47 protein-coding genes and 4 pseudogenes (1 of these 51 running past the window's edge) are annotated in these 57473 nt (G+C 73.9%); 25 read left to right on the forward strand and 26 right to left on the reverse strand.

All coding sequences use genetic code 11. The annotated features are described in order from the left end of the window. Positions 1 to 433: DUF4394 domain-containing protein (locus ADL08_RS19585; RefSeq protein ID WP_159042986.1), on the forward strand; the 433-nt coding region annotated here is incomplete at its 5' end. A 58-nt stretch (positions 434 to 491) separates the two neighbouring features. On the opposite strand, the gene ADL08_RS19590 is transcribed toward ADL08_RS19585, so the two are convergent. From ADL08_RS19590 to ADL08_RS19605, 4 genes are all read right to left on the reverse strand, one after another. Then, positions 492 to 1238 carry an anti-sigma factor gene (locus ADL08_RS19590; protein ID WP_053644710.1) on the reverse strand — a complete coding sequence of 249 codons (747 nt, stop codon included), beginning with the start codon at positions 1236 to 1238 and terminating at the stop codon, positions 492 to 494. Further along, positions 1235 to 1834, reverse strand: coding sequence for an ECF RNA polymerase sigma factor SigK (gene sigK / locus ADL08_RS19595; RefSeq protein WP_199837042.1), 600 nt, complete (start codon positions 1832 to 1834; stop codon positions 1235 to 1237). The genes ADL08_RS19590 and sigK overlap by 4 nt, the downstream gene beginning before the upstream one ends. A 116-nt stretch (positions 1835 to 1950) precedes the next feature. Further along, complete coding sequence (locus tag ADL08_RS19600; protein ID WP_053644714.1) at positions 1951 to 2385, reverse strand: ATP-binding protein; 435 nt, start codon at positions 2383 to 2385, stop codon at positions 1951 to 1953. Between the two features lie 198 nt (positions 2386 to 2583). Next, complete coding sequence (locus ADL08_RS19605) at positions 2584 to 4092, reverse strand: glutamate synthase subunit beta (RefSeq protein ID WP_053644716.1); 1509 nt, start codon at positions 4090 to 4092, stop codon at positions 2584 to 2586. A gap of 342 nt (positions 4093 to 4434) precedes the next feature. Between ADL08_RS19605 and ADL08_RS19610 the strand changes: the two genes are divergently transcribed. The 5 genes from ADL08_RS19610 to sbnA are packed head-to-tail and all read left to right on the forward strand — an operon-like array spanning position 4435 to position 12587. Next, positions 4435 to 6966 (forward strand): Pls/PosA family non-ribosomal peptide synthetase, encoded by a 2532-nt coding sequence (locus tag ADL08_RS19610; RefSeq protein WP_053644718.1) that lies wholly within the window; start codon positions 4435 to 4437, stop codon positions 6964 to 6966. Next, a complete protein-coding gene (locus tag ADL08_RS19615) occupies positions 6966 to 9458 on the forward strand; it encodes a non-ribosomal peptide synthetase (RefSeq protein WP_053644720.1) in 2493 nt (830 codons plus the stop codon). Before ADL08_RS19610 ends, ADL08_RS19615 begins: the two co-directional genes overlap by 1 nt. Positions 9459 to 9483: 25 nt before the next feature. Then, positions 9484 to 10485, forward strand: coding sequence for a TauD/TfdA family dioxygenase (locus ADL08_RS19620; protein ID WP_053644722.1), 1002 nt, complete (start codon positions 9484 to 9486; stop codon positions 10483 to 10485). Further along, positions 10482 to 11528, forward strand: a complete 1047-nt coding sequence (sbnB, locus tag ADL08_RS19625; RefSeq protein WP_053644724.1) for a 2,3-diaminopropionate biosynthesis protein SbnB — start codon at positions 10482 to 10484, stop codon at positions 11526 to 11528. Before ADL08_RS19620 ends, sbnB begins: the two co-directional genes overlap by 4 nt. 60 nt (positions 11529 to 11588) lie before the next feature. After that, positions 11589 to 12587 carry a 2,3-diaminopropionate biosynthesis protein SbnA gene (gene sbnA, locus ADL08_RS19630; protein WP_053644726.1) on the forward strand — a complete coding sequence of 333 codons (999 nt, stop codon included), beginning with the start codon at positions 11589 to 11591 and terminating at the stop codon, positions 12585 to 12587. Between the two features lie 3 nt (positions 12588 to 12590). Here sbnA and ADL08_RS19635 read toward each other — a convergent pair whose 3' ends face one another. The 5 genes from ADL08_RS19635 to ADL08_RS19655 are packed head-to-tail and all read right to left on the reverse strand — an operon-like array spanning position 12591 to position 18115. After that, positions 12591 to 13412, reverse strand: coding sequence for a DUF1295 domain-containing protein (locus tag ADL08_RS19635; RefSeq protein WP_053644728.1), 822 nt, complete (start codon positions 13410 to 13412; stop codon positions 12591 to 12593). Then, a complete protein-coding gene (locus ADL08_RS19640; RefSeq protein WP_053644730.1) occupies positions 13409 to 14695 on the reverse strand; it encodes an SAM-dependent methyltransferase in 1287 nt (428 codons plus the stop codon). Before ADL08_RS19640 ends, ADL08_RS19635 begins: the two co-directional genes overlap by 4 nt. Further along, positions 14692 to 16056, reverse strand: coding sequence for an SAM-dependent methyltransferase (locus tag ADL08_RS19645; protein ID WP_078967983.1), 1365 nt, complete (start codon positions 16054 to 16056; stop codon positions 14692 to 14694). Before ADL08_RS19645 ends, ADL08_RS19640 begins: the two co-directional genes overlap by 4 nt. After that, the gene (locus ADL08_RS19650; protein ID WP_234352193.1) at positions 16053 to 16859 is read right to left on the reverse strand and encodes a DUF1365 domain-containing protein; all 807 of its coding nucleotides are present in this window, start codon (positions 16857 to 16859) and stop codon (positions 16053 to 16055) included. The genes ADL08_RS19645 and ADL08_RS19650 overlap by 4 nt, the downstream gene beginning before the upstream one ends. Continuing rightward, positions 16856 to 18115, reverse strand: coding sequence for an NAD(P)/FAD-dependent oxidoreductase (locus ADL08_RS19655; RefSeq protein WP_234352194.1), 1260 nt, complete (start codon positions 18113 to 18115; stop codon positions 16856 to 16858). Before ADL08_RS19655 ends, ADL08_RS19650 begins: the two co-directional genes overlap by 4 nt. Positions 18116 to 18495: 380 nt before the next feature. Between ADL08_RS19655 and ADL08_RS37240 the strand changes: the two are divergent. Together ADL08_RS37240 and ADL08_RS19665 are read left to right on the forward strand one after the other, a co-directional pair. After that, positions 18496 to 18621, forward strand: a pseudogene (locus ADL08_RS37240) (PucR family transcriptional regulator); the annotation flags it as partial. A 266-nt stretch (positions 18622 to 18887) separates the two neighbouring features. Further along, on the forward strand, positions 18888 to 19661 hold the full coding sequence (locus ADL08_RS19665) for a dienelactone hydrolase family protein (protein WP_053644734.1): 774 nt from the start codon (positions 18888 to 18890) through the stop codon (positions 19659 to 19661). A 33-nt stretch (positions 19662 to 19694) separates the two neighbouring features. On the opposite strand, the gene ADL08_RS19670 is transcribed toward ADL08_RS19665, so the two are convergent. From ADL08_RS19670 to ADL08_RS19685, 4 genes are all read right to left on the reverse strand, one after another. Then, entirely contained in the window at positions 19695 to 20309 is a 615-nt protein-coding gene (locus tag ADL08_RS19670) for a TetR/AcrR family transcriptional regulator (RefSeq protein WP_053644736.1), read from the reverse strand. Positions 20310 to 20648: 339 nt separating this feature from the next. Further along, complete coding sequence (locus tag ADL08_RS19675; RefSeq protein WP_053644739.1) at positions 20649 to 22244, reverse strand: succinic semialdehyde dehydrogenase; 1596 nt, start codon at positions 22242 to 22244, stop codon at positions 20649 to 20651. Between the two features lie 15 nt (positions 22245 to 22259). Beyond that, positions 22260 to 23180, reverse strand: a complete 921-nt coding sequence (locus ADL08_RS19680; protein WP_053644741.1) for an acetoacetate decarboxylase family protein — start codon at positions 23178 to 23180, stop codon at positions 22260 to 22262. Positions 23181 to 23344: 164 nt separating this feature from the next. Further along, on the reverse strand, positions 23345 to 24589 hold the full coding sequence (locus ADL08_RS19685; RefSeq protein ID WP_053644743.1) for an NADH:flavin oxidoreductase/NADH oxidase family protein: 1245 nt from the start codon (positions 24587 to 24589) through the stop codon (positions 23345 to 23347). 257 nt (positions 24590 to 24846) lie between these two features. Here ADL08_RS19685 and ADL08_RS19690 point away from each other — a divergent pair, with 257 nt between their 5' ends. From ADL08_RS19690 to ADL08_RS19715, 6 genes and pseudogenes are all read left to right on the forward strand, one after another. Next, on the forward strand, positions 24847 to 25905 hold the full coding sequence (locus ADL08_RS19690) for a hypothetical protein (RefSeq protein ID WP_053644745.1): 1059 nt from the start codon (positions 24847 to 24849) through the stop codon (positions 25903 to 25905). A 168-nt stretch (positions 25906 to 26073) separates the two neighbouring features. After that, positions 26074 to 26787, forward strand: coding sequence for a type 1 glutamine amidotransferase domain-containing protein (locus tag ADL08_RS19695; protein ID WP_053644747.1), 714 nt, complete (start codon positions 26074 to 26076; stop codon positions 26785 to 26787). A gap of 50 nt (positions 26788 to 26837) precedes the next feature. Continuing rightward, the gene (locus tag ADL08_RS19700) at positions 26838 to 28274 is read left to right on the forward strand and encodes an aldehyde dehydrogenase family protein (protein WP_053644749.1); all 1437 of its coding nucleotides are present in this window, start codon (positions 26838 to 26840) and stop codon (positions 28272 to 28274) included. Then, positions 28271 to 28594, forward strand: coding sequence for a hypothetical protein (locus tag ADL08_RS19705; RefSeq protein WP_053644751.1), 324 nt, complete (start codon positions 28271 to 28273; stop codon positions 28592 to 28594). Before ADL08_RS19700 ends, ADL08_RS19705 begins: the two co-directional genes overlap by 4 nt. Before the next feature lie 4 nt (positions 28595 to 28598). Then, positions 28599 to 29142 (forward strand): annotated as a pseudogene (locus ADL08_RS35730) (molybdopterin-dependent oxidoreductase). Further along, positions 29076 to 29813, forward strand: a pseudogene (locus ADL08_RS19715) (FAD-binding oxidoreductase). The pseudogenes ADL08_RS35730 and ADL08_RS19715 overlap by 67 nt, the downstream one beginning before the upstream one ends. 82 nt (positions 29814 to 29895) lie before the next feature. Here the strand turns inward: ADL08_RS19715 and ADL08_RS19720 are convergent. After that, positions 29896 to 31089 (reverse strand): PucR family transcriptional regulator, encoded by a 1194-nt coding sequence (locus ADL08_RS19720; protein WP_234352195.1) that lies wholly within the window; start codon positions 31087 to 31089, stop codon positions 29896 to 29898. A 145-nt stretch (positions 31090 to 31234) separates the two neighbouring features. On the opposite strand from ADL08_RS19720, the gene ADL08_RS19725 reads away from it, so the two are divergent. The 4 genes and pseudogenes from ADL08_RS19725 to ADL08_RS19740 form a co-directional block, all read left to right on the forward strand. Continuing rightward, entirely contained in the window at positions 31235 to 32722 is a 1488-nt protein-coding gene (locus ADL08_RS19725) for a long-chain-fatty-acid--CoA ligase (RefSeq protein ID WP_053644755.1), read from the forward strand. A 708-nt stretch (positions 32723 to 33430) separates the two neighbouring features. Then, complete coding sequence (locus ADL08_RS19730) at positions 33431 to 34405, forward strand: alpha/beta hydrolase (protein ID WP_053644756.1); 975 nt, start codon at positions 33431 to 33433, stop codon at positions 34403 to 34405. 205 nt (positions 34406 to 34610) lie between these two features. Continuing rightward, positions 34611 to 35585, forward strand: coding sequence for an NAD(P)H-quinone oxidoreductase (locus tag ADL08_RS19735; protein WP_053644758.1), 975 nt, complete (start codon positions 34611 to 34613; stop codon positions 35583 to 35585). Between the two features lie 267 nt (positions 35586 to 35852). Next, positions 35853 to 36059, forward strand: a pseudogene (locus tag ADL08_RS19740) (hypothetical protein); the annotation flags it as partial. A 574-nt stretch (positions 36060 to 36633) separates the two neighbouring features. On the opposite strand, the gene ADL08_RS38780 reads toward ADL08_RS19740, so the two are convergent. Beyond that, positions 36634 to 39936, reverse strand: coding sequence for a LuxR C-terminal-related transcriptional regulator (locus tag ADL08_RS38780; RefSeq protein ID WP_053644762.1), 3303 nt, complete (start codon positions 39934 to 39936; stop codon positions 36634 to 36636). Positions 39937 to 40549: 613 nt separating this feature from the next. On the opposite strand from ADL08_RS38780, the gene ADL08_RS19750 reads away from it, so the two are divergent. Together ADL08_RS19750 and ADL08_RS19755 are read left to right on the forward strand one after the other, a co-directional pair. Continuing rightward, complete coding sequence (locus tag ADL08_RS19750) at positions 40550 to 42157, forward strand: S8 family peptidase (RefSeq protein WP_053644764.1); 1608 nt, start codon at positions 40550 to 40552, stop codon at positions 42155 to 42157. A 143-nt stretch (positions 42158 to 42300) separates the two neighbouring features. Beyond that, positions 42301 to 42648 (forward strand): STAS domain-containing protein, encoded by a 348-nt coding sequence (locus ADL08_RS19755; protein ID WP_234352196.1) that lies wholly within the window; start codon positions 42301 to 42303, stop codon positions 42646 to 42648. On the opposite strand, the gene ADL08_RS19760 is transcribed toward ADL08_RS19755, so the two are convergent. The 9 genes from ADL08_RS19760 to ADL08_RS19800 all read right to left on the reverse strand — a co-directional run bounded on the left by ADL08_RS19760 (position 42620) and on the right by ADL08_RS19800 (position 52032). After that, positions 42620 to 43015 carry an STAS domain-containing protein gene (locus ADL08_RS19760; protein WP_078968231.1) on the reverse strand — a complete coding sequence of 132 codons (396 nt, stop codon included), beginning with the start codon at positions 43013 to 43015 and terminating at the stop codon, positions 42620 to 42622. The two genes, ADL08_RS19755 and ADL08_RS19760, sit on opposite strands and share 29 nt — an antisense overlap. Continuing rightward, entirely contained in the window at positions 43012 to 44091 is a 1080-nt protein-coding gene (locus tag ADL08_RS19765) for a cobalamin B12-binding domain-containing protein (protein ID WP_053644768.1), read from the reverse strand. Before ADL08_RS19765 ends, ADL08_RS19760 begins: the two co-directional genes overlap by 4 nt. Further along, positions 44088 to 45665 (reverse strand): PP2C family protein-serine/threonine phosphatase, encoded by a 1578-nt coding sequence (locus tag ADL08_RS19770; protein ID WP_078968232.1) that lies wholly within the window; start codon positions 45663 to 45665, stop codon positions 44088 to 44090. Before ADL08_RS19770 ends, ADL08_RS19765 begins: the two co-directional genes overlap by 4 nt. A 225-nt stretch (positions 45666 to 45890) precedes the next feature. Continuing rightward, positions 45891 to 47516 carry a SpoIIE family protein phosphatase gene (locus ADL08_RS19775; RefSeq protein WP_420710541.1) on the reverse strand — a complete coding sequence of 542 codons (1626 nt, stop codon included), beginning with the start codon at positions 47514 to 47516 and terminating at the stop codon, positions 45891 to 45893. After that, positions 47513 to 49345: an ATP-binding protein gene (locus ADL08_RS19780; protein ID WP_053644772.1), complete on the reverse strand. Its 1833-nt coding sequence runs from the start codon at positions 49343 to 49345 to the stop codon at positions 47513 to 47515. The genes ADL08_RS19775 and ADL08_RS19780 overlap by 4 nt, the downstream gene beginning before the upstream one ends. Continuing rightward, positions 49342 to 50397 (reverse strand): ATP-binding SpoIIE family protein phosphatase, encoded by a 1056-nt coding sequence (locus tag ADL08_RS19785; protein ID WP_107092040.1) that lies wholly within the window; start codon positions 50395 to 50397, stop codon positions 49342 to 49344. The genes ADL08_RS19780 and ADL08_RS19785 overlap by 4 nt, the downstream gene beginning before the upstream one ends. Beyond that, positions 50394 to 50816: an anti-sigma regulatory factor gene (locus tag ADL08_RS19790; RefSeq protein ID WP_053644774.1), complete on the reverse strand. Its 423-nt coding sequence runs from the start codon at positions 50814 to 50816 to the stop codon at positions 50394 to 50396. Before ADL08_RS19790 ends, ADL08_RS19785 begins: the two co-directional genes overlap by 4 nt. Next, the gene (locus ADL08_RS19795) at positions 50813 to 51190 is read right to left on the reverse strand and encodes an STAS domain-containing protein (protein WP_053644776.1); all 378 of its coding nucleotides are present in this window, start codon (positions 51188 to 51190) and stop codon (positions 50813 to 50815) included. Before ADL08_RS19795 ends, ADL08_RS19790 begins: the two co-directional genes overlap by 4 nt. Beyond that, positions 51187 to 52032 (reverse strand): STAS domain-containing protein, encoded by an 846-nt coding sequence (locus ADL08_RS19800; protein ID WP_053644778.1) that lies wholly within the window; start codon positions 52030 to 52032, stop codon positions 51187 to 51189. Before ADL08_RS19800 ends, ADL08_RS19795 begins: the two co-directional genes overlap by 4 nt. Before the next feature lie 327 nt (positions 52033 to 52359). Between ADL08_RS19800 and ADL08_RS19805 the strand changes: the two genes are divergently transcribed. The 5 genes from ADL08_RS19805 (at position 52360) to ADL08_RS19825 (ending at position 55930) form a co-directional block, all read left to right on the forward strand. Further along, the gene (locus tag ADL08_RS19805; RefSeq protein ID WP_053644780.1) at positions 52360 to 53247 is read left to right on the forward strand and encodes an SDR family oxidoreductase; all 888 of its coding nucleotides are present in this window, start codon (positions 52360 to 52362) and stop codon (positions 53245 to 53247) included. Between the two features lie 93 nt (positions 53248 to 53340). Further along, positions 53341 to 53790: a hypothetical protein gene (locus ADL08_RS19810; protein ID WP_053644782.1), complete on the forward strand. Its 450-nt coding sequence runs from the start codon at positions 53341 to 53343 to the stop codon at positions 53788 to 53790. A gap of 75 nt (positions 53791 to 53865) precedes the next feature. Beyond that, complete coding sequence (locus ADL08_RS19815) at positions 53866 to 54354, forward strand: MSMEG_6728 family protein (RefSeq protein ID WP_053644784.1); 489 nt, start codon at positions 53866 to 53868, stop codon at positions 54352 to 54354. Positions 54355 to 54408: 54 nt separating this feature from the next. Next, positions 54409 to 55584: a spore photoproduct lyase family protein gene (locus ADL08_RS19820; RefSeq protein ID WP_053644809.1), complete on the forward strand. Its 1176-nt coding sequence runs from the start codon at positions 54409 to 54411 to the stop codon at positions 55582 to 55584. Positions 55585 to 55720: 136 nt separating this feature from the next. After that, positions 55721 to 55930, forward strand: a complete 210-nt coding sequence (locus tag ADL08_RS19825) for a hypothetical protein (protein ID WP_053644786.1) — start codon at positions 55721 to 55723, stop codon at positions 55928 to 55930. A 95-nt stretch (positions 55931 to 56025) separates the two neighbouring features. Here the strand turns inward: ADL08_RS19825 and ADL08_RS19830 are convergent, their stop codons facing one another. After that, positions 56026 to 56466 carry an ATP-binding protein gene (locus ADL08_RS19830; RefSeq protein WP_053644788.1) on the reverse strand — a complete coding sequence of 147 codons (441 nt, stop codon included), beginning with the start codon at positions 56464 to 56466 and terminating at the stop codon, positions 56026 to 56028. Positions 56467 to 56671: 205 nt separating this feature from the next. Next, a protein-coding gene (gene katG / locus ADL08_RS19835) for a catalase/peroxidase HPI (protein ID WP_053644790.1) crosses the window boundary here: on the reverse strand, positions 56672 to 57473 show its 3' end. It continues 1388 nt past the right edge of the window; 802 of the gene's 2190 nt are visible here — the last part of the coding sequence; its start codon lies beyond the right edge, outside the window; the stop codon is at positions 56672 to 56674.

Raw genomic sequence — 57473 nt, forward strand, 5'->3', positions numbered from 1 at the left:
CCACAACATCGACGACCCGGCCGCCCCGAGGACCACCACGGTCGACGGCACCCTCACCAACCCCACCACGCCGCCGTCCACCGCCCTGGGCGTCACCGGTGCCGCGTACACCAACAACGACCTCGACACGGCCACCGCGACCACCCTGTTCGACGTCGACACCACCAACGACCGCGTCTCCCTGCAGTCCCCGGCCAACGCCGGAACCCTCGCCCCCACCGGCAACCTCGGTGTGAACGCCGGCCCCTCGGCCGGGTTCGACATCTACTACAAGCCCTCCGACGGGACGAACCACGGCTTCGCCGCCCTGAACACCGACGACAAGCAGCGCTTCTACGAGGTCGACCTCCTCACGGGGAAGGCCACCCTCGTCGGCGCCTTCCCCGCCGCCCGCCAGGTCGTCGACGTCGCCCTCCCGCTCGACCAGCGCTGACCCGCGCGGACGGGCCGGTGGCGGGCCGCTCCCGCCCGCCACCGGCCCGTCCACCGGCTCACGTCTCGATGGGGACGAGGCCCAGGGGCTCGGTGGTGGGCTGTTCGGAACCCCCGGCGGGTTCGACGGTGATGCCGACGGCGACGGCGTCGCCGAGGGAGCCTTCGAGCAGGCGGGTCGCCGCCTGGCCGGTGCCGGGGAGCAGGCCGGCGGGCCGCAGGTCGCCCGCCTCGGCGGCGTACCAGAGTTCGTAGACCTGGTCGTCGGTCAGGGCCGGCAGGCCACCGGCGGTGAACGCGGCCCGGTCCTGGCTGCGGGAGACGACGACGGCGACGGTCGCTCCGTCGCTCAGCTCCTCCGTGTGGAGGGCGGCGTCGGACGCGGTGAGGATGTCGGCGAAGGCCGAGCCGTAGCCGTGCGCCCGCTCTTCGGCCAGGGCGGCCTCGGCGCGGGCGTCCTCGGCCTGGGAGCGCTGCCACAGGGCGATGCCGCCGAGGGCGACGGCCGCGGCGAGGGACGCCGCAAGGGCCATGTCCAGTACCCGCCTGCGGGGCCGCGCCGGCCGGGGCGCGCGCTCCTGGCGGACGGTTCCGATGCGTTCGAGGGTCCGCTGCCGCAGTTCGGGGGGCGGGTCGACGCTTTCCACGGACGCGAGCAGGGTCGTCGCCCGCCGGAGCTCTTCGACCTCGCCGCGACAGGCGTCGCAGCCCGCGAGGTGGTTCTCGAAGGCGGCTTCCTCGGCGGGGGAGAGGGCGTGGAGGACGTACGCCCCGACGTCGTCGTGCGGACTCTCGGCAGGATTCATGATCCGCCCTCCAGACAGACGCGGAGCTTTCGCAGACCTGCGCGCATCCTCGACTTCACCGTTCCCGTCGGGGCCGACAGGGACCGGGCCACCTCGACGCAGGTGAGCCCCTCGTAGTAGGCGAGCACGAGCGGGACCCGGTGGACGGCGTCCAGCCGGCTGAGACAGCGGTACACGCGCCGGTACTCGTCCCTGCCCTCGACGGTCTCGGCGACCTCGTCGAAGGAGCGCGCGGGGGACAGCATCGCGGCGCGCCGCTCCCGGTCCGCGCTCGCCTGCGCGGCACGCACCCGGTCGACGGCCCGGCGGTGGGCGAGGGTGAGGACCCACGTCCTGGCCGTGCCGCGCTCGAACCGGTAGCGGTCGGCGGTGCGCCAGACCTCGACCATGACGTCCTGCGTCACCTCCTCCGCCTGCGCGGCGTCGCGCAGGATCCGGCGGGTCAGGCCCAGGACCTGACCGACGAGCGCGTCGTACACGCCGACGAACGCCTCCTGGTCCCCGTCGGCCGAACGGATCAGCAGCTCATCCAGCTTCGCCTGCGGCACGCGCTGCTCACCGTCCTCTGTGTCAGTCGGCCGCCGTACTCGCGACACGGCTTCGGTGCACGGGGATCGCCCTCGCCCGACTCTGCCCGCGATCTCGTGCGGGCGCCGTACGGCAGGAGCAATCGGGTGAGGACTCCGACAACTCCGGCGGCGGACGGAGGGGATCACGGCGGTCCTTCCGGCCCGTTCCCGCCGGTTTCCAGGTCGAGCGCGACGTGCAGGGACTTGCCTCCGAGGGCGGGGACCACCTTGATGCGGCCGCCGAGCCCGCAGATGACGGGGAAACCGAAACCGCCCCGCTCGTCACCGGGCCTCTCCCACGACGTCCGGGGGAGTTCCTCGCTCCGGTCGGCGACGGCGATGTCGAGCAGCGGTCCGCGGACCGTCAGCGTCAGGACGCAGGGGCCGCGCGCGTGACGAACGGCGTTCGTGACCAGTTCGGAGACGATCAGCACGGCTTCCGCCGTCCGGGCCGGCCGTGCCCGGGAGCCCGCCAGCCAGCGCCCGGCGACGCGGCGGGCGACCGCCGGGGTCTTCAGGTCGTAGGGCAGGGCGACGCTCTGACGTGTCGCGCCGGGCGACGGCATCGTGGCGATCATGACTGCCTCCTGGAGGGGATCGCATCGGTGGGCGTGGATCTGTACTGAGGATTCGAAGCCGCGCCGCCCACGGATGACGTACCAGGGTGACGGATCACCGCACGCACGTGCCGGGAACGACCGGGACCCGGATTTCGAACCCGCCCGGCCGACCGGGGCCCGCCTTCCGGGTTTCCGCCCTCCGGTACCCCCGCCCGGCTACACCAGCGGCCCGTCCGCGGCCGTGATCGGAGCGGGGAGGTCGCTGGAGCCCCTCAGATAACGGTCCGCCGCCGCCGCGGCCGACCGGCCCTCCGCGAGCGCCCAGACGACCAGGGACTGCCCGCGCCCGGCGTCGCCCGCCACGAAGACCCCCTCCGGGACCGGCCCGCCCGCCGGGGGGCCCGGGTCCGCCGCCCGCGCCGCGAAGTCGGCGGCGCGGGCGAAGTTGCCCCGGCGGTCGGGGACGAGCCCGAGCGCCGCCGTGAGGGGCGTGCCGTGCCGGGGGCCGCGGAACCCCAGGGCGAGCAGCACCAGTTGCGCGGGCAGCGTCCGCTCGGTCCCCGGGCGCGGAGCCCTGTCCGACGGGTCCACCTCCGCGAGGCACACCGCCTCCACACGGCCGGCGGCGTCGTGCTCGAACCACAGGGCGGCCGCGCCGAAGACCCTCGGGTCGTCGCCGTCCCGGTCGCGGGCCTCCTCGTGGGCGTGCGAGACGCGGTGGATCCTCGGGTGGACCAGCGGCCACGGCTCGCTCTCCCGCCGGGACGGGCCCGCCATCGGGTTGATGTCCACGTGCACGACGGACGCGGCGCCCTGGCGCAGGGCGGTGCCGAGGCAGTCCGTCCCGGTGTCACCGCCTCCGATGATCACCACGTCCCTGCCCTCGGCCGTCACGAACGGCCGGGAGCGGTCGCCCTCGGCCGCCCGGTTCGCCGCCGTCAGGTACTCCATGGCCTGGTGGACGCCCTCCGACTCCCTTCCGCGCACCGGGAGTTCACGCGGTTCCGTCGCTCCGACGGCCACGATCACCGCGTCGTGCGCGTCCCTCATCGCGGTCGCGTCCAGGTCGGTGCCGACGTCGACGCCGGTGCGGAACAGCGTGCCCTCCTCCCGCATCTGCGCGATGCGCCGGTCCAACTGCCGCTTCTCCAGCTTGAAGGCGGGGATGCCGTAGCGCAGCAGCCCGCCGACGCGGTCGGACCGTTCGAAGACCGTGACGCCGTGGCCGGCCCGGGTGAGCTGCTGCGCCGCCGCGAGCCCCGCCGGGCCCGAGCCCACCACCGCGACCGACCGGCCCGTCAGCCGCTCCGGCGGGTGGGCGCGGACGTGGCCCCGCGCCCACGCCTCGTCGGCGATGGCCTGCTCGACGTTCTTGATGGTCACCGGTTCCGCGCGGAGCGCCAGGACGCAGGCGTCCTCGCAGGGCGCCGGACAGACGCGCCCGGTGAACTCGGGGAAGTTGTTGGTCGCGTGCAGCCGGTCCGATGCGGTGCGCCAGTCGTCGTGGGCCGCGTACGCGTTCCACTCGGGTATGAGGTTGCCGAGCGGGCAGCCCCCGTGACAGAAGGGGACGCCGCAGTCCATGCAGCGGCGGGCCTGGAGGGAGACGAGCGGCAGCAGGGCCTGGCCCGCGTACACCTCGTCCCAGTCGCCGCGGCGCTCCGGGGAGGGCCGTGCGGGGACGGGCCGACGGGGTGTGGTGAGGAAGCCGAAGGGGTCGGTCATGCCGCCCTCCGCAACGCTGCTCGGGGGTTCGACGGAAGTCCTCCCAGCGTACGTCCGCGACGCGACGGTGCGCCGGGCCGATGGCACGGCACCGCCCGTAGGACGAGAAGGACGAGAAGGGCGGGAAGGGCGAGGGGGACGAGAAGTTCGAAAGGATCTTCATCGATCCAGGGGGCGGCAACGAATCACCTGTACGACATCCGTCGCGGACCGCCCCACCACAAGGGCCGGTCGATCCGAGACTCCAGTACGCGGCAGCCGCCGCCTGGTCGCGGAAACGGGACGGGCGCACCGGACCGGGAGCCGACACGGCTGCCCCGGACCGACCCGGGGAGTTCCCTCATGACACAGAAGTCGCTCGACGCCGAGAACCGCGCGGGTACCGGAACGCAGCAGGCACTGGCCCGGCTGCTCGCGGACGTCGCCCACCTGGACGACGTGTCCCTCGACAGCCACTTCTTCGACGAACTGGGCACGGATTCCCTGGTCATGGCGCACTTCTGCGCACGGGTGCGGAAGCAGGGCGACCTTCCCGACGTGTCGATGCGGGACGTCTACCGGCATCCGACGATCAGAAGCCTGAGTACGGTCCTCGACGCCGGCGAACCGGCTCCCGCCGCCGCCCCCGCTGCCGACATTACCGCCGACGACATCGCCGACGGCGTCGCCGAGGCCCGCCCGCCCGGCCCCGAGCCCCCGCCGGAACGCCGGCGGCGACGGGCGCTGTGCGGTGCGCTGCAATCACTGTGCTTCGTCGGCTACGCCTTTCTCCTGGCCTTCGTCACGGCCCGTGGTTACGACTGGATCTCCACCGGCGCCAACCTCTGGGACGACTACCTGCGGTCGGTCGTGTTCGGCGCCGTGACCCTGCTGGTCCTGTGCACCCTGCCGATCGTCGCGAAGTGGCTCCTCGTCGGCCGCTGGAAGGCGCAGCGGATCCCGGTCTGGAGTCTCGCGTACGTCCGCTTCTGGCTGGTCAAGACGCTGATACGGGCGAATCCGATGGCTCTGTCCGTCGGCTCCCCGCTCTACGTCCTCTACCTCAGGGCGCTCGGTGCGCGCATCGGCCGGGGAGTGACCGTCCTCTCCCGCAGCGTTCCCGTGTGCACCGACCTGCTGACGGTCGGCGACCGCACGGTCATCCGCAAGGACGCCCTGTTCAGCTGCTACCGCGCCCGCGACGCCGCGATAGAGACGGGCACGGTCGCCCTCGGGCACGACGTGGTCGTCAGCGAGGCGACGGTGCTGGACATCGGCACGTCGATGGGCGACGGGGCACAGCTCGGGCACGCGTCCTCGCTGCATCAGGGCCAGCACGTGCCCGACGGCGAGCACTGGCACGGATCACCGGGGCAGCCGACGGACGCCGACTTCCTGGCGGTGGCTCCGGCCCGCTGCGGCGCGGTGCGGCGCGCGGGCCACGGCTTCGCCCAGATCGTCATGGCGCTGCTGGTGTTCGCACCGATCGCCGTGGGGTGCCTGGACGTGCTGCTCGCGAAGGCCCCGCAGCTGACGACGGTGCTGGAACCGGGGCCCACCGCGCTCGCCGACTGGGTCTTCTACGCCGACCTGCTGCTGGTGACGGCCGTCGTCTTCTTCGGCGGCCTTCTGATCACCCTGATCGCCCTGGCCGTCGTCCCCCGCGTGCTCGGCCGGCTCGTGACCCCCGGGCGGGTGTATCCCCTGTACGGCGTCCACCACGCGGCGCACCGGGCGAGCACCCTGCTGACCAACAGAAGGTTCATGACCCGCATGTTCGGCGACAGCTCCGCCGTGGTGCACTACCTGCGCTGGATCGGCTACGACCTGTCCACCGTGGAGCAGACCGGCTCGAACTTCGGCACCGCGGTCAAGCACGAGAGTCCCCTGCTGAGCTCCGTGGGCCGGGGGACCATGGTCGCGGACGGGCTGTCGCTCATGAACGCCGACTACTCGAGCACGTCCTTCCGCGTGACCCGCACCGTCATCGGCGCGCACAACTTCCTCGGCAACAGGATCGCCTACCCCTCCCGGGGCAGGACCGGCGACAACTGCCTCCTGGCGACCAAGGTCATGGTTCCCGTCCACGGCCCGCTCCGGCACGACGTGGGCCTGCTCGGATCACCGAGCTTCGAGATCCCCCGCTCGGTGGTGCGGGACAGCACCTTCGACGCCCTCGCGCAGGGCGAGGGCCTGCACCGCCGCCTGCTCGCCAAGAACCGGCACAACGCCGCCACCATGGCGTGGTTCCTCTTCACCGGCTGGATCTACTTCTTCGCGGTCACCCTCCTCTACGCGGGAGCGGCCGACCTGTACGCCCAGTGGGGCGTCACGGCCCTCGCCCTCGCCAACACCGTGCTGCTGCCGTTCACCGTCCTGTACTACGTGCTGATCGAGCGCGTGGTCACGGCGGCGCACCCGCTCGGACCGCTCTTCTGCTCGATCTACGACGTCCGCTTCTGGCGGCGCGAACGGTACTGGAAGGTCCCGTCGGAGGCGTACCTGCAGGTCCTGAACGGCACCCCGTTCAAGAGCCTCGTGTGGCGACTGCTCGGCGTCCGGATCGGCGCGTCGGTGTTCGACGACGGCTGCAGCCTGACCGAACGGACCATGGTCACCATCGGGGACGGCTGCACCCTCAACGCGGGCAGCGTCGTCCAGTGCCACTCGCAGGAGGACGGCACCTTCAAGTCCGACGTCAGCAGGATCGGCGCCGACTGCACGCTCGGGGTGGGCGCCCTCGTCCACTACGGCGTCACGGTCGGCGACGGCGCCCGCCTGGCGGCGGACTCCTTCCTGATGAAGGGCGAGACGGTCCCCGCACACGACCGCTGGTCGGGAAACCCCGCACGACCGACCGCCCACGAGCACGACGCCCACGGAGGCGAACGATGATGACGGAAACGGCGATCACGGGCGCACCGCACGCGCAAGCCCCCGACGGCCACGCGTCCACGACCGTGCCGAGGTGGGCCCCCCACCCGGTGCCGGGCACCGAGGAGCACACCGGGACCGTCCTCCCCGCCCGGCTGACCACCGCGCTACGCACCCGCGCCGACGAGTTCGGAGTGCCGGTCGCCGCCGTCCTGCTGGCCGCCCACGCGAAGGTGCTCTCCGCGCTGTCCGCCGATGCCGAGGTCACGACCGGCTACCTGTCTCCGGGCGCGCACCGCCCGACGGCCTGCCGGCTGACCGTCGGACCCGGCACCTGGCGCCACCTGACGGAGGAAGCCCACCGCGCGCTGCGGCTCCTGCCCCGCACGGGGCGGCAGCGGACCGACGCACCGCCCGAGGTCGTGTTCGACCCGTCCGGAGACGGACGCGCACCGCACGGCACGGCACTGTGCGTGAGCACGTCCGAGGACGACCCGCGCGTCCTGCGACTGCGCTACCGCACCGACGTGCTCGACAGCGGCGCGGCCGCCCGCATCGGCGGCTACCACCTCCGCGCGCTCGAACGGATCGCCGCCGCCCCCGAGGAACACCACGAACGCCACACCCTGCTGTCCGCCGAGGAGATCCGGTTCCAGACCGAGGAACTCGGCGGCCCCACCCGGCCGGTACCGGACCGCCGCTTCCACGAACTGTTCGAGGAACGGGCGCGCGAGCGTCCCGACGCCGTCGCGGCCGAGTACCGCGGCACGCGCTGGACCTACCGCGAGCTGAACGAACGCGCCAACCGCCTGGCCCGCGCCCTGCTCTCCGAGGGACTGGAGCCCGAGGACGTCGTCGCCGTGGTCACCGAACGCACGCTGCACTGGATGGCGGCGGTGATCGCCGTCCTCAAGGCGGGCGGGACCTATCTGCCCGTCGACCCCGGTTACCCGTCCGGACGCATCGCCGCGATGCTCGCCCGCTCGGACTGCGCCCTCGTGCTCACGCAGTCCGACGCCTCCCGGAACCTCGACCGGGCCCTCGCAACCCGGCCCGGCACGCGCACGCTCCTCCTCTCCGCCGTCGCCGAGAGCACCGCCCGCGGCGACGACCCCGCGGTCGCGGTGGCGGCGGACCGGCCGGCCTACGTCTACTTCACCTCCGGATCCACCGGCGAGCCGAAGGGCGCCGTGTGCGAACACGCCGGCATGCTCAACCACCTCCTGGCGAAGATCGACGACCTCGGCATCGAAGAGGGCCACGTCGTCGCGCAGACCGCCTCGCAGTGCTTCGACATCTCGCTGTGGCAGCTCCTCGCCGGACCACTGGCCGGCGGGCGGACCCTCATCGTCGAGCAGGAGGCCGTCCTCGACGCCGACAGGTTCCTCGACACCGTCGCCGACGGCCGGGTCACGGTGCTCCAGGTCGTCCCGTCGTACCTCGACGTCCTGCTGTCCGCGCTGGAGCGCACACCTCGCCCCCTGCCCGACCTGCGCCGCGTGTCGGTCACCGGAGAAGCGCTGCACAAGGGTCTCGTCCAGCGCTGGTTCGCCGCGCTGCCCGGGATTCCCCTGGTCAACGCCTACGGACTGACGGAAACGTCCGACGACACCAACCACGAGGTGATGACGGGCGTGCCGGACGGCGACCGGATACCGCTGGGCCGGCCCGTGGCCAACGTACGGGTCTACGTGGTCGACGACCACCTGGTACCGGTTCCCCTCGGGGCCCCCGGAGCCATCGTCTTCTCCGGAATCTGCGTGGGCCGCGGCTACGTGAACGACCCGGAGCGCACCCGGGACGCCTACCTCCCCGATCCGTACCATCCCGGGCAACGCCTCTACCGCGGAGGAGACTTCGGCCGCTGGCTGCCGGGAGGAAAGCTCGAATACCACGGCCGTCGCGACGCCCAGGTGAAGATCCGCGGATTCCGCGTCGAGATCGGCGAGGTCGAGAACAGCCTGCTGCGGCTCCCCGGCGTCCGCGACGGCGCCGTCGTCGTCACCGGCGAGGAGGACCACGCGCGCCAGCTGGTGGCCTTCTGCACCGGCCCGCGGCCGGCGGCCGAGGACGCGCTGCTCCGGCAACTCGGGGAACTGCTGCCCGCCTACATGGTTCCGGCTTCCGTGCACTGGCGGCGGGCCCTGCCGCTCACGGCCAACGGCAAGGTCGACCGCGCGGCCCTCGGCGTCCTCGCCCGGGACCTCGGCCGGTCCGACGACGCCCACCGCCCGACCCGTACGCCGACCGAGCGCCGGCTCGCCACGGCCTGGGCGCACGTCCTCGGCGTACCGGACGACAGCATCGGCCGGCGGGACGACTTCTTCGCCCTCGGCGGCACCTCCCTGTCCGCCGTACGCCTGGCCGTCGCGCTGGACCGCACCGTCTCCCCGCGCGACCTGACAGCGCATCCCGTCCTGGCCGACCTGGCCGTTCTGATCGACGAAAGGGCCCGTCCACCCCGGACCGGCCCCGAGGCCGTCCGGGCCGTCGCACCGCCGACACCTTCATGAACCACGCACCGAGGAGAGGAACGTCATGTTGTCCGCACTGTTTCGCAGGCCGGTGACACCGGAACCCGCAGCGATCCACGAGAGCGCGGCCCCTCCGGACCCGGCCCGCTGGCCCGACTCCTACAGGAAGGAACTGCTCGACCTGGTCGCCGCGCACGGCGCGGTCCTGGTCGGCGGACTGGACCTGCGAGGCGCGGCCGACGTCGAGACGGCCGTCCGGAGGACGACCGACCGCCCCATGAGGGAGACGGAGGGCTTCGCCCCCCGCGAGACCCGTGGCGAGGGCCTCTACTCGTCGGCCGTCTGGCCCGCCAACCAGCCTATGTGCATGCACCACGAGCTGAGCTACGCGCGCCGGTGCCCCGGCCTGCTGTTCTTCGCCTGCCTGGAGCCGCCGACCGACGGCGGAGCCACCGCCCTCGCCGACGCCGCCGACGTCCTCGACGCCCTTCCCACGTCCCTGGTCCAGCGGTTCGAGGACGAGGGCTGGCTGCTCGAACGCTCCTACAACGGCGAGATCGGCGCCACGCTGTCCCAGGCGTTCGGCACCGAGGACCGCGGAGCCGTCGACGCGTACTGCCGGACCAACGACATCGAGACCGCGTGGCAGCCCGACGGAACGCTGCGCACGCGCCAGCGGCGCGGCGCGGTGGTACGGCACCCGGCCAGTGGCCGACGCTGCTGGTTCAACCAGATCGCCTTCCTGAACGAATGGACGATGGCCCCCGAGGTGCGGGAGTTCCTCATCGAGGAGTACGGCCCCGGAGGCCTGCCCTTCACCACGCGCTACGGCGACGGCGACCCGGTGCCACGGGAAGTGGTCGAGCGGATCAACGAGGCCTACGACGGGGCGACGGTCCGCCGGTCGTGGCGGGCCGGCGACCTGATGATCGTCGACAACCTGCGCACCGCCCACAGCCGGGAGGCCTACACGGGACCGCGCGACGTCCTGGTGGCCATGGCCGACCCGATCGACCCGGTCGACCCGCCGTCCCCGGGCCGGCCGCAGAGGAGGACCGAGGCATGAGCACTTCTGTCGCCGCACCCGTGGTGCCGCCGTTCGCCGTCGTCCCCGGACGACAGGTCAAGGAGGTGCTCCGCGGCCGGGAGAGCGCCGTGACGAAGGTCGTCGAAGACACCTACCGGCTGCACGCCGCCGGACACACCGTCAACCCGCCCTCCTCCTTCCTGCGGTTCACCGACCGGCCCGCCTCGCGCATCATCGCCCTCGCGGCCTCGCTGGGAGGAGACGAGGCCCGGGTGGACGGGCTCAAGTGGATCGCGAGCTTCCCCGGGAACGTGAAGTCGGGCATCCCCAGGGCCTCGGCCGTCCTCATCCTCAACGACCCCGTCACCGGTTACCCCTTCGCCTGCATGGAGAGCTCGGTCATCAGCGCCGCCAGGACCGCCGCGTCCGCGGCGGCGGCGGCCGACCGGCTCAGCCGGGGACGGCCGCGGCCCACCCGCGTCGGCTTCTTCGGCACCGGCCTGATCGCCCGCTACATCCACACCTATCTCGCCGGCATCGGCTGGACGTTCGAGCACACCGGCGTCCACGACCTGTCGGAAGACAGCGCGGCCGGCTTCCGGCTCTACCTGGAGCAGACGGGGAACACCGGGCCCGTCACCGTCCACCACGACCCCGAGACGCTCATCCGCACCAGCGACCTGGTGGTCTTCGCGACCGTCGCCGGCCGGCCGCACGTCACCGAGGCCTCGTGGTTCGACCACAACCCCCTCGTGCTGCACATCTCGCTGCGCGACCTCGCCCCCCAGGTCCTGCTGTCCGCGACCAACATCGTCGACGACGTCGAGCACGTCCTCAGGGAGTCGACCTCGCCCCACCTCACGGAACGGCTCACCGGCGACCGGTCCTTCCTCGACGGCACGCTCGAGGACGTCATGGCCGGACGCGTGACACCGCCACCGGACCGTCCCGTGATCTTCTCGCCCTTCGGGCTCGGAGTCCTCGACCTGGCGGTCGGCAAGTACGTCTACGACGAGGTGGCCCGGTCCGGCCGACTGCTGCTCGTCGACAGTTTCTTCGACGAGCTGAACCGCTACGGATGAGGCGGTCCCGTCCGGCCGGGCCGTCCGGCCGGACTGTCCGACCACGAGAAGGAGAGCACCGTGACCGTCATATCCGTCCCGCAGGCCTTCAACGAGGAGGACCTGTACGTCGACCTCGGGCCGACGATCGGGCACCCCCTGTTCCTCAAGTGCGAGGGCTTCAACTTCGCCGGCTCCATCAAGCTGAAGGCGGCGACCGAGATGGTGGAGGCCGCCGAACGGAGTGGGATCCTCACCGAGGACTCGATCCTCGTCGAGTCCTCCTCGGGCAACCTCGGCGTCGCCCTGAGCATGATCGCGGCCGGCAAGGGCTACCGCTTCCTCTGCGTCACCGACTCCCACTGCAATCTGACCACCCGCCTGATGATGGAGGCCATGGGAGCCGACGTGCACGTCGTCTCCGACGAGGCGGGCGGCAGCGGTCTCCTCGGTGCGCGGCTCGCCTTCGTCCGCGCCCTGTGCGCCTCCGACGACCGGTGCGTGTGGCTCAGCCAGTACACCAACGCGAACAACTGGAAGGCCCACTACCGCAGGACGGCGCCCGCCATCGCCCGCGCGTTCCCGCAGCTCGACACCCTCTTCGTCGGGGTCGGCACCACGGGAACCCTCATGGGCTGCGCGCGGTTCTTCCGCGCCTGGAACCCGTCGGTGCGCATCGTCGCCGTGGACAGCGTCGGCTCCGCCATCTTCGGCGGCGTGCCGGGACGCCGCATGATCCCCGGCCTCGGCATGAGCATGAGGCCGCCCCTGCTCGACGAGGCGTACGTGGACGAGGCGGTGTCCGTCGAGGAGGCGGACACCGTGCGCACCTGCCGCATGCTCGCCCGGCGCGGATTCCTCTTCGGGGGATCCACCGGCACGGTCGTCAGCGGGGCGACCGGCTGGCTGGCCCGCCACGGCACCCGGGGAACCACCGCCGTCGCGATCGCCCCGGACCTCGGCGAGCGCTACCTCGACACGATCTACCAGTCCAACTGGGCGCAGGCGCTGTACGGCGACGACGTCCTCGTACCGGACAGGAGGACCGTCGACGCGGGCGGAGCGGGGAGCGAGCGGTGACCGTCACCTCCGGTGCCGCGAGGGAGTTCGACGCGGCGGCCTGGGGAGGAAACCGCTGGTCCGGGCGGCGTACGCGGCGTAGCCGGGGCGGTCGGCCATGCGTTTCTCCAGCAGGCGCTTGCCGCTGCCGACGGTCAGCAGCAGGGTCATCACGACGGGGGAGACGAGACCGGCGAGGGCCGTCTGCCAGGTGGTGCAGGCCAGCAGGTACAGACCCCACCAGACGAGGGCGTCGCCGAAGTAGTTGGGATGACGGGTCCACGCCCACAGCCCCCGGTCCATGACGCGGCCGCGGTGCGCGGGGTCGGCCTTGAACCGGGCCAGCTGACGGTCGCCCACGGCCTCGAAGACCAGCCCGGCCGCCCACACGGCCACCGCGACGGCGTCGAGCGGACCCAGCGGCGAGGGACTGAAGGCGGCCAGCTGCACGGGCAGCGAGATCAGCCAGACGAGGCCCGCCTGGAGCAGGTACACGCTCCGCAGCGCGTACCAGGTGCGGTTCCCCGGCGCCTTGTCGAGGAGCTCGGCGTAGCGCGGGTCCTCGCCGTGGCCCCGGGAGCGGTGGGCGATGTGCAGCGAGAGCCGCAGCCCCCAGACGGCGGTGGCCGCGGTGACCAGCAGCCGCCGCCCGTCGTCGCCGTGCCCGTCGGACAGCACGAAGGCGGCGACGGCGACGGCGCCGAAGGCGATCCCCCAGGCGATGTCCACGACGCGGTGCAGCCCCAGGCGCACGGCGACGGCGAACGTGACGAGCAGGACCCCTCCCGCCACGGCGGCCGTCACGGCGAGACAGGGGACGAGCGCGCCCCAGTCGGGCGGGCTCACGACCGGCCGTCCGGGCCGTACCAGGCGGCGGGGGTGTCCGGCATGCCCGAACCGCCCTCGCGCGTGGGGCGGACGGCGAGGATCTGGTCGACGCCCATGCGCCGCTCCGAGAACGCCAGGGAGGCACCGGCCAGGTAGAGGCGCCACACGCGGCAGGTGGTCGTGCCGACCAGCGCCTCGAACCGGGGCCACTCGGACTCCAGCCGGTCGCGCCAGGCGTCGATGGTCCGCGTGTAGTGCTCGCGGACCGACTCGACGTGCCGGGCCTCGAAACCGGCGGACTCCAGCACGTCCACGGTCCTGCCGACGGGACGCATGTGCATGTCGGGCGCGATGTAGGTCTCGATGAACGGCCCTCCGCCCGGCGCGTTCGCCCCCCGGGACATCTGCTGGACGAACAGCCGGCCGCCGGGGCGCAGCGCGCCGTGCAGCTTCGTCGCGAAGTCCGGGTACTCGGCGTCGCCGACGTGCTCGCCCATCTCGACGGTGGACGCCGCGTCGAAGCCCGCCGCGTCGATGTCGCGCCAGTGCCCGAGCTCCACGTCCACCAGACCGGCCACGCCCTCGCGCACGCACCGGTCGGCGACGAAGTCCCGCTGGGCGCGGGAGAGGGTGACGGCGGTGACGCGGGCCTTGTGCTCGCGGGCGGCGTGGACGGCGAGCGATCCCCAGCCGCAGCCGACGTCGAGCAGCCGGTCCCCGGCGCGCAGGCCGAGCTTGCGGCAGATCAGCTCCAGCTTGTCCCGCTGGGCGTCGGCCAGACCGTAGGACGGGTCGTCGGGACGGGCCCAGTACCCGCACGAGTACGCCATCGACTCGTCGAGCAGCAGCGCGTAGAAGTCGTTCGACAGGTCGTAGTGGTGGCTGATCGCGGCCCGGTCGCGGCCCGTGGTGTGCAGCCGTCCGCCGAGCCGGGCGCGGCCGCCGGGGCGGCGCGGCGGCGGCCCGGCCGCGCCGAGGCGCACGGCCAGGGCGCCGGCCGCCGCCAGAGCGGCCGGCCCCGGCCGGGCGACCCCCTGGTCCCGGACGGCACGCCCGGCCCGGGACAGGGCCAGGGCGAGGTCCCCCTCGACGTCGAGGTCCCCGGTGACGTACGCCTCCGCCAGGCCCAGTTCGCCCGGCTGCCACAGCAGGCGGCGCAGGGCCGCGGGGGAGCGGAGCGAGACGCGGGGCGCGTCGGCGGGGCCGGCGGCGCTGCCGTCCCAGGCGTGCAGCCGCACCGGCGGCGGACCGGTGACGAAGTGGCCGAGCAGTTCGGCGAGACGTTCGGCGACGGGTCTCATCGGGGGGTTCCTTCGGTCAGGAGGAGCTGGCGGACGTCGAGGTAGCCGGAGCGGAACCCGGCTTCCGAATAGGCGAGGTACAGCTCCCACATGCGCCGGAAGACGGTGTCGAAGCCGAGGGCGGCGACGTCGCCGCGCCGGGCGGTGAACCGCTCCCGCCACAGGCGCAGGGTCTCCGCGTAGTGCAGGCCGTAGCCGTTGTCGGCGACGGTGCGCAGTCCGGCGGCGGTGGAGTGCTCCTCGACGGCCTCGCGGGAGGGGATGAGGCCGCCGGGGAAGACGTACTTGCTGATCCACGTGTGGGTGGCGGCGGTGTGCAGCATCTGCCGGTGGCCCATGGTGATGGCCTGGAGGGCGACCCTGCCGCCGGGGGCGAGCGCACCGCGCAGCGTCTGGAAGTAGGAGGGCCAGTACTCGGCCCCGACCGCCTCGATCATCTCGACGCTGACGACGGCGTCGTAACGGCCCTCGGCGTCCCGGTAGTCGCGCAGCTGGATGTCGACCCGGTCGGCCAGGCCGGCCGCCCGGACCCGCGCGCGGGCGAGCTCCGCCTGCTCGGCGGAGAGGGTGAGGGTGGTGACCCGCGCCCCCCGGGCCGCGGCGCGCAGGGCGAGCTCGCCCCAGCCGGTGCCGATTTCGAGCAGCCTCGTGTCCGCGCCGACCCGGGCGAGGTCCAGGAGCCGGTCGATCTTGCGGTGCTGGGCGTCCCGCAGGGAGGCGAAGCGGGCGGGGAAGGCGTGGAACACCGCGGAGGAGTAGGTGAGGGTCGGGTCGAGGAACGTGGCGAACAGGTCGTTCGACAGGTCGTAGTGGCGGTGGACGTTCTGCCGCGCCCCGTCGGGGGTGTTGCGGTCGGCGGCCGGCCGGGCCGCCACCCACAGGGACCGCAGCCCGCGCAGCGGGGCGGGCACCAGGTCGTCGACGTGCGCGGCGAGGCGGGTCAGGACCCCGGGCAGGTCGTCGCTGTCCCACTCCCCGGCCATGTAGGACTCGCCGAAGCCGATCAGGCCGGCGTCGCCGATCCTGCGGTAGAAGGCGTCCGGGGCGTGGAGCGTCAGCCGGGGCGGGGCCGGTGCGGCGGGGTCCGCGACGCCGCCGTCGGGCGCGAGGAGCGACAGGTCCTTCAGCGCCCTGCGCACCAGGTGGCGGGCGAGGGCCGTCCGGCCGGGCCGCGCCTTCGGCAGCCGGGCCACGTCCGGCCAGCGGCCGGCGTCCACGGCGTCGACGGCGTCGACCGCGTGAACGGCTTCGGTCGCTTCGGCGGCGCGCACGGCCGCTGCCGGATCGGGCTGGGCCGGCACGAGGACGGCGGGCCGCGGAGCCCGGGCGCGGCCGGGGGAGACGGGGGAACGAGGATTCACAGCAGGGTGTCCTTCTTCGTGGCGTGCGAAGGGGCCGGGGAGCGCGGGGCGGGCGGGGCGCACGGGCCCCGGGAGGGCGGGCCGCTCCCGGGACGGGGCAGGACGGGCAGCCCGCGCAGCCACAGGCGGATGCCGTGGTGGCGGATCCCGGCCCACACCGCGGCCGTCGACCACGGTCTGCGCACCGCGCACCTCAGCAGGGCGGCGGTGGTGGCGGGACGCCGGCGGCCCCGCACGGTCGCGGTGAACGGACCGCCGTCCCCGGTCCGCAGCCGCACCTCCAGGCGCAGCTCCTCGCCGGGCGACGGCAACCGCATCCGGTAGCGGCCCTCGACGGCGAAGAACGGGGAGACGTAGAAGGCCTTGTCCGCCTCGGCGGTCCCCCCGGCGTCGGGGCGGAGCAGGTAGCAGTGCCGCTGCCCGTACGTGTTGTGGACCTCGGCCACCACGCACACCGGGGCGCCGGTCGCGTCGTGGCACCAGTACACGCTCAGCGGGTTGAAGACGAAGCCGAACACCCGCGCGTGCGCGAGCATCACGACGCGTCCTCCGCCCAGGTCGACGCCGTGGTCGGCGAGGTACGCGTCGAGGCCCGCCCGGATCGACCCGGCACGGCCCGTGAAGTGGTCGCGGGCGTCGAACCGGGCCAGCGGCCGGACCGGCGCGGGCAGCACCGGCAGCGCGTCGAGGTCCACGCACCACAGGTACGTGCGGTGCCGGAAGGAGTGGCGCAGCGGCGCGGTGCGCGCGTGGGCGACCACGCACTCGTACAGCGCGGGCGTCGCCGGGCCGGTGCCGGTCACCACCGCACGCCCAGGGCCCGGGCGGCGAGCACGCCGGAGCGGCAGCCGTCCTCGTGGAACCCCCAGCCGTGCCACGCGCCCGCGTACGCCGTCACCCCGGTGTTCAGACCGGGGAGTTCCCTCTGCGCCGCGACCGAGGCCGGTGTGTAGACGGGGTGTTCGTACACCATGCGCTCCACCACCCGGTCCGGGGCGACGAGGTCGTCGCCGCCGAGGGTGACGACGTACTCGGCCCCGGCCGGCAGCCGTTGCAGGCGCCGCATGTCGTAGCTGACCCGCACCGGGTCGGTGGAGGGGTCGCAACCGGTCAGGTGGTAGTTCCAGGACGCCCGGGCGCGGGGCGAGCGGGGCAGGACGGAGGTGTCGGTGTGCAGCACGGTGCGGTTGCGGGAGTACGTGAAGGCGCCGAGCACCCGCCGTTCGTCGGGGGTCGCGTCGGCGAGCATCCGCAGCGCCTGGCCGGGGTGGGCGGCGATGACGACGGCGTCGTACGCCTCGGTGGCGCCGCCCCGGACGGTGACCAGCGCGCCGCCCCCGGTCCGCCGGACGGATGCGACGGGGCTGGCGGTGCGGACGCGCTGGACGCGCTTGGCGGCGGCGTCCACGTAGGCGGCCGAGCCCCCGGTGACGGTCCTCCACTGCGGGGACCCGGTGACGGACAGCAGGCCGTGGTGGTCGAGGAACGCGAAGAGGTAGGCGGCCGGGTGGGCGAGGGCGGTGCGGGCCGGGCAGGACCACACCGCCGACACCAGCGGGAGCGCGAAGTGGCTGACGAAGTAGGGGGAGAAGCCCTTGTCGCGCAGGAAGTCCCCGAACGTGGTGCCCGGATGTCCCCCTCGGGCCAGCAGGCGCCGGGCGGCGCGGTGGAAGACGGGGACCTCGGCGAGGAGTCGCAGGTAACGGCCGCGCAGGGCGCCGCGCGAGGCGAAGAGCCCGGCGGGGCCGCGGGCACCCGCGTACTCCAGCGCGCAGCCGTCGCACCGCACCGACATGCTCATCTCGGTGTCCTGCGTGGTGACGCCCAGCTCGCCGAAGAGCCGCAACAGGGTCGGATAGGTGCGCTCGTTGTGGACGATGAACCCGGAGTCCACGGGCACCGCCCGGCCTCCGGGCCCGGCCAGCTCCCGGGTGTGGGCGTGACCGCCGAGCCGTCCGTCCGCCTCGTACAGGGTGACCTCGCGCGACGAGGACAGGACGTAGGCGGCGGTCAGCCCCGCCACCCCGGCGCCGACCACTGCCACCTTGCGCTGTTCCACCCGAACCTCCCGCCACCCGACACGCCGCGACCGCGGCGTGATTCACCCGTACTTCGCAGCCGGGGGGCGGGCGGATTGGAAGGTGTTGCCGGGGCCGGTTCCGGTCAGCGGCAGCGCGCGGTGAATCCGTTCGCGGCCGGGCCCCGGCAGAAACCGGTTCCCGCTGCGCGGCTCGTAGTGGACCGAGTCGCCGTCGGCGTTCTGCCCGAAGCTCTGGACGTCGCCCCGGGCGGCCCGGGTGGACCGGCGTCCCGCGCGTGGACGACGACCGCTGCATCGCCACCTCCGCCTTCGAGTGGCTTCCCGGCGTCACCGTGCACCAACTCCCGCGACCTCGTGCACCGGCGGCCCTCGGAGACCCGCTCCGGGAGCCGCGGCTGCCCGACCTGGCGCGGCGTCTCGCCGGCACGCTGCTCGCCTGGATCGCGATCTCCGGCGGGGCCCCGGAGGTCGCCCATCGCCTCGGCGCGCACCCCCGGACGGCCCGTTACCGCCCGCGGCAGATCGAGGCGCGGCGCCGCGACCCGTCCCCCACCCTGGCCCGCATGTGGTCACGTTGTCGTACCAGGTACCCGAATTCGTGGACCATGTTGGGGAGATGACTACCGGGATGGCATCGCGCCGCACACGGATCGGTGACCCGGTGCTCTTCTGAGCGCCGCGAGGGCCGATGGGGGCCCGTTGCCCGATGGGGGGCCTCGCACTGCCGCGCGGGCTCCGCCTCCGTCGTGTTGATCAGAGGCTCGGCACATCAACCACGACAGGAGGACCCATGCCCACCAAGACGTCGCGGATCCCCACTGCGGACGGCCGGGCCGACGCGTTCATCGCCTTTCCCGACCGCGGCGAGCGGTATCCGGGGGTGCTGATGTACACGGACGGCTTCGGCATCCGGCCCGTGCTGCGGGAGATGGCCCGAGAACTGGCCGGGCACGGGTACTACGTGCTCGTCCCCAACCTCTTCTACCGGCACGGCCCGGCCCCGGTGATCGAGCTTCCCGAGCACATCGGAGAAGAGGCCCGGCCCGCGGTGTTCGCCCGGCTGATGCCCTTGATCGAGGCGCACACCACCGAACGCGTCCTGCGCGACGCCGACGCCTACCTCGGGTTCCTCGCCGCCCGGCCCGAGGTCGACGCCGGTCCGGTCGCGGTGACCGGCTACTGCATCGGCGGCCTCCTGGCGACGCGCACCGCCGCGGCCCACCCCGGCCGGGTGGCCGCCCTCGCCGCGTTCCACGGCCCGGTGGGAGCCGACGGGCCCGACAGCCTCTCGAAGCTCACCGCCGAGGTCCACTTCGGCCACGCCGAGAGCGACCTGACGCCCCAGGCCCTCGGCGAGCTCAACCAGGCCCTGGACGCCGCGGGTGTCAGGCACACCTCCGAGATCTACCCCGGCACCGTCCACGGCTTCACCATGTCCGACACCGAAGCCTTCAGCGCCTCCGGGCTGAAGCGCCACTGGGACCACCTGCTCCCTCTCCTGGACCGCACCCTGCGTGACGGCCGAGGCTCCGGCGGCCGGCGTCACCTGCCCGCCTACCGCTGAGCACGCCCTCCGGACCGGGTCGGCACCGGCGGCTCAGACCGCCGCCCGCGCGGCGGCCGCCGTCCCGGACATCGCGGGGGCGGCGTGGAACAGGGCGTGGACGGCGGCGGTGACCTGGGTGGAGACCACTTCGGGAGTGGAGGTGTCGAGTTTGCCGTCGAGGTGGAGGAAGGCCAGGCCGTGGACGAGGGCCCACACCGTGGTCGACAGGGCGTCCGCGTCCACGCCGGGGAAGGTGGCCCGCACGATGGTGCGGACGTACTCCGAGATGGCGGCGGTCGCGGCGACCCGTTCCTCGCTGGTCGGATCGCAGGGTTCGGCGAACATCGCCCGGAACAGGGCCGGGTGCTCCAGCGCGAACCGCACGTAGGCGACGGCCACCGCGGCGAGTTCGTCGGGCGTCGAGGGCGCGGGGTGGGCCCCGGCCAGGTGCTCGGCGAGTTCGCGGTACCCCTCGGCGGCCACGGCGGAGACGAGCGCGTCGCGGTCGGCGTAATGGCGGTAGGGGGCGGTGGCCGACACCCCGGCACGCCGGGCGACCGCGCGCAGCGACAGGCCCGCGCTGCCGTCCTCCTCCAGGAGTTCACGCGCGGCGCGCAGGCAGGCGGCCCGCAGGTCGCCGTGGTGATACGTGCCGGTCTGGGGCATGGGTCGCACATCCTTAATGTTCATGGTGCCCACATTTCCTCTCCGATGTGAACGCCGTATACATCGTAGGCGATCGAAAAGGAAGAGGGAACCGGGAACCGGATCGCCGAAGTGGCCACGGGGGAGAACACGGCGGGACCCGGCCGGCTTCCCGACGAACGGATGTCCATGCTGTACGGGCGCTGGGCCGCGGGTCGCACCGGCCTCGCCGTCACCCCCCGGGGGCGTCGGTGCCTCCGTAGGCGATCGGGCGAAGAGGGCGGGCCCGTCGTGTCGACGGGCCCGCCCTCTTTTCGCGGCGCGGCCCGGCCGGGGCCGCTGCCGTACGACAGCCTCCGTTCAGCGGACGCCGGCCGCCTTGAGGACCTTGAGCGCTCCGGTCAGGAGGGTGGCCCAGGTCTCGGGGCTGACGCGGGCCGGTGGGTAGAAGCCCTGGAGGCGCTGGTGGGCGACGGTCTGGGGTTCGGTGTACTTGAGGATGCCGTCGGCGCCGTGGCGGCGGCCGAGTCCGGAGTCGCCCATGCCGCCCATGGGGGCGTCGACGCTGCCCCAGGCGGCGGCGAAGGCCTCGTTGACGTTGACGGTGCCGGCGTGCACGCGGGCGGCGACGGCCCGGCCCCGGGCGCCGTCGCGGGACCAGACGCTGGCGTTGAGGCCGTAGGCGGTGGCGTTGGCCCGGGTGACGGCGTCGTCGACGTCGCGGTAGGTGTAGAGGGAGACGACGGGGCCGAAGGTCTCGTGGGAGTGCAGCGTCATGTCGGGGGTGACGCCGGTGAGGACGGTCGGTTCGTAGAAGAGCGGGCCGAGGTCGGGGCGGGCCTTGCCACCGGCCAGGACGGTGGCGCCCTTGGCCACGGCGTCCTCGACGTGTTCGGTGACCGTCTTGAGCTGGGCGGGGGTGGTGAGGCTGCCGACGTCGACGCTGTAGTCGTACGCGGCGCCGATCTTGAGCTTCTTGGTGCGGGCGGTGAACGCGGCGACGAACGCGTCGCGGATGGACTCGGCGACGTAGAGGCGCTCGACGGAGACGCAGAGCTGCCCGGCGGAGGGGAAGCAGGCGTTGACGGCGCCCTCGGCGGCCTTGTCGATGTCGGCGTCGTCCAGGACGATCATCGGGTTCTTGCCGCCGAGTTCGAGGGAGGCGCCGATCAGGCGCCGGCCGGCGTCGGCGGCGATCTGGCGCCCGGTGGCGGTGGAGCCGGTGAACATCATGTAGTCGGCCTGGTCCATCAGCGCGCCGCCGATGGAGCCGCCCCGGCCGATCACCATCTGCCACACGTCCTCGGGCAGCCCGGCCTCGTACATCAGGTCCATCGACCACAGCGCGGTCAGGGCGGTCTGGGTGTCGGGCTTCTGCACGACGGCGTTGCCGGCCATCAGGGCGGCGATGGTGTCACTGGCGGCCATGCTCAGCGGGTAGTTCCACGGCGAGATGACGGTGACCACGCCCTTGGGGCGGCGCAGCTCGGTGGTGTGGGTGAGCAGCGGGATCGCGCCCCTGCGCCGCTTGGGGCCCAGGTACCTGGCGGCGTTGCGCGCGTAGTAGCGCGAGACGATCCCGATGTCGACGACCTCCAGGAAGGCGTCGCGGCGGGTCTTGCCGTTCTCGGCCTGCATCAGGTCCAGGGCCTGGTCCTGACGGGCGAGCACCAGGTCGTGGTAGCGCAGCAGGATCCTCTTGCGCTCCGCGAGCGGCGTGGCCGCCCAGGTCTTCTGGGCGACCCGTGCCCGGGCGAACGCGGCCTCGACGTCCTCCGGGGTGGAGACGGGGAAGTCGGCCAGGGGGACACCGGTGTAGGGGGCGCTGGTGGTGACCCGGGCGGCGTTCGGCGCGGCCGACACCCGGGCGGTCAGGTGCTGGAGGAAGGCCGGGGTGACGGTCGGGGGAAGGCCCGGGCCGCGGATGGTCGTCGGGACGGCGGGTGCGGTGGCCATGGCGGGGCTCCTCTGTTACTTGCTGCGGCGCGGGACCGAGGTGGGGACCGGCATGTGGAGGGCGGCCTGACCTTCGGTCATGACGTCGAACTGGATGGTCCGCTTCGGCTTGAGCGAACGCAGGTCCTCGGACATCCGCCCCTCGCCGAGCTGGAGGGTGACGCCCTTGGTGCCGCGCGTCGTCCCGGCGTTCAGCACGTTGGTCTGGTTCAGCGTGGAGTGCCAGGCGCCGTTGATCTTCGTGTACGAGGTGAGCGAGCCGACGCGCTCACCGCTCGCATGAGCCCGCTGGGTCGGGGTGTTCGCCAGGAGCGCCAGGTCGACCCCACCGGAATCGTTCGCCACGCGCGCGGTGGTCCGGTGGTCGTCGATGTCGACGTCGAGGCCGGTGACCCACTTGGGGAAGCCGTAGCCGTCGTGGCCCCGGACCCGGGCGATCTCCGAGTTCACCGGCAGGGACAGGACGTAGGAGTGCAGGTGCTCGTTCTTCAGGCCGGAGACGAGGTCGAAGAAGCCGAGCCCGCCGTGCCGGGCGGGCTTGACCGCGATGCCCACGGCGGCCTCGGTGTAGAAGTCGATGTCGCACACGTCGTAGCGGAAGAACATCACCGAGACGAGCCCGAGGCCGGGCGCGACCTCCAGCGGCGAGAGCTCCTCGGGCAGCCGGGCGCGGATCGCACGGGACGGCGCGAGCATCGTCAGCCGGGCGGACGACATCGCGTAGTAGAAGTTCGGGGTCAGCGTGGGACCGATCGGCGAGTCGACCTTGATCTTGGGCAGCCGCCGGAAGAAGTCCACGCCGCTGACGCGCGGGTCGCGGGCGACCGCGTCCAGGTCGGGGGCCATGCGGTACCGGTCGTACAGGCCGCCCCTGGGGACGGTGACCTCGCGGCCTCCCAGGTCGACCTCGACGGTGTCCTTCTGGTCTGAGGGCATGGAGGTTCCTCACTCTCGTGTAAGGGGTGTACGCATGACTGTGAAATGCCGTGTCCGCATCATCGGCGAGGGGGGCGGGGATTCTGTGGACGACCGCGGACGGCGAGGGCCCGCGCCGGTTCCACCCGACCCTCGTCCCCCCTGTGCCGGGGGAGCGGCACCGCTCAGGCCGCGCTCCGGGGCTTGGCCAGCCAGGTGCGGTAGCCGCGCAAGGCCTTGCGCTGCTTGAGCTGTTCGGAGATCAGGGCGATCGCCGGGTGGGTGCCGGGCCTGGGGGTGTTTCCCCGGGCGAGGCGGCGCATCTGGTGGCGGACCTGGGCCATGCTCGCGGCGGAGGCGAGGGCCTTGTCGGACCAGGTCACCGGTCGCATGGGGCGGTCGGCCTCGCGATCCCGGCGCCAGCGCTCGGGCAGGTCGGGGGTGACGGCGAGGGCGGTGCCCATGCCGATGACCGCCACGCCGCTGTCGAGGACCCGCTCCGCCGTCACGCGCTTGGTGATGCCGCCGGTGAGCATCAGGGGCAGCGGGCTCGTCCCGACGAGGTCCTTGGCCAGGTCGAGGAAGTACGCCTCGCGCGCCTGCGTACGGGTGTCGGTGGAGCGGCCGGTCATGGCGGGGCTCTCGTAGCTGCCGCCGGAGAGTTCGACCAGGTCGACGCCGAGCGGTTCCAGCATCTCGATGACCTGGCGGGCGTCGTCGGCGTCGAAGCCCCCGCGCTGGAAGTCGGCGGAGTTGAGCTTCACCCCCACGGCGAAGGAGGGCGAGACGGCGGCCCGGACGGCACGGACGATGTCGAGCAGCATCCGGGCGCGGTTCTCCAGGGACCCGCCCCACTGGTCGGTGCGCTTGTTGACCAGCGGGGAGAGGAACTGCGAGAGGAGGTATCCGTGCGCGGCGTGAACCTCCACGCCGTCGAAGCCCGCCTCTTCGGCGCGACGCGCGGTCACGGCGTACCGCGCCACGGTCTCCTCGATCTGCTGCGGGGTCATGGCGGTCGGGCGGCCGAAGCGGCTGCTGTGCTTGCCCAGGCTGACGCCGATGTCGGTCGGGCCCCACACCACGCCGGGCATGTCGGAGGCGACCTGGCGGCCGGGGTGGTTGATCTGCATCCATATCGCGCCGCCACCGGACTTGGCGGCCTTCGCCCACTCGGTGAACGGCTCCAGCGGGGCGTGCTCGTCGAGGACGACGCCGGCGGGGCCGGTCAGCGCCTCGGCGTGGACCATGACGTTGCCGGTGATCAGCAGCCCGGTGCCACCGACCGCCCAGCGCCGGTACAGCCTGAACAGCTGCTCGTCGGGCAGCTGGCCGTCGCCGGCCATGTTCTCCTCCATGGCCGCCTTCGCGATCCGGTTCTTCAGTACCCGGCCGGAGCGCAGGGGCAGCGGTGAGAACAGCTCGCTGGTCATACGGATTCTCTCTTTCCTCGTGATCGCCTACGATGTGTGCACCACTTACATTAGCGCATCGATGTAATCAGCGTAAACATCGAGGGGTGTGGGCTGCGTCGCAGACGAGCGGCTCGTATCCGGCCGTCGGCTCGTATCCGGCCGTCGGCGCGTCCGGCCGTCGGCGCGTCCCGGCCGCCGACGCGTCCGGGTGCGTCGACAGCCATTCGGGTGCTTCCCGCCTGCGCGGGCCCCCGTCGTCCCGGAGCGTTGGGGCCATGAAACAGAGCACCCTGTCCGAGGTGAAGGACGCCGTCACTCCCAGGGCCACGATGCTGGTGATCGGGGTGATCGCCCTGCAGCTGCTTTTCGTCGCCTCCTACGTGGGCGCGCTGCACGAGCCCCGCCTCAAGGACGTGGCCCTCGGCGTGGTGGCGCCGCAGGCCGTGGCCGGGCAGACGGTGGCCCGCCTGGACGGGCTGCCCGGCTCGCCGCTGGATCCCCGTGCGCTGCCCGACGAGCGGACGGCGCGGGAGCAGATCATGAACCGGGACGTCTACGGCGCGCTGGTGGTGAACCCGGCCGGGACCACCGACACGCTGCTGGTGGCCTCGGGCGGCGGCAGGGCCCTCTCCCTCGCGCTGGGCACGCTGATCGCCACCGTGGACAAGAGTCAGGGACGTACCGTGCGCACGGTGGACGTGGCTCCCGCCTCCCCGCACGACTTCAACGGCCTGTCCTCGTTCTATCTGGTCATCGGCTGGTGCGTCGGCGCCTATCTGTGCGCGTCGATCCTGGCGATCAGCGCCGGTGCCCGCCCGGCCAACCCGACCCGCGCCGCGACCCGCCTCGGCACGATGGCCCTGGTCGCGCTCGCCGGCGGCCTGGGCGGCGCGATCATCGTCGGGCCGATCCTGGGGGCCCTGCCGGGCAGCGTGTGGGCGCTGTGGGGGCTGGGCGCGCTGCTGATCTTCGCCGTGGGCGCCGCCACGCTCGCCCTCCAGGGGCTCTTCGGCGTCATCGGGATCGGCCTGGCGATCCTGATCGTCGTCATCGCGGGCAATCCGAGCGCGGGCGGCGCCTTCCCCGCGCCGATGCTGCCGCCGTTCTGGCAGGCGATCGGCCCCGCCCTGCCACCGGGCGCGGGCACCTGGGCGGCCCGCTCCATCTCCTACTTCCACGGCAACGGCATGACCTCCGCCCTGCTGGTCCTTTCGGCCTGGACGGTCGTCGGCGTCCTGGTCACCATGCTCGCGGCGGTCCTGCGGCAGCGCCGCACCGTGGAGGCGGGCGGCGACGCGGGGCGGACGGGGGTGGAGGCGGGGGCGGGGGCGTAGGGCCCGCCGGGGCCTTCGGGACCGGCGGTGGTCTTCCCCGTGCGAGACCGCGACCGGTCGCCCGCGCCCCGTCCGGGGCGGATGATGGGGTGAGCCCCTTGCGGCACATCTCGGTCGATACGCCCATCGGAACGTCGACGAATCCGTTTCGGCAGAGGAGGGTCCGTGGTGACCAGGGTGTTGTTCGTCGTGTCCGCGGCCGATCGGTGGACGCTGCGGAACGGGGAGGCGCATCCGTCCGGGTTCTGGGGCGAGGAACTGGCGATGCCCCACAAGATCTTCTCCCGCGAGGGATGGGACATCACCCTCGCGACACCGGGCGGGAAGGTCCCGACGCTCGACCGGCTGAGCATGTCGAAGACGGCCGGGTGGCCGTCGAAGCTGCGGGAGGTGGCCGCGTACCTGGAGGAGATCCGGAGCGAGCTGAACAGCCCCCGGCCGCTGGACGGCATCGACCCGGACGACTTCGACGTGGTGTTCTACCCGGGCGGACACGGTCCGATGGAGGACCTGTCGGTCGACCCGGTCTCCGGCGCGCTGCTCACCCGCTTCCTCGCCTCGGGCAAGCCGCTGGCGCTGCTGTGCCACGCGCCGGCGGCGGCGTTCGCGGCGAAGAACGACGACGGGTCGTGGCCCTTCACCGGATACCGGATGACGGGGCTCTCGAACCTGGAGGAGAAGTTCAACAGCTTCGGCCGCAAGGCGATCTGGTTGCTGGAGGACCGGCTGCGGGAGAGCGGGGCGGAGTACTCCAAGGCGCTTCTGCCGCTGCGGCCGTACGTGGTGGTCGACCGCAACCTGTACACGGGGCAGAACCCGCCGTCCTCCGAGAGCCTCGCCGAACGCCTCGTCGCCGATGTGAACGCGACCTCGGAGCGCTGAGACCCGGTACGAACACCGCCCCCACCCCACCGTCCGGAAGGATCGCGCCCATGACCGGCACCGCCGCCGCATCCGTGGCACGGCAGGACCAGGACATACCGGAGACCGTCGTACGGCTCCGGGCCGCCTTCGACTCGGGCGCCACCCGGCCGGCGGCCTGGCGCCGACGCCAGCTCCACGCCCTGCGCCGCCTCCTCAGGAGCCACACTCCGGCCATCGAGGAAGCCCTCTACGACGACCTGCGCAAAGGGCGCACCGAGTCCCACCTGACCGAGATCGGCGGCGTCCTGGCCGAGATCGAGCACGCCCTGCGCCACCTCGACCGCTGGATGCGGCCCCGGCGGGTCGCCGTACCGATGAACATCAAGCCGGCGACGGCCCGCGTCCACCCCGAACCCCTCGGCGTCTGCCTGATCATCGCGCCCTGGAACTATCCGGTGGCGCTCACGCTGAACCCGCTGGTCGGCGCCCTGGCCGCCGGCAACGCGGCCGTCGTCAAACCCAGCGAACTCGCCCCCGCCACCAGCGCCCTGCTGGCCGAGCTGCTGCCCCGCCACCTGGAGGCCGTCGCCGTCGTCGAAGGGGCGGTCGAGGAGACCACCCTGCTGCTCGCGCAGCGCTTCGACCACATCTTCTACACCGGCAACGGCACGGTCGGGCGCGTCGTGGCCGCCGCCGCGGCGAAGCACCTGACCCCCGTCACCCTCGAACTCGGCGGCAAGTCACCCGTCTTCGTCGACGAGACCGCCGACATGGCCGTCACCGCCCGCCGGCTGGCCTGGGGCAAGTTCACCAACGCCGGCCAGACCTGTGTCGCCCCCGACTACGTCCTCGTCACCCGGGCCGCCCGCGACCCCCTGCTGGCCGCCCTGCCGGAAGCCGTCCGGCAGATGTTCGGCCCCGACCCCCGTACCAGCTCCGACTACGGACGCATCGTCAACGACCGCCACTTCCGGCGCCTGGCCGGCCTCACGGCGGACGGCGACCTCCTCGTCGGAGGCGCCACCGACGCGGGGGAGCGCTACATCGCCCCCACCGTCCTCACCGACGTGCCGCCCGGTGCCCCCGCCATGACCGAGGAGATCTTCGGCCCGATCCTCCCGGTCCTGACCGTCCGCGACGTCCACGAGGCCGTCGACTTCGTCAACGCCCGCGACAAGCCCCTCTCCCTGTACGCGTTCACCCACGACAAGGAGGCCCGGCGGGCCCTCCTGGAGAAGACCTCGTCCGGAGGCCTCGTCTACAACGCGCCGATGATCCACCTCGGCGTCCCCGGCCTGCCGTTCGGCGGCGTCGGGGAATCCGGCACGGGCGCCTACCACGGCAAGACGTCCTTCGACACCTTCAGCCACCGCAAGCCGGTCCTCTCCAAGCCCACCAGGCCCGACACCCTGCGCCTCATCTACGCCCCGCACACCTCCCGCTCCTTCTCCCTCATCGCCAAGGCCGTGTCCCGCACCCACCCGCTCCTGGGAAGGAGGCGATGACCGGCCGCGTCTTCCTGCTCGGCGCCACTCCCGCGCGACGGGACCCCGGGTTGCACCCGTACGGCAGGCGGGGAGCACGGGAGGGAGGACAAGGAGCGGTACGCACGGGGACGACCGCCCCGCCGCCGACCCCGGCCCACCGGGAGGCATCCACGAGCGGACCCGGCGGCCCCCTCGGCCCCTGGACGGACCGGCTGCTCCGGCTCGGCACCGGCATCCCTCCCGAGGACGCCCGCGCGTTCGTGCGCGACCTGTACGCCCGGGCCCGGGCCGACCGCGACGAAGAACGGGCGGAAGCCGGCTTCGAGCGGGAGGAGTGAACCCGTGGGCGAGCTGTCACCGGGGTTCCACGGCACGGCCCGCGACCTCGTGTCCCGGCTGTCGCCGGGGCAGTACCCGACGGAGTCGTTCCCCGTCCTGTCCGCGGGACCCACCCCGCACGTCCCCGCCGACCGGTGGTCGTTCACCGTGACCGGCGAGACCGGGGAGAGCCGCACGTGGACGTGGGAGGAGATGATGGCGCTCCCGCAGAGGAGCCCGTCGCCGACATCCACTGCGTGACCCGCTGGAGGACGTCACCGGCGGCAAGGCCTGGCTGGCGCACTCCTTCGACGGCTACGCGCTCTCCCCGGACCACGGCGGCCCGGCCCGGCCGGTGATCCCCCACCTGTACTCCTGGAAGTCGGCCAAGCGGGTCAAGGACCTCATCCTGACGCCCGACGACGAACCCGGCTTCTGGGAGTCCGCCGGCTGCCACGACTACGGCGCCCCCTGGCGCGAACAGCGCCACCGGAGTGACTGGTGCGCGGCTGGCGGCGGGCCCGCCTCACGGAGCGGACGAAGCAGACCGCGACCGGCCGCACCCTGAGGTTCGAGGTCCCCCAATGGCCGGGACACCTGCCGGGCCAGCACGTCGACGTACGGCTGACCGCCGACAACGGCTACCGGGCCGTACGGAGTTACTCGCTCGCCGCCCCCGCCGCCCCCGCCGACACCGCCGACACCGACCGGATCGAACTGGGCGTCCAGGCCGCGATCGGCGGCGAGGTCTCCCCGTACCTGGCCGACGACCTCCCCGTGGGCGCCGAGGTCGAGGTCGAGGGACCGCTCGGCGGCTGGTTCGTGTGGACGCCGGAGGACCCCGGCCCGCTCCTGCTGATCGCCGGGGGCTCCGGCATCGTCCCCCTGATGGCGATGCTGCGCGCCCGGCTCGCGTCCGCGTCGGACGACCCCTGCGCCCTCCTCTACTCCGTACGCGACCCGGGCGAGGTCTGGTACGCCGCGGAACTCGACGCCGCCGGTGCCGTCGTGGACGTCCGCCGCCTCTGCACCCGCACCGCGCCGGACGGCTCCGCACGCCCCCCGGGGGCGCATGACGGAACTCGACCTGCCGGTCCTGCCGGTCCTGCCGGTCCTGCCGTCCCCGGCGGACGCCCGCTGCTACGTCTGCGGCCCGACCGGCTTCGTCGAGCACGCCGCCGCCCTGCTCCTGGCCGCCGGACACGCCCCGGCCGGATCCGTACCGAACGCTTCGGCTGACCCACCCGCGCCGCACGGTGCGGTGATCGCGGGCCCGCGTACGCGTCGGCCTGCGCGGCCCCGGCCCCGGCGGGCCTCCGGGTCAGCCGGTGTCCGTCGGCCGTTCCACGAGTTCCGTCCACCGGTCGCGGACCGCCAGGAGCGCCGCGCCGACGGCCGCCGTCGCGCGCGGATCGGAGAGGGACTGGTCCGTCAGCCCCTCGACGCGCCGGAGGCGGTAGCGGACGGTGTTGGGGTGGACGAAGAGGCCCCGGGCCGTGGCGTCGGCCGAGCCGCCGGAGGCGAACCAGTGCTCCAGGGTGCGCAGGAGGCGGGACCGTTCCGCGGCCGGCAGGTCGAGGACCGGCCGGAGCGTCACCTCCACCAGGCGGGCCGCCTCGGCGGGCGCCGCGGCGACGACCATCGCCAGCGGGTCGTCGTCGAACCGGGCCACGCCGGGCCCGCCGCCCGGCAGCCCGGACAGGGCCAGACGGGCGAAGCGCAGGTTCTGCGGGGCGCTCCGCAGCGAGGGGAAGCACGGGCTGAGCCCCACCCGGGCGTTGCTCCGCCGCAGGACGCGGAGGCAGGTGCTCTCCGCGGTGGCGGTGGGCAGCGCGATCAGCGCGAGCTGCTGGTCCGGCAGCAGCCGCCAGGCGGAGGGGAGTTCCGCCCGGCGCAGCGCCGTCTCCACGCCCGCGAGGGGCTCCTCGCCCGGGGCGCCGGCCTCCGCGACGGCGACGGCGTACGGCCCCTGCTCGGGCAGCCCCAGCTCCCGGGCGGCCTCCCACAGGGTGTGGTCGGTGATGACGCCGGTGAACAGCGCCTCCACCAGGGCGTAACGCCTGGCCTGGCCCCGTGAGGTCAGCTCGGCGGCCGTCTCCCGGTAGGTCACCGCCACCGCCTCCGCGTACAGGCCGAACAGCGCCCAGAAGTTCGCGGACTCCGACACCAGCAGGTCGTCCGACACCTCCGGACGCGTGCGCGCCTCCGCGACGATCTCCGTCCACAGGAGTTCCGAGCCGATGCGGTACGCGCGCAGGGTGTCGGCCAGCGGGACGCCCTGTTCCGCCCTGGCCCGCCCGGTCTCGCGGGCCGCCTCCGCGTCCGGGGAGCCCTTGCGGCGGAGGTGCGACAGCACGAAGTCCGCGTTGGCGTGGCAGGAGCGCCGCAGCGAGTCCAGCGGGATCAGCGCCTCGTCCCGGTAGGCGTCCACGTCCGAGCGGATGCGCAGCGCCATCCTCTCGGCCAGTTCCGGAAGCCTCGAATGAAGCGCCGCGGTCACGCCCGAAAGGTCCATGGTCGCAGCTTAGTCCCGCCGTTTTGTCGCGGCGGACAATCCTGGGGCCCGAGTGCTGTCGCGCAGGCCATAGGACATGCCAGTGGACGGCGACAAGATGTCGGCGATGTAAACATCTAGTGATCTCGTGTAACGGAGGCGGGTCATGGCCAATCTGGCAGGGTTCCTCGTGGAGACGGCCGGGCGGCAGCCCGAGCGCCCCGCGCTGCGTCTGGGGGAGCGGGTCCTCACCTACGCGGAACTGGACGAGCACAGCGCCCGCGCCGCCGCCCTGCTCAGGTCCGAGGGCGTACGGCCGGGCGACCGGGTCGCCCTGATGCTGCCCAACGTCCCCGAGTTCGTCGTCCTGTACTACGGAGTCCTGCGCGCCGGAGCGGTCGTCGTCCCGATGAACCCGCTCCTGAAGACCAGGGAGACCGAGTTCCACCTCGCCGACTCCGGCGCGGTGCGCCTCTTCGAATGGCACCAGGCGCCGGGCGAGGGCGCGAAGGGGGCCGCCGCCGCGGGAGTGCGGCACACCGCCGTCGAACCCGCCGCGTTCGCCGCGTCGCTGGCCGGGCACGAGCCGCTGCCCGAGGTCGCCGACACGGACGGCGAGGACATGGCCGTCCTGCTGTACACCTCCGGCACCACCGGCCGCCCCAAGGGCGCCGTCCTCACCCACGCGGGACTGCGGCACAACACCGAGGTCAACAGCATCGAGGTCCAGCGGATGACGCCCGAGGACGTGGTGGTGGGCTGCCTGCCCCTGTTCCACATCTTCGGGCAGATCTGCACCATGAGCGCGGCCGTCCGCAGCGGCGCCTCCCTCGTCCTGATCCCCCGGTTCGAACCGGGGGCCGTCCTGGACGCCGTCGCCCGCGAGCGGGCCACCGTCTTCGAGGGCGTCCCGACCATGTACGCGGCGCTGCTCCAGCACCCGTCCGAGGCCGACGTCTCGACGCTGCGGATGTGCATCTCCGGCGGCGCCTCGCTGCCGGTGGAGATCCTCCACGGCTTCGAGCGGCGCTTCGGCTGTCCGGTCCTGGAGGGCTTCGGCATGTCCGAGACCAGCCCGGTCGTCACCTTCAACCACCCCGACCGCCCGCGCAAGGCCGGCTCCATCGGCACTCCCATCCGGGACGTGGAGGTGCGGCTGCTGGACGAGGAGGGCCGGGACGTGACTCCGGGCGAGATCGGCGAGCTGGCCGTCCGGGGACCCAACGTGATGAAGGGGTACTGGAACCGCCCCGAGGAGACCGAGGCCGCCGTACCGGACGGCTGGCTGCGCACCGGCGACCTCGGCCGCGCGGACGAGGACGGCTACCTGTACATCGTGGACCGCAAGAAGGACATGATCATCCGCGGCGGTTACAACGTCTACCCGCGCGAGATCGAGGAGGTCCTCCACGAGCACCCCGCCGTCGCCCTGGCCGCGGTGGTGGGCGTCCCGCACGCCGAGCTGGGCGAGGAGGTCGCGGCCGCGGTCGTGCTCCGCCCCGGCGCGCGGGCCACCCCCGAGGAGCTGCGGGAGTACGTCAGGGAGAGGGTGGCGGCCTACAAGTACCCGCGTGGGGTGTGGCTCGTGGAGAAGCTGCCGCTGGGGCCGAGCGGCAAGATCCTCAAGAGGGAGATCACCCTGCCGGAGGCGTGAGGTCCGCCCCCGACCCACCGGTCCGGGAGGGCGGTCGCGGGCGGACGGCATCGGCACGAGGGACGGAGGAGGCGACGCCCCTTCGGGACGGTTCGGCGGCCGGCGCGCCGGCGTACGCCCGGCGCAAGCGCCGGGCGAGGGGCGCCCGCCGGATCGACCGGATCGGGGAAGCGGTGCACCCGGCCTTCCTGACCCTGCCCGCGGCGGCGGAGGACGGAGAGCCGAACACGCTGTTCGAGACCTTCTCCGGAGCCTGCCCGACACCGGGGCGCTCCACGGCCGGGGCGCTTCCACGATCGGGACGCGGTCCACGGCCGGGACGCGGTCCGCGACTGGGAAGCGGTCCGCGACTGGGACGCGGTCCACGGCCGGGACGCGGTCTGCGCCCTGGCCACGCGCGTCTTCCGCGCGGGCGTCGGCCCGACCGTACGACAGCCCGACCCCACCGCCCTGCTTCTGCGCACCCGGCAGGCGGTCCTGGGCAGTCTCCGGGCTCCCGGGAGCTCCCAGGAGGCGCCTTGCCGATCGGGCCGGGCCCGCGTCGGCGCACACGCCCGTCGGGTTTCCCGGCCGGGTTGCGACGGGCGAAGGAGGCGCAAACGATGGAACGCAGGCGTGACCGCGCCTGAGCCCAGGCGTACGCGACAGCCGCGGCCCCCTCGGGGTCGCATGAGCAGGGCACCGGTGTGCCCGTGACAGGGAGCGGACATGAGCGACCTTCCCCCTCCGATCACCCCCTTTCTCGAACCGGCGGCGAAGGAGCTGTGCGAGGCCACCGATCCGCATCCGCGGATCTACGAGGTCCCCCCGGAGAAGGGCCGGGACATCCTGCTCGGCCTGCAGAGCGACACCGGCGTGCCGCGCCCCGAGGTCGACGAGGAGTGGGTCGAGGTCGACGCCGGGGAGTGGGGCACGGTCCGCACCCGCGTCATCCGGCCCAAGGGCGCCTCCGGACCGCTGCCGGTGGTCTTCTACATCCACGGCGCCGGCTGGGTCTTCGGCGACGACAAGACCCACGACCGCCTCTTCCGCGAACTCGCCGTCGGCGCCGGCGCGGCGGGCGTCTTCCCCGTCTACGACCGCGCACCCGAGGCCAAGTACCCCACCCAGGTCGAGCAGAACTACGCCGTGGGCCAGTGGGTCCTGCGACACGGCGCCGAGCACGGCCTGGACACCTCCCGCATCGCGGTCACCGGCGAATCGGTCGGCGGCTGCATGTCGGCGGTCTTCGCGCTGATGAACAAGGAACGCGGCGGCATCGACCTCAAGGCCCAGTGCCTGCTCTACCCGGTCGCGAACGCCGACTTCGACACCCCCTCCTACCTCCAGTTCGCCGAGGGCTACTACCTCACCCGCGACGGCATGAAATGGTTCTGGGACGCCTACACGACCGACCCCGCCCAACGCGCCGAACACCACGCCTCCCCGCTCCGGTCCACCCTGGACCAGCTCAAGGGCCTGCCCACCACCCTGGTCATCACCGACGAGGCCGACGTCCTGCGCGACGAGGGCGAGCAGTACGCCAACAAGCTGCGCGAGGCCGGCGTCGACGTCACCTCCGTCCGCGTCGCCGGCATGGTCCACGACTTCCTCCTCCTCGACAGCCTGCGCGACACCCGCGCCGCCAACGTCGCCCGCAAACTCGCCGTCGACTTCCTCGCCACCGCACTCCACGACGACTGAGGCGACCGTACGTCCGGCCCGGAACTCCCGCGGCGCCGCGTACGCGTGGTCCGGGCCCCGGCGCCCCGGGAAGTGAGGACGGACCCGGACCACGGCTCCGTGATCCGGGGGAGACCGACCCCGACGCGGTCGCCCGCGACCCGCGCGTCAGCGGCGTGGGCTTCCTCCGGCGAGGCCCACCGCCCGAGAAGAGGAACGGAGCGTCATGAAGGCAGTGTCGATCAAGGAAACCGGTGGTCCCGAGGTACTGGAGTGGACCGAGGTCGAGGACCCGGCGCCCGCTCCCGGCGAGGTCGTCGTCGACGTGGTGGCCAGTGCCCTGAACCGGGCGGACGTCATGCAGCGCATGGGGCTCTACCCGCTGCAACCCGGCTGGTCGCCGTACCCCGGCCTCGAAGTCTCCGGCCGTGTCGCCGCCCTCGGCGAGGGCGTCACCGGCTGGAAGGCGGGCGACGAGGTCTGCGCCCTGCTGACCGGCGGCGGCTACGCGCAGAAGGTCGCCGTCCCCGTCGGCCAACTGCTGCCCGTACCGAAGGGCATCGGCCTGGTCGAGGCGGCGGGCCTGCCCGAGGTGGCCGCCACGGTGTGGTCCAACCTCGTCATGACCGCCGGACTGAAGGAGGGGGAGACCCTCCTCGTCCACGGCGGACTCGGAGGCGTGGGCTCCGTGGCGATCCAGGTCGCCAAGGCCCTGGGCGCCCGCGTCGTCACCACCGTGGGCGGCCCGGAGAAGGTCGCCCGGGTACGGGAGTTGGGCGCCGACACGGCGATCGACCACCGCGCCGAGGACTTCACCGAGCACGGCCCCTACGACGTGATCCTCGACGTCGTCGGCGGCGACTACCTCGAACGCAACGTCCGCTCCCTGGCCGTCGACGGACGCCTGGTCGTCATCGGCCTGCAGAACGGCCTCGCCGGCGAACTCGACCTGGCCGACCTGGTCTTCAAGCGCCTCTCGGTGTACGGCACCACCCTGCGCACCCGGACGGAGGAGCAGAAGGCCGCCGTCGTCGCCGAGGTCCGCGACAACGTCTGGCCCATGATCGAGAACGGCTCCGTGCGGCTGCTCGTCGAGGACCGGCTGCCCATGGCCGAAGCCGCCGAGGCGCACCGGCGGATGGAGGCCGGCGGACACACCGGCAAGATCCTCCTGACCAACGACGCCGCCACCGGCGGGTGATCGACGGTCTCCCCCGGGCGCGGACCGGGGGAGACCGCGCCGGTCCCGGGACGCACGCCGGCTCCGCCGGACCCACCGCCGTGGAGACGGCGTCCGGGGCATCGGGCCGGGCCGTAGCGGGCGCCCCTCGGACGGGCCGCTCCCGCTCGCGCGCGGGGGAACGGGGGTCCGCTGGGACGGGGGCGACCGTCACGAACGAGGAGGTGCCGGTGCCGGACGAGGGATCGGCCGCGCGGGCCGGCGGAGCTCCAGGAGCTCCGCGCCCGTGTGGCGGTGCTCGAAGCGCGACGGACGGAACCGCCGAGGCACCGCGCGAAGTCCTTCCCGGCCGTCGTGCTGATCGTCCTCGGCTGTGTGCTCGCGCCCCTCGGCATCGTCGCCTCCTGGGCGGCGGACGTGGTGGGCGCCACCGACCGCTACGTGGCGACCGTCGCCCCGCTCGCCTCGGACCCGGCCGTCCAGGACGCCGCCGCCGAGTGACGGCGGCCCACAGCTCGGCGGCCTCGGCCTCGTCGGGGGCGCCGAGGTGGGTGGGGAGTCGCGGCTCCTCCTTCCAGACCGGCCGGGCCCCGCCCCACCAGGAGACCGGCCCTCCCGCCGCCGGATGGTCCAGGTCGAGGGCGAGGCCGGTCAGGGTGACGAGCGGATGGCGCCGTTCGGTGTATGCGGTCCGGTACTTCTTGGTGAGGTCCTTCGGGCGGCGCGGCAGCGGCGCCTCGACCTCGGCCTCCCCGGCCAGGCCGTGGGCGAGCAGGAGCTCGGGGCAGAAGCCGAGCCCCTGCGGCCCGGTCCCCGGGCCGGCCACCCGCTCCCGCAGCCGGCGCGCGTCGGCGTCGGTGAGCGTCCGGTACCGGCTCAGGGTCGGCGGCGGGAGCACGAGGGGACCGTCGCCGCTGAGCCCCCGCCACCAGGCGGTGAGCACGGCGAGGTCCGAGCGCCTCCGCTCCGCGCGGCGGCGGTCCGTGCCGGTGCCGGGGTCGTCCACGTGCTGCTCCCCGCGCTCTCCGGGGTCCGTCGGGGACGGTTCCCCCGTCCGCGACCCACCCTGTCACAGGGGTCCGACACCCCTTCCGGGCCCACCGCGGAAAGGCTCCGCCCCGCCCTCGCCCCACCCCGCCAGGGCGATGTCGGTCCTGGAGGAGGCGTTCAGCTTCCGCATGATGCGCGCCACGTGGTGCTCCACGGTCCGGGGGGAGAGGACCAGGCTCTCGGCGATGTCCCGGTTGGCACGGCCCTGGACGACCAGCCGGGCCACCTCCTGCTCGCGCGGGGACAGCTGGTCGCCGTAGCCGAGCCGGCCGCGGCGGTGGGTGGTGACGATGTCGTGGCGGCGCAGCAGCCGCCGGCAGCGGGCCACGTCCCAGCGGGCGTCGAGCCGCCCGTAGACCTCGACCACCTCCTGGACCCCGTCGGCCGCCGCCTCCCCGCGCAGACCGAGGAGGCAGCGCCCGCGGGCCTCCGCCGCCCGGGCCGCGTCGAAGGGACGGCCGAGCAGCCGCCACCGCTCCTCCGCGTCGGCGAGCAGGCCGACGGCCTCGTCCGGCCGCTCCCCGGCCTCGGCGAGCAGCGCCCGGCACACGGTCAGGGCGGTCCGGGCGGCGGGCGCGTCGCTGCCGGCGGTCCCGTCGGCGAAGTCGGCGACGAGCCTGCGGGCCCGCGCGGTCTGCCCGCTGCCGTGCAGGGCCTCCACGGCGACGGGCAGCACCTCCCCGGCCCACACCCAGCCGCCGGTCCGTTCGAGACGGTGCAGCACCTCCTCCACGGCGTCGCACGCCCGCCCGGGCCGTCCGGCCTCCAGGTGGACGCGGGCCGTGGCGGCGGCGGAGGCCGTGAGGATGAGACCGGTGTCGTAACGGGTGGTACGGGCGGCCTCCGCCAGGTCGTGGCGGGCCCGGGGGACGTCACCGAGCACGTGCAGCGCGGTCAGCCCCCGGACCAGCATGGCCTCGGAGGTCAGGTCGGGGATCTCCCGGTAGAGCCGGGTGGTGCGGTCGGCGGCCGCGTGCAGGCCCTGCCAGCGGCCCTCGTGCCAGGCGAGCACCAGACGGGCGGTCTGGACCAGCCCCTCCAGGTAGGGGCTGCTGGTGTCGGCGAGCCCGGCGGCGGCCCGGTCGAGGAACTCCCGGGCCCGCGCGCCGTATCCGAGGGCACTGGCCGCGTGCGCCAGGTTGGTCCATCCCCGGGCGTGGTGCGCGGCCTCCATCGCGGACCCGGCCGGGCCGCCCAGCGCCTCGGCGGCGGTCCAGGCCCGGGGGTCGCCGAGCAGCATCAGGGCGGTGGCGCGGTTGGCGGCGATCGCGGCGCGGGCGACCGGGTCGGTGACCCGGTCGGCGAGCGCCTCGCCGCGCTCCAGCCACTCCCGGTGGCGGTCGACGGGCCAGCCCTTGATGGAGGGGATGGCGGCGACCGCCATGGCGCGGGCGGCGGTCTGCGGGTCGGACGCCTCCAGGTCGGGGACGGCGCGGGCGACCTCGTTGAGGCTGTCGAGCGCGCCTCCGCTCTGGTTGCGCAGGACGACGCTCAGGTGCAGCCGGATCTCGCCGCGCAGCCGGGGCGGCGGGTCGTCCTCGTCGAGGACCCGCCGCACCGCGGCCACCACCGGCTCGCCGGCGCGGGCCAGTTGCGCGGTGCGGGCCAGCTTCGCGGCGGTCCGGATCCGGCCCCCGGCGCGCGGGTCCTCGGCGACGGCCCGGGTGTAGAGGCTGGTGGCGGTGGCGTAGTCGCCGGCGGCGGCCGCCCGGTCGGCGGCCGTGACGAGACAGCGCAGGGCCTCGTCCACCCGCCCCGCCGCCGCGTACAGCCGGGCGAGGTCGGCCAGCGGCGGCGGTCCCTCGCCGCCCCGGCGCAGGGCCCGGGCGGCGCGCAGGCTCAGCCGGGCCAGCCGCGGCCCGGACAGGCGCGCCAGCGCGGCCCGGCGGTCCAGCGGGTGGCGGAAGTCGGGACACGGCCCGTCGGCCCGCAGCACGGACCGGCGTACGCACGCCTCCACGGCCGTCTCGGCCCGCCCGGGCGCGAGGTCCGCCACCTCGGCGAGCACGCCGACGGGCACCGCGAGGCCGAGGACGGCCGCCGCCTCGACGATCCGCCGCGCGTCCTCGCCGAGCGGCGCGCACCGCCGGGCCAGCTCCCGCCGCACCCGGACGGGCACCCCGACCGCGCACACGACGTCGAGCACGGACCCCGCCACCCGCTCGGCCCAGAACTCCGCCGTCCGGTCGCCCCCGCCCCGGGGACTCACCATGCGGCCGGCTCCACCCGCCCACGACTCCACCCCCCGATCGCCCTCGCCCGCCCGGGGGCTCGCCGCCCGTTCGGCCCGGCCTGTCCACGCCCGATCGCCCCCGCCCCGGGGACTCACCACCCCGCAGGCCCCGTCCGCCCGGGGGCTCGCCGCCCGCTCGGCCCCGTCCGCCCGGCTGTCCGCCACCCGGCCGGTCCGGCCCGTCCAGGGCTCCGCCGCCCCACCGGTCCCGCCCGTCCAGGGCTCCGTCGTCGCGTCCCTCCGGTGGAGGCCGTCCTCCTCGTAGCCCCGCAGCAGCTCCCCGGCGCCCCGCAGCAGTTCCCCGGCGGCCGAGGGGAGTCCGCCGGTCAGTTCGTGGACGAGTGCGGTGAGTTCCTCCCGCTCGTGCGTCCGGTCCGGGCGGTGCGCGTCGAGCCACCGCCGGACGAACTCGCCCGTCTCCCCGGGCGTCCAGGGCCGGACGTCGATCTCCTCGACCCGCACCCCTTCCGGGGCGCGGACGCCGAGGACGGGCAGCCCGGCCGCGGTGTCCTCGGTGACGACGAGCCGCAGCCCGGCCGGCATCGCGCCCGTCAGGTGGTGGAGCAGGGCGAGGGTCGCGGGGTCGGCGTGGTGGACGTCCTCCACGACCAGCACGGCGTCCCCGACCGTCGCGAGGAGCGCCCCGACCGCACGCGGCAGCAGCCCGCGCCGCACCTCCGGATCGGCCGCCGGGGCGGGTGGGTGCGGCAGCCGGTCGGCCAGTTCCGGTACGAGGAGGCCGACCGCCCCGGTCACCGCCGGCAGCGGCCGCCCGGCCGGGACGGGCCGGTAGGGCAGCCCGGCCAGCGCGTCGGCGACGGGCCCGAGCGGCGCCGGGTCCGCCGTGTCGGGGCACGTCCCGCGCAGCTGCGTCCACTCCGCGAACTCCGCCCGGCCGAGCACCTCGTCCACCAGCCGGGACGTCCCCGTGCCCGCCCCTCCCCGGACGACGGTGAGGCCCGGCCCCTCCCGCAGCGCCTCCCGCAGCCGCCGGGCCTGCTCGGCCCGCCCGACGAACCCGCTCCCGCCGGCCGCCTCTTCGCCGCGCCCCGCACTCGGGGACCCCGTACCGAAGGAACGTCTCTCCACGGTTCCGCCTCTCGCCGGCCACTCACCCGGAAGGCCCGCCGTACGTCGCGGCGGCCCGTTGGGTCGGGGTCCGCGGCCCGCCCCTTCTCCGGGCCGGGCCACGGCCCCCGTTGGGCAGGTGGTCTACCCTCCGGACGGCCGGGGCCGCAATAGGGGTCCACCACCTACGGAATGCGCACGGTCGGTCCGCCCGCCCGTTCCCGCTCTTTGGGTAGCGCTACGGATTGCTGGGTTCCTCCCGTCTGACCGAAGCTCTGGGCGGTCCGGCGACGCCGTCCCGTACACCGCGGTCCCCAGCCGGCGGAGGTACGGGGACGGCCGCACCCCACGCGGTCGTCCGGCGCGGCCGGGCCCGTGTCGCACGGAGCCCACTCCGCGCGGCACGCCACCCCACACCCCACCGCCGTGGGCGCCGGCACCCGAAGGCGCCCGCACGGCCGCCGCGTCCGGGCGATTGTCATGATCCCAACAGGATCGCGTCCCGGCGGGCCGGCGGCCGTCCTCCGGACACGCGCCTCCCCACCACCGAAGGAGCGTGTCCGGAGCCCACCGGGGTGACGGGTGCCGCCCTCCGGGCCCGAGCCGGGCCCGGACAGCTCTCAAGGGAGAAACCATGGAGTTCGACGCTCGCGCCCTCCGGCGCCTGCTCGCCGTCGGCGCCAGTGCCGCCCTGCTCGCCGGGGCCGCCTCGACCGCCGGGGCCACGGCCGCCCCCGTACCGCCGGGCGGCGGAGAGGGCCGCGTCGTCGGCGCGGACCGCCCCGGCGCGGTCGAAGGCTCCTACATCGTCACCTTCAGGGACTCGGTCGCCCGCGCCGACGTGCCCGCCTCCGCGAAGGCGCTGACCGAGCGGCACGCCGGCAGCCTGCGCTACACCTACACCGCCGCCCTGCGCGGCTTCGCGGTGCGGATGACCGAGAGCGAGGCCGAGGAGCTGGCCGCCGACCCGTCGGTGGCCCGGGTGGAGGCCGACGCGGTGGCGTACGCCGTCGACACCCAGCCCAACCCGCCCTCCTGGGGCCTGGACCGCGTCGACCAGCGCGACCTGCCGGTCGACAAGAGCTACACCTACGGCACCACCGCCTCCGGCGTGAACGCGTACATCGTGGACACCGGCATCCGCATGAGCCACCGCGACTTCGGCGGCCGCGCGGTCAGCGGCTACGACTTCATCGACAACGACTCCAACGCCTCCGACTGCCAGGGCCACGGCACCCACGTCGCCGGCACCGTCGGCGGCGGCGCGTACGGCGTCGCCAAGGGCGTCAAGCTGATCGGCGTCCGGGTCCTGAACTGCCAGGGCACCTCGGGTGACACCTGGGCCCCGGTCCTCGCGGGCATCGACTGGGTCACCAAGAACGCGGCGAAGCCGGCCGTGGCCAACATGAGCATCGGCGGCGGCAAGACCCAGTCGGTGAACGACGCGGTGGCGGCCTCCATCGCCTCCGGCGTCACCTGGGTCGTGGCGGCCGGCAACAACAACGCCGACTCGTGTTCCTACTCCCCGTCCTCCACCCCGTCCGCCGTCACGGTCGGCGCCACCAACAGCCGGGACGCCCGCGCCACCGGCTGGAGCAACGGCCAGGGCTCCAACTACGGCTCCTGCCTGGACGTCTTCGCCCCCGGCGACAGCATCGTCTCCACCTCCAACTCCGGCGACACCGCCTCCCAGTCGATGAGCGGCACCTCCATGGCCGCCCCGCACGTCGCCGGCGCGGCCGCCCTGCTGCTCGCCGCCAACCCGACCTGGACCCCGGCCCAGGTCCGCGACAAGCTGGTCGCCGACGCCACCTCCGGCAAGGTCACCGACCCCCGCACCGGCTCCCCGAACAAGCTCCTGTACACCGGCACCGGCAGCACCACCCCGCCGCCCACCGGCAGCAGGTTCGAGAACACCGACGACGTCCAGATCCGCGACAACGCCACCGTGGAGTCCCCGGTCACCGTCACGGGCGTCACCGGCAACGCCCCCGCGAACCTGGCCGTCACCGTCGACATCCGCCACACCTTCCGCGGCGACCTGAAGGTCGAGCTGGTCGCCCCCGACGGCGGCGCGTTCGTACTGAAGAACCACAACTCCTCCGACAGTGCCGACCACGTCCAGGGCACGTTCACGGTCGACGCCTCCGGCAAGGCCGCCAACGGCACCTGGAAGCTCCGCGTCACCGACAACTGGGTCAACGACACCGGCTACGTCAACGCCTGGTCGCTCCAGTTCTGATCCGCGCCACCCGTTCCGCGCCCGCGCCCCCGGAGCAGAGCCGCTCCGGGGGCGCGGTCCGTGCGCCACCGCGCCCGCGGCGGCCGGGCGGTGTCTCCGGGGGCGGCTGGCGCGGTGGTGTCCGCCGATGTGAGGATGGCGCCATGTATGCGGCCCCCCAGGGAAAAGTGCACCTCACCCGGCACGAGCAGGTCTTCGTCATCACGATGCGCGGCGAGATGGATCATGACGACGTGGAGGAGGTCGAAGCCGCTTGGGCGGCGGCCGACGAGCAGGCCTCCCCGATGACGGCGGTGGACCTCTCCCGGGTCACGTTCGCCGACAGCATGCTCCTCAACGCGCTGCTCGACATCCGGCGCCGCCACGTGGCGGACGGGCGCGAACTGGTGCTGATCGGCCCCCTGCACTCCGCGGTGCGACGGGTCCTGGACATCAGCGGAACCCTCGAACACTTCCGGATCGTCAGTACGGGCCCCTCTCCGGCCAGCTGAGGTCCGCGTCCCCGTCGGGCTCCCTCCCGGCCGCCGGGCCGGTGAGGTGGTCCAGGACGTTGGTGATGTGCAGCATGCGCTCCAGGAAGTCCGGACGGTTGTCCAGGTAGAGGGTGGCGCCGAGGGCACTGGACCGCCGGTGGACGAGCAGCAGGGCGGACAGGCCCGAGGAGTCGATGTGCGTCAGGCCGCCGAAGTCGAGGCGCACGCCCCGCGGCGGCTCCCCGCCGTCCCTCAGGTTCTCGGTGACCGCGTCGACCAGCTCGCCGCAGGTGTCGTAGTCGAGGTCCCCGTTCACGCGCACGCGCAGCGAGCCGGGCTCGCGGACGACGCCGAGGGTGAACTCGGTGGGGGGGAAGTCGTTCATGAGCGGGGGCCGGGCACGGTACGGGCGGCGTGCTCGCCCAGGGCCTTCGTGCCCCGTTCGATCGCGTGCACCGCGCGGGGGAAGTCGTGCAACTGGCCGGACAGGACGTCCAGACCGGCCGTGAGGGAACGGGTGGGCACACGACGGGCCCGGAGGATGTCGGCGGTCCAGACGAGGAACGTGGTGAACAGCTCGGGGTCGTCCACGTAGAGCGCGGTGGCCAGGAAGTCGACGATGTGCGCGATGTCCTCAGCCGTGCGCTCGCGCTGGAGGTCGCTGTAGGCCCGCATCGGGGGAAACCGGTCCTCCAGGTCGACCAGGGCCTGCTTGACCAGCCGGGACCGGGAGCGGACGACCATCGTGTACTCCTGGTCGGCCAGGTGCGGCAGGTCGTCCACCGCGTGCCGGCCGGCCGACGCGCCGGGACGGGGCACGCCCTGGTCCAGGACCGCGAGCGCGCCGCGCGCGTCGGCGGCCCACCGGTCGGCGCGCAGCGTGCGCGCGTACCGGCCGCCGGGCCCGAAGGCGCGGCCGCCCGCCAGGACCGGGACGCCCACGGCCTGGCAGGCGGTGATGGCGGCGTGGGCGGCCGGCAGATGGGTCGGGATCGACCCGGACAGCAGGACGGCGTCGGGATCGCTCCGGTGCAGATGGGCCACCAGGTGCGGGGTCGGGGTCTGCGCCCCGAGGTAGTCGACCCGCCAGCCGTGCAGGGAGAGCACCTCTGCGACGAGGCGGGCGGGAAAGGCGTGCCACTCGCCGTCGACGCAGCCGACCGTGACGCGGCCCCGGTGGGGCGCGGCGCGGCCGCCGGCGCGGCGGTGCGCCAGGGAGGCGACGATCCGCTCGTTGATGGCGGTGACGGCGTGCTCCTGCGCCACGGTGATGCGGTCGGCGGCCCATTCGACGCCGACCTTCGCCTGGACCGGCGCGAGCACGTCGAGGAGCAGGACCTCCTCCGGCACGCCCGTGGCGAGGGCCTCGTGCACGACGGAGGCCGCGGCGGGTTCGTCACCCTCCACCGCCGCCGTCCACAGCCGTTCCACCACCGTGTCCGTCGCGGTGGCCTGTCTCACGTGTTCCTCCCGCCGTACCGGCCGTATCCGTCGCCCGTGGTGAGTGCCGAGGCCCTGGGGGCCGTGATCGCCACGACGGCCATGTCGTCGTGCCGGCCTTCGTGGAGCCACTGGGCGGCCAGCATCCGTATCCGCTCCACGACCGCTTCCGCCTGCATGCCCGCGCATTCGGCCAGCGCCCTCTTCAGGCGCTCCGTGCCCAGGAACTCGTCCCCGAGGGGACCGCCCCGCGCTTCGACGATGCCGTCGGTGTAGAGCAGGCACGTCTCCCCGGGGGCGAGCACGGTCTCCACGGTGCGGGCCTCGACGGTCGGCAGGGCGCCGACCAGGGTGCCGCGGGTGGCGACCTCCTCCACCGTGCCGTCGGCGCGGGCGAGGAGCGGGGGCAGGTGCCCGGCACCGGTCAGCCGCAGCAGCGTCCGGCCCTCCCGGTTGCGCACGGAGACGAGGACGAGCGTGGCGAAGCGGGTGTGGTGCGAGGAGAGCAGTGCGCCGTTGAGCAGGTTCAGGACCCGCTGGTGGTCGTCGGCCAGGGGGAGCAGGGCGTGCAGCGTGTTGCGGATCTTGCCGGTCAGGACCGCCGCTTCCAGGCCCTTGCCCGCGACGTCGCCCAGGACGACGAGGGTCTCCCCGGAGGGGTCGGCGCTCGGGTGGACGTCGTAGAAGTCCCCGCCGATCCGTTCGTGGTCCTTCGAGGCTCGGTAGCCGCCGGCGTACTCGACCCCGTGGACGTGGCGCAGCACCGGCGGCAGCAGCTCGTTCATCAGCGTGGCGGTGATGGCGGCCTGCTCGGTGTAGAGGCGGGCGGCGGACAGGGCGGCCCCGGCGCGCGCCGCGAACAGGCGCGCGAAGACCTCCTCGTTCTCGCTGAAGGCCCGTTCGGTGCCGGAGCGCAGCAGGATGAGCGCCCCGGCGGGCACCCCGTGGCCGGGGAGGGGGGTGACGATGACGGAACCGACCGGTGCGGTGAAGCCTTCGGGGATCACCCAGTCGGGGAGGTCGGCGGGGTCGATCCAGCGCGCCGGCACCGGCGGGAAGCCCTGCAGGGCCTCGGCCAGTCCGGGCACGGCGGAGACGTCGACCTGCCGGACGGACTGCGTGACGGGACCGCCCCGGTGGGCGAAGGTCAGCGAGTGGCGCCGTCCCTGGGGCGGCGCCACCAGGACGGCGGCCTCGGCCAGGTGCTCCGCGGCCATCGAGGAGGCCACCTCCATACAGCGCCGCACGTTCAGCGTGGACAGCAGGGAACCGGAGACCTCGGCGAGGACCTCGGAGCGCGTCTGCACGTCGGCCAGGGCCGTTTCGGCGAAACGCCGGTCGGTCTCGTCGACCAGCCACCACACCACGTCGCCGTCGTCGCCCGTGGTGGGGTGCGCCTCGACGAGGCGGTCGCGGATGCGTCCGGTCAGCGGGCCGGTCCTCGTGTCCGACAGGCCGTCGCAGATGCGCCGGTGGGCGTCCGCCAGCCAGGACGGCACCAGGTCGTGCAGCCAGCCGCCGCTCGTGGCGCCGGGCAGGAGGAGCTGCGCGGCCCCGTTGATCCGCACGAGACCGCCGTGCCGGTCCACGACCATTACGGGGTAAGGGGCCTCGATCCACGTCGCACCGAGCTGGAGGCCGGTGCCGGGCGAACGGGCGGGGGAACTGCGGGAAGCAGACACAAACGGAGGCACGCGTGACGCGCGCCTCACCACCTTCCTGCTATGGACGACAGTTGTCCTGGGGCAACCGTCTCGTAGTCGTCCCCGGGATCGCAACCCGTCGGGCACATGCACATACAAGCCACACAATGTGTGGGATCACCCACAGCCGGTCAAACGTACCGCCATGAGCGCGATGTCGTCCTCCCCGTTGGGAGGGAACGCCTCCAGGAGGCCGTCGCAGATCCCCTCCACGTCCGCCGGAAGGCCTTCGAGGGCGGATTCGAGGCGTTCGAGGGAGAGCCCCAGATGCTCGTGCCGGCGTTCGATCAGTCCGTCGGTGGTCATGACGAGGACCGAACCGGGCGGTGCCTCCACCGCGGTGCCCACCGGGTGGGGAAGGCCTATGCCCAGGAGCGGCCCGTGTTCGTCGACCGAGCGGACGCGCCCGTCGGGAGTGCGCAGCAGCGGCGGCAGATGGCCGGCGTTCGCGATGTGCAGGAGACCGGTGGCCTCGTCGATGAAGACGATGCACAGGGTGAGGGTCAGCCGCGCCCCGACGGCCGCCAGCAGGTGGTCGAGGCGCCCGAGGATGTCGTGGGGCGGATGCCCCTCGATGGCGTAGGCGCGCAGGGCGTGACGGATCTGCCCCATGAGCATCGCCGCGTCGAGGGAGTGCCCGGCGACGTCGCCGACGGCGAGCAGGAGGCCTCCCCGGGTGGGAAGGGCCTCGTAGAAGTCGCCGCCGATCTCCGCGTGGTCACTGGCGGGCAGGTAGCGCACCGCGAGGTCGGCGAGGTGCGAGTCGGGCAGCGTCTCGGGCAGGAAGCTCCGCTGGAGGGTCAGCGCCAGGTCGTGCTCCTCGGTGTAGCTCCGCAGGGCCTCCAGGGCGAGGGCGCACGCCTGGGCCAGCTGGGCCAGGAGCTGCTCGTCGTCGGGCGTCGAGACCGCCTCCGCGGGGACCGCCAGGCACACCGGCTGCCGGCCGGGCTTGGCGCGCGCCACGGCCACGGTGAGCCTGCCGTGGGGCGCGATGCCGTGCGGGAGCCCGGGCCACTCGCGCGCGTGGACCGTGAGCAGCCGCGTCCCGGTGCGGTCCCCGAACTCGTGGTACGGACGCAGGTCGCGGGCGTCGAGCCGCACGTCGGCGACGGTGTCGGGGGCGGCCTCCCCGCTCGTGGCGGTACCGGCCGCCGAGGCGGGCTCCCCGTGCGGGGAGATGATCGCCGCCACGGCGGGCGCCCCCAGGACGATGGCCGCGCCCCTGGCGGCCGCCCGGGCGACCCCGGCGGCGCTGTCCGCGCTGTAGAGGAGCAGGGTCGCCTCGTTCAGGTGCAACAGGCGGTCCGCGAGGCGCTCGGCCCGGCGGCGCGCCCGCGCGTAGCGCAGGGTGGCCGTGACGGTGGCGAGGAGCTCGTCCGGGGCGATGGGCTCCGTGAGGTAGGCGTCCGCCCCGCGGTTGAGCCCCTGGGTGCGGTCGTCGACGGTGATGGCGGACGCCGAGACGTGGAGGACGGGGAGCGCCGCCGTCGCGGGATCCGCCTTGATGCGCTCGCAGACCTCGAAGCCGGTCATGTCGGGCAGCCGCACGTCGACGACGGCCACCTCCGGCAGGGCGTCGGCGTCCTTGAGCAGCGCGAGCGCCCCGGTGCCGTCCTCCGCCTCCACGACGGTGTGGCCCGCGCGGGACAGCGTGGTCCTCAGGACGTAGCGGTTGGTCGGGTTGTCGTCCACGATCAGGATGCGCGCGGGCGAATGGTCGGACGGGGTCTGGCCTGGGATCACGGCGTGGTCTCTCCGGACGTGTGCTGCTCGCCGGCCTCCGCCGGAGGGATGCGGTCGGGCCCGGCCGGGGTGAGGGCCAGGGCCAGGGCGATGCGTTCGGGCGTCAGGTGCGTCTTGCCCAGGACGGCCCGCGCGTGGGTGAGCCGGGAGCGGTCCACGTCGCTCGGGTCGGTCGAGGTCAGGACCACGACCGGAATGTGCGCGGTCTCCGGGTCGCGGGCCAGGACCTGGAGGAGAACGTAGCCGTCGGGGGCCGGCATCGCCAGGTCGATCAGGACGGCGTCGGGCCGCTCCGCGCGGATGACGTCGAGGGCCCGCGAACTGACCGACACCTCCGTCACCTTCCGCGCGACCCGGCCCAGCACCGGCCGGAGCAGTTCGATGAACGTCGTGTCGTCGTCCACGACGACCAGCGAACCCGTCCGGGCGCCGTCTGCGGCTCCGGGCGGCGGCGCGTCCGGGGAGGCGAGGTCGGGGCAGGCCGGGATCTCGACCCGCACGGTGGTCCCGGCGTCCGGTTCGCTGGTCAGCGTGAGGACGCCGCCGAGCAGGCCGGCCAGTCTGCGGGCGTAGGGCAGGCCCAGGCCGGTGCCCGGCTGGCCCCGCTGGTGGGTGCCCAGCACCTGGTAGAACTCCTCGAAGACGCGGTCCTGCTGGTCCGGGGGGATCCCGATGCCCGTGTCGGTGGTGGTGAAGACGAACCAGGGACGTCCGGCCCGGTCCTCGGTCCCGACCGTGAGGCGGACCTCGCCGGCCGTGGTGAACTTCAGGCCGTTGGACAGCACGTTGCGCAGGATGCGCGTGAGCATGACCTCGTCGGTGACGAGTTCCGGCACGTCCCGCACGTCGGGGATGTCGAGGCGCACCCCGTCGCGGGCCATCCCGCGGAGCGTCCCGCGCAGCTGGTGCAGCAGGGTCCGCAGGTCGGTGCGGACCAGATGGGGCTCCAGGCGCCCCGACTCTGCCTTCGCCACGTCCAGGAGCTCCTCGACCAGGGCGAGGAGCGTGCTGCCGGAGCCGGCGATGAGGGACATCTGCTGGCGCTGTTCCTCGGTCAGCGGGTCGGCGCCGGACGCGAGCAGGAGGCGGGCGAGGGCGATGACCGAGTTGACCGGGGCCCGCAGCTCGTGGCTCACGTTGGCCCAGAACCGGGTCTTGGCCTCGCTCGCCAGACGCAGCTGCCTGGTCTTGTCCTCCAGCTCGGCGTAGAGGGCCACCACGCCCGTGTTCGTCTCCTCCAGCTCCGCGGACAGTTCGCTGTAGAGGGCGACCACCCCCTGGTTGGTCTCCTCCAGCTCGGCGTTCAGCCGCTGCAGCTCCTCCTGCTGGGCCCTCGACTCCTCGAGCGCCTGGAGGAGCTGCCGGTTCTGGATCCGCAGCTCCTCGCCCATGCTGAGGTCGCCCGAGTCGCGGAGCGCCGCGCGGGCGCGTTCCGCCCGCTGCCCGGGACGCCCCTCGGAGGCGGGCAGCCGCTGGCCGACCGTCAGCGTGTGTTTCTCGGGCGTCACGTCGTACCGGCAGTGGTCCAGGAGGCGGCCGGCGGCGTCGAGCGCGTCACGGCCGGGGACGCGGGGCCCGCTCCAGGTGAAGCGGGCACGGAAGAGCTCGGGTTCCCGGAGGGGGCTCGCCACGTCCAGGTCCACGCGAAGCCCCGGGGCTCCCAGGAGGTCACGTCCCACCTCACTCAGTACCGTCACCACGCGCACCAGCTCGTGGCCTTCGAGGCCCAGGGCCCGGCACACCAACTGTCCACGCCTGCGCAGTTCAAACCCGTCTCGTTCGACGGCCAGCGGAAGGACGCAGAGACCGTCGGCGTGCGACCGACTCACCGCCGGGCCGCCCGGACGACGACGATGCCCGCGTCGTCACGGCGCACCCCGGCCTGCCCGAGGAGCTGGGCCGCGACGACGGCCGGCCGCCGGGTGAACAGGCCGGGGAAGTCGGCCGGCGACCAGCGGTCGCTGAGGCCGTCCGAGTGCAGGACGAGGACCGCGTCGGGATCCAGGGCGGTCCGGAAGAGCCGGGGCGCGGGCATCTGATGACCGACGATCCCGGGAAGGGAGAGGAGGGTGTTGCGCTTGTCGCCGTTGACGACGAACGCGCTGACGTTGCCGACCCCGCAGTGCTCGACGGTCCCCCGGGAGAAGTCGGCCCGGGCGACCGTGATCGCCGCGCCCCGGCTGCCCCTCAGCTCCGTGTGGAGGGCCCGGACGATGTCCTGGGGGCTCCGGTGGGAGCCGGCCCGGAAGGCGGCCCGGGCGCGTTCGCCGGCGAGCGCCGCCAGCGGGCCGTGCCCCAGTCCGTCGCACATCATCACCGTGACCGCCCGCTCGCCGTCGGGGCCGTGCTCGGTGCGCGCGGCCCAGGTGTCCCCGCAGACCTCCTCGCCGCTGATCGGGCGGGTCAGACCGGCGACCTCGGGCTCGTCGGCCCCGGGGAGCGGACCGGGGCCGTCCCCCGTCCAGAACCGCGCGAGCAGGGCCGTACCGCGGCCGGGCAGGGAGTGGACGTCGAAGACGTCGGCGAACCGGGCGATCGCGCCCATGCCCACGCCCAGGGTGCCGCTGCCGGACACGCCGTCCGTGAGCGCGCCGCCCACGTCGGCCATGCCCGGGCCGCTGTCCAGGGAGATGAGTTCGAGGGCGGCCCGGTCCCGGAGGGTGATCACCCGCAGGGCCAGGGCGCCGTCCCGGGCGTGCTTCTGCAGATTGGTGGCCGCCTCGGTCACGGCGAGCTCGATCTCCGCCACGCGGACCGGAGCCATGCCGACGCGCCGGGCCAGCCGCGCCGCCTCCCGCCGGGCGGCCGTGGCGATGGCGACGTCCAGGCGCAGCCACACGACGTCCTCGGCCTCGACCTCGTCACCGGACACCGGGTTCACCGCGCCCACTTGAGCACCGTCACCGTGGTTCCGGCGCCCGGCGCCGAGTCCAGCTCGAACTCGTCGACCAGGCGCCGCGCGCCGCTGAGGCCCAGGCCCATGCCGTTGCCCGACGTCCAGCCGTCGGTCAGGGCCTGTTCGATGTCCGGGATGCCGGGACCGGTGTCCGAGAAGCTCACCCGGACGCCGACGCGCGCGACGTCGCGGACGATGACGGCGTGCGCCGTGCCGCCCCCTCCGTAGATGAGGGTGTTGCGGCCCAGCTCACTGGCGGCCGTGACCAGCTTGGTCTGGTTGACCAGGGACAGGCCGGCCCGCTGGGCGAGGACGCGCACCGTCTGACGGGCCTTGACGACGTCGCCGCTGGAGAAGATCGACACTTCCTCGCGGGAGGCCTCGTCGGCCGGATACTCCTTCACGGGCGCGCCGGAAGGGTGTCCTGTGCCCGGCGCAGGTAGCCCAGTCCGAGTTCGAGGTTGAGCGCCGTGCGGACGCCGCCCAGCGAGAGGCCGAGCTCCACCAGCGTCATGGCGACGGCCGGGCGCATGCCGACGACGACCGTCTCCGCGCCGAGGACGCGGGAGATGCCGGCCGTGGTGGCCAGCATGCGTCCGACGAACGAGTCGACGATCTCGAGCGCCGAGATGTCGATGACCACGCCCCGGGCGCCGGTCGCGACGATCTGCTGGGAGAGGTCGTCCTGGAGGTCGAGCACCATCTGGTCCTCCAGGTCCACCTGGATCGAGACCAGGAGGATGTCGCCGATCTTCAGGACCGGCACGCGGTCGCTCACAGCAGACCCGCCGGACGGGCCGCGGCGGCCTTGTCGATCTCCACCAGCGCGTGGCGCAGGGCGTCGGCCAGGGTCGCCTTCGTGGGGATGTCGCCGAACTCGATGCCCAGGGCGACGATGGTCTGCGCGATCTGGGGACGGATGCCGGAGATGGTGCACTCCGCGCCCATCATCCGCGCGGCGACCACGGTCTTGAAGAGGTGCTGCGCGACCTGGGTGTCGACGGCCGGCACGCCGGTGATGTCGATGATCGCGTGCGCGGAGTTGGAGTCCACGAGCGCCTGGAGCAGCTTCTCCATGACCACCTGGGTGCGCGCGGAGTCGAGCGTCCCGACGAGCGGCACGCCCACCACCCCGTCCCACAGCTTGACCACGGGGGTGGACAGTTCGAGCAGCTCCTGGGACTGCGCGGAGATGATCTCCTCGCGGGTCCGCGCGTACTCCTCCACCGTGAACAGGCCGAGGTCGTCGAGGAGCCGGGAGAACTGCAGGTAGGCGCGCACGTCCTCGACGGATCCGCCGAGGAAGGGCTCCAGGACCTCCTTGAGCGAGAAGACGCTCACGGCGGTCTCGGTCGGGGTGAACCCCTGCCGGGCCCGGGTGCGCGACAGCTCGACGAGAAGGCTGCGCACGACGGCGAACCGGTCGCCCCGGCCCGCCAGGCCGCCCTGGGCGACCGCCTCGGTGACCGCGTCGTAGAGCTCGCCCAGTTCCCGGCCGAGTTCCGCGCTGCTCACGCGTCCGCGCAACGAAGCTCCGACGGTCTGCTCCCACTGCGCCACCAGTTCGGACCGCCGGGTGGTCAGTAGTTCCAGCAACCGCTTCGAGTCCTCGTTGTCCATGCGTTTTCCCCTCACCTTGTCCTGGTCGTCCTGCCGTCCGAAGTCCGTCCCGACGATACGTCACCGGCCGGCGCCGCCGACCACGCGCCTCCCGCCCCCCGTACCGCCCCGGGGGCCGCAGGCCCGCACCCCGGGCATCATCTGCCCCCGATCCCCGTTCCCACACCTGTACGGGCATTCCCGCGGCATTTCCGGGGCCGCGCGGGCCGATGCGGCAATCGGCGCAGCCGGAACGGCGGCCCGCCGGACCCGGTGGTGCCATGGAGGCGTCCCCGCGACCGGCGGGGGAGGAGAGCCGGGAGGACCCGGTGCACCGCTTGGAGGACCATGTCCCGCGACAACCCCCTGCGGGGACGGACGGCGGTCGTGACGGGCGCGGCGCGCGGCCTGGGAGCCGGTCTCGCCAGGGAGCTGGCCGGCCGGGGCATGCGCGTCGCCCTGCTCGGCCGGGAGAGCGAGACCCTGGAGAGGGTGGCGCGGGAGCTGCCCCCGGGAAGCCGGTGCTACGAGGTCGACGTGACGGACGACGACCTGATGGAGCGGACGGCCCGCCGGGTGACGCGCGACCTGGGGGAGCCCTCCGTCGTGATCGCCAACGCCGGCGTCGCCGAGGGCGGCCCGTTCGCCGGGTCCGACCCGAGGACGTGGAACCGCGTCGTCCAGGTCAACCTCATGGGCAGCGCGACCACGGCCAGGGTGTTCCTGCCCGGCCTGCTGGCCTCACGGGGCTACTTCCTCCAGGTCGCCTCGACGGCGGCCTTCGGATCGGCCCCCATGATGAGCGCCTACTGCGCGTCGAAGGCGGGGGCCGAGTCGTTCGCCCAGTCGCTGCGCGCGGAGTGCGCCCACCGGGGCGTCGGCGTCGGCGTCGCCTACCTGCACTGGACGGACACCGACATGGTGCGGGACGTGGACGCCCATGACGTCCTGCGGGAGCTGCGCGCCCACATGCCGCGCCCCGCGCGCAAGGTCTACCCCGTGGAGAAGGTGGCGTCATGGCTGGCCGAGGCGGTCCGCCGCCGGGCCCCCACCGTCTACGCGCCTCCGTGGCTGCGCCTCGTACAGCCCGTCCGCCCCGTCCTCCCCCTGCTCGTCGCCTGGTCCTCGGCACGGACCCTGCCCCGTCTGGAGGAGAGGGGCGCCCTGCACCCCACGGGCCTGCTCGGACCCGGCGGCCTGGCCGCCCGGGACGGCGCGGACCACGGCGGCCGCTGATCCGCGCCCCCGCCGCCCGGCACGTTGCCCCGGCCGGACCACCGCTGGTCCGGCCGGGTGTACTTCCGCCGGACCGGGGGCACAGAGACGGGCATGAACCACGAGGAAGACCACCGGGGCCGGCGCCGCGTACGGCCCGAGAACGTCAGCGACCTCACGGTGGAGGCGCTGGGCTCCCTCTCCAAGGCCCTGGAGACCACCGAGCGGGCCCGCGGCCACCTGTACTCCTTCCACCAGCTCACCGGCACCGCCGACCTGGAGCTGGACAAGGCGGTGGCGCTGCTGAGGCGGGCCGGCCACGAGAAGTGGGCCGACCTCGTCGAGCGGGAGATCCTGGGCCGCAACGTCATCCCGGGCCACTGGACGTACCAGATCGTCGAGGCGTACGACGAGACGTACCACGAGCCGTTCAGGAAGCTCGAACGCGACGCCGTCTCCGCCCTCGCCGAGGGCCGCGGCCACCTCTACGAGGCCGAGATGAAGGAGCGGCGCCGCACGCACGGGCACCGGGACCACACCGCCACGCCCGAGGGACCGCGCTAGGGCCGGCGCGCCCCGGCGCCCCTTCCGCCCCGCCGGCGGGGAGGCGCCGGACCGGAGAACGGGTAGGGCTGCCCCATGCAGACATTCCTCCCCCATGCCGGATTCCTCGATTCGGCCGCCGTGCTTGACCCGAGGCGGCTGGGGAAGCAGCGCGTCGAGGCCCTCCAGGTCCTCCGGGGGCTCACCGTGCCCGGATACGGCTGGCGCCGGCACCCCGCGGTGCGGATGTGGGCCGGTTACGAGGAGGCCCTGGTGCGCTACGGCCTGGACGTCTGCGGCGTCTGGACGGCCGCGGGGCGCTCCGACACCTGCGCCGCCACGCTGACGCGCGACTACCTGGCCCTGAGCCCCGGGGGAGAGGTGAGGGGACAGGAGGAGCTCGCGGCGGCAGGCGAGCTGCCGCCCTGGCTCGGCGACCCCGCGTTCCACCGCAGCCACCGGTCCGCGCTGGTGCGCAAGGCCCCGGAGGTCTACCGCGACCTCTTCCCGGGAGTGCCCGACGACCTCCCCTACGTCTGGCCGTCGTCCGACCGGGACGGCGGACCGGGCCCTTCCCGATCCTGACCCCGCCACGCGACCCGGCACGTCCGTCCGTCCCGATCCGTAGACTGGGTGACCATGCGACGGCGTTCCGGAGGACCGCAGGACGGGGCCGAGGGCCTGTTCGACGTGAGCGAGGTCATGGGCGCCCCCGCGGAGGACGCGGACGGCCGCTCGTTCCGCGACGGAGCGGAGGCGCGCAGGCTGCTCGACGTGGCGGAGATCCACGCCGAGCCCGCCGCCGCGGCCTCCTGGCGGGGGCGGCAGGTCATCGCGCGGTTCCCGGGCGCCCGGCTCGTGGAGACGGACTCCCACTGGCGCGTCCCGCACCTGCACGGCAACGCCGGGAACGTGGAGCGCTGGGTGAGGACCAAGCGCGACACCCTGATCCTCGGGGAGCGGAAGTCCTTCGGCATCCGGCCCAACGGCCGTTCCGCCGACTGGATCGCCCCCGGCCTCTCCAACGGCTGCGCCATGGCCTGCGCGTACTGCTACGTCCCGCGCCGCAAGGGCTTCGCCAACCCGGTCACCGTCTTCACCAACGTGGACCGCGTCCTCGCCGCCCTGGGCCGGCACATCGCCGCCGGCGGACCCAAACGGGAACCCAACCAGTGCGACGACCGGGCCTGGGTCTACGACGTCGGCGAGAACGGCGACTGCTCGGTCGACGACCTGATCAGCGACAACACCGCCGATCTGGTCCGGGCCTTCCGCCGGTGGCCCACCGCCAAGGCGTCCTTCGCCACCAAGTTCGTCAACCCCGACCTGCTGCGGCTCGACCCGCGGGGCCGCACGCGGATCCGCTTCTCCGTGATGCCGCCGGACGACTCCAGGCTCCTCGACATCCGGACGAGCCCGGTCCCCGACCGCCTCGCGGCGGCGGCCGACTTCCTGGAGGCCGGGTACGAGGTGCACTTCAACCTCTCCCCGGTGGTGATCCGCCCGGGCTGGGAGCAGGGGTGGGACGAGCTGCTCCGCGCCATGGACGACGTGCTCCCCCGGAGCGTGAAGGACCAGGCCGCGGCGGAGGTCATCATGCTCACGCACAACCAGGAGCTGCACGAGGTCAACCTCGGCTGGCACCCCCGCGCCGAGGAGGTCCTGTGGCGGCCGGACCTCCAGCAGCCCAAACGGTCCGAGAGCGGCGCCCGGAACGTGCGCTACCGCACGGGGACCAAGGCGTCCGCCGTCGAGTCGCTGCGCCGGTTGATCGACGCGCGTGCCCCGTGGCTGCGGGTGCGGTACGCCTTCTGACCGCGACGGGCGCTCCGCGGCGCCGGCCTCCCACCGGCCCACCGCGCCGACACCCGCCGCCGGAGAGGAGCGGACGGAGTGTTTCGGGGCACACGTACGAGAACGGCCGATGGACGGCCGGACAGGAGGCGCAGCCATGACGACGCAGGCACCCCGACCCGCTCCGGTGGCAGACGAGGCCCGGGCGGCCCTGGAGGACGTGTCCGACCCGGCCGCGAGGGCGGTGGTCCTGGCCCTGCTGGCGGTCCGCGACGAACTGAGGGCCGTGTCCGAGCGTACGGGCAGTGTGGAGGCGCGGCTGGAGCAGACGAACCAGTACCTCGGGGCCCTCGCCAACAAGCCCTGACGGAAGGGGATCGGGCGGGCCGCTTCTCGCACGCGGCCCGCCCGATCCCCTTCTGCTCCCTCGCCGATCTCCCGCCGGCCGCTCCCGCCGAACGCCTAGCGAGCGCCGTCGCCGGCGGCCGGGGCGTCGTCGGCGTCCGGGTCGAGGACCGGGCGGAAGCACGCCGTCACCGTCTTGCCGTGCCGCTGGCAGCGCATGCTCCACTCGTCGGCGAGGGCCCGCACGATGTTCACGCCCCGCCCCGAGACCGCGCCCTCGCTCGCCTGGCGGGGACGGGGCAGCGCCGGGTCGTCGTCGTGGACGCTGATGTGGAGGCAGTCGCCGTCCCAGGTGAGCACGAGCTGTGCGTCGCTGTGCGCGTGGACGTGGGCGTTGGTGAGCAGCTCGGAGACGGCCAGGACCACGGAGTCCACCGTCTCGGGCTCCCGCTCGGTCCACGGCAGGGAGGCGAGGTGCCTCCGCGTCCACTGCCGTCCGGCCCGTACGCCCCCGGACACGGGAAACGAGTGCGCCCACCCCATCGCCTTGACCGTCACGCTCTTCACTCCTTCGAGGGCCTTCCACGTCGTCCGTACGGGACCCGGATACCCGGCAATCGTCCCGGCAGACACGGAGGACCCCCACGGTCTCCACCCGGCCGCCCCGCCCCGCCCCCGTCCCGGCCCCCGGCGGCCGGTACGGGCCGGTACGGGACCGGGCCGCCGGTACGGGGCCGGGCGGGGCGGCGGGACCGGGCCGGGGTCAGGCGAGGTCGAACCGGTCGAGGTTCATCACCTTGTCCCACGCCTTCACGAAGTCGTGCACGAACTTCTCGCCCGCGTCCTCGGAGGCGTACACCTCCGCGAGGGCGCGGAGCTGGGAGTGCGCGCCGAAGACGAGGTCGACGGGGGTGGCGGTCCACTTGAGCTCGCCCGAGACGCGGTCGCGGCCCTCGAAGACGTTCTCCTCCGTGGCCGACGTCTTCCACTCCGTGCCCATGTCGAGCAGGTTGACGAAGAAGTCGGTGGTCAGCGCCTCGGGACGGTGGGTGAAGCGGCCGTGGGGGGACCCGGCGAAGCCGGTGTCCAGGACCCGCATGCCGCCGACGAGCGCCGTCGTCTCGGGGGCGGTCAGCGTCAACAGGTTGGCGCGGTCGAGGAGGTGGGTCTCCGGCGACAGCTTCTCGCCCGCCCGGAGGTAGTTGCGGAAGCCGTCCGCCTCGGGTTCGAGCACGTCGAACGTCTCCACGTCCGTCTGCTCCTGCGAGGCGTCCGTGCGCCCCGGCGCGAACGGGACCGTGACGTCGTGCCCGGCGTTCCGCGCGGCCTGCTCGACGGCCGCGCACCCGCCCAGGACGATCAGGTCGGCGAGCGAGATCCGCCTGCCCCCGCTCTGCGCGCCGTCGAAGTCCTGCCGGATCCGCTCCAGGGCCTCCAGGGTCCCGGTCACCTCGGGCAGGGCGTTGACCTCCCAGTCCTTCTGCGGCGCGAGCCGGATCCGCGCGCCGTTGGCCCCGCCGCGCTTGTCCGTGCCGCGGAAGCTCGCCGCCGACACCCACGCGGTG

Origin of the sequence: Streptomyces sp. NRRL F-6492 (assembly GCF_001280125.1) — a bacterium.
Taxonomy (GTDB): Bacteria; Actinomycetota; Actinomycetes; order Streptomycetales; family Streptomycetaceae; genus Streptomyces.

Excerpts from the sequence above, each read along its gene's own strand:
- ADL08_RS19590 (WP_053644710.1), bottom strand. The coding sequence starts at position 1,238 with ATGAATCCTGCCGAGAGTCCGCACGACGACGTCGGGGCGTACGTCCTC.
- ADL08_RS19600 (WP_053644714.1), bottom strand. The coding sequence starts at position 2,385 with ATGATCGCCACGATGCCGTCGCCCGGCGCGACACGTCAGAGCGTCGCC.
- ADL08_RS19605 (WP_053644716.1), bottom strand. The coding sequence starts at position 4,092 with ATGACCGACCCCTTCGGCTTCCTCACCACACCCCGTCGGCCCGTCCCC.
- ADL08_RS19610 (WP_053644718.1), top strand. The coding sequence starts at position 4,435 with ATGACACAGAAGTCGCTCGACGCCGAGAACCGCGCGGGTACCGGAACG.
- ADL08_RS19615 (WP_053644720.1), top strand. The coding sequence starts at position 6,966 with ATGACGGAAACGGCGATCACGGGCGCACCGCACGCGCAAGCCCCCGAC.
- ADL08_RS19620 (WP_053644722.1), top strand. The coding sequence starts at position 9,484 with ATGTTGTCCGCACTGTTTCGCAGGCCGGTGACACCGGAACCCGCAGCG.
- sbnB (WP_053644724.1), top strand. The coding sequence starts at position 10,482 with ATGAGCACTTCTGTCGCCGCACCCGTGGTGCCGCCGTTCGCCGTCGTC.
- ADL08_RS19640 (WP_053644730.1), bottom strand. The coding sequence starts at position 14,695 with ATGAGACCCGTCGCCGAACGTCTCGCCGAACTGCTCGGCCACTTCGTC.
- ADL08_RS19665 (WP_053644734.1), top strand. The coding sequence starts at position 18,888 with ATGCCCACCAAGACGTCGCGGATCCCCACTGCGGACGGCCGGGCCGAC.
- ADL08_RS19670 (WP_053644736.1), bottom strand. The coding sequence starts at position 20,309 with ATGCCCCAGACCGGCACGTATCACCACGGCGACCTGCGGGCCGCCTGC.
- ADL08_RS19675 (WP_053644739.1), bottom strand. The coding sequence starts at position 22,244 with ATGGCCACCGCACCCGCCGTCCCGACGACCATCCGCGGCCCGGGCCTT.
- ADL08_RS19680 (WP_053644741.1), bottom strand. The coding sequence starts at position 23,180 with ATGCCCTCAGACCAGAAGGACACCGTCGAGGTCGACCTGGGAGGCCGC.
- ADL08_RS19685 (WP_053644743.1), bottom strand. The coding sequence starts at position 24,589 with ATGACCAGCGAGCTGTTCTCACCGCTGCCCCTGCGCTCCGGCCGGGTA.
- ADL08_RS19690 (WP_053644745.1), top strand. The coding sequence starts at position 24,847 with ATGAAACAGAGCACCCTGTCCGAGGTGAAGGACGCCGTCACTCCCAGG.
- ADL08_RS19700 (WP_053644749.1), top strand. The coding sequence starts at position 26,838 with ATGACCGGCACCGCCGCCGCATCCGTGGCACGGCAGGACCAGGACATA.
- ADL08_RS19705 (WP_053644751.1), top strand. The coding sequence starts at position 28,271 with ATGACCGGCCGCGTCTTCCTGCTCGGCGCCACTCCCGCGCGACGGGAC.
- ADL08_RS19720 (WP_234352195.1), bottom strand. The coding sequence starts at position 31,089 with ATGGACCTTTCGGGCGTGACCGCGGCGCTTCATTCGAGGCTTCCGGAA.
- ADL08_RS19725 (WP_053644755.1), top strand. The coding sequence starts at position 31,235 with ATGGCCAATCTGGCAGGGTTCCTCGTGGAGACGGCCGGGCGGCAGCCC.
- ADL08_RS19730 (WP_053644756.1), top strand. The coding sequence starts at position 33,431 with ATGAGCGACCTTCCCCCTCCGATCACCCCCTTTCTCGAACCGGCGGCG.
- ADL08_RS19735 (WP_053644758.1), top strand. The coding sequence starts at position 34,611 with ATGAAGGCAGTGTCGATCAAGGAAACCGGTGGTCCCGAGGTACTGGAG.
- ADL08_RS19750 (WP_053644764.1), top strand. The coding sequence starts at position 40,550 with ATGGAGTTCGACGCTCGCGCCCTCCGGCGCCTGCTCGCCGTCGGCGCC.
- ADL08_RS19755 (WP_234352196.1), top strand. The coding sequence starts at position 42,301 with ATGTATGCGGCCCCCCAGGGAAAAGTGCACCTCACCCGGCACGAGCAG.
- ADL08_RS19760 (WP_078968231.1), bottom strand. The coding sequence starts at position 43,015 with ATGAACGACTTCCCCCCCACCGAGTTCACCCTCGGCGTCGTCCGCGAG.
- ADL08_RS19770 (WP_078968232.1), bottom strand. The coding sequence starts at position 45,665 with ATGGTCGTGGACCGGCACGGCGGTCTCGTGCGGATCAACGGGGCCGCG.
- ADL08_RS19800 (WP_053644778.1), bottom strand. The coding sequence starts at position 52,032 with ATGGACAACGAGGACTCGAAGCGGTTGCTGGAACTACTGACCACCCGG.
- ADL08_RS19805 (WP_053644780.1), top strand. The coding sequence starts at position 52,360 with ATGTCCCGCGACAACCCCCTGCGGGGACGGACGGCGGTCGTGACGGGC.
- ADL08_RS19810 (WP_053644782.1), top strand. The coding sequence starts at position 53,341 with ATGAACCACGAGGAAGACCACCGGGGCCGGCGCCGCGTACGGCCCGAG.
- ADL08_RS19815 (WP_053644784.1), top strand. The coding sequence starts at position 53,866 with ATGCAGACATTCCTCCCCCATGCCGGATTCCTCGATTCGGCCGCCGTG.
- ADL08_RS19820 (WP_053644809.1), top strand. The coding sequence starts at position 54,409 with ATGCGACGGCGTTCCGGAGGACCGCAGGACGGGGCCGAGGGCCTGTTC.
- ADL08_RS19825 (WP_053644786.1), top strand. The coding sequence starts at position 55,721 with ATGACGACGCAGGCACCCCGACCCGCTCCGGTGGCAGACGAGGCCCGG.